Here is a 57671-nt window from a genome sequence, read left to right as displayed (position 1 = left end):
AATTACAACAAGTAATTGCTGTAAGATTTTTTCTACGAGTGTCACCGTTTCAACTGCTCCAGATACATGAACAGTTTCTCCTCTAGTTACGATCGATACATTCAGTTCTCGTTCAATTACTTTTAAATGTGCATCATTGACTCCAAAAAGAGCGATTGCTTCGTTAGTATTTTCCAATTGTTGGTTCATTTCTACTAATTGTTCTGCCATTACTCAGTCTCCTTGAATATCGGATTCGGATATTGGTTGTGGCTCTGCAATATTTTCAACCACAGTATAATGCAATGTGACTTTTAGTTGATCCGCCTCAACCTCTTTACTCAAAATCTTATCACTTACAATCATAGCATGTTCATCCAATTTTTTCTTTAGTTCTTTTTCAGCCATCTCCTTCGCTACTTTCAGCGCTTGCTTTTCTGTATATTCTCGATTCGCTTCTTCCTCTTCTCTCACAACATCTTTTTCATATGCAATCGGCAGTGTAAAACCAAATAATTTCACATCATGCTTTACACTTTCAGTACGAGAGCGTTTATACTTATCATGCTGAAATCCCCATATTTTTATTTTCGTATCCCCGAATTTAAGAAAATGTTCATTGTATACATTACCAGTATACACTTGGAATTGCGTCTTTAGCGGAACATCTACCTTAGATGTATACCACGTTTCGCCATACACAATACCTTTCGCTGAAACAATCGTCGGACTTTCCTCATTACCATATATTCCCGATACGAGAATCTGCCCTTTTTCTACATGATCATTCTTCAGTACAACCGGCTTTCCAACTTCTACAAACGTTTTTGTAATAATCGCTTCTTTTTTTGCTACTAAATTTTGCGGCCTTTGTTCCTTTTCTTTTTTCGGTTCGTTTTTTTCAACAATTTTAAAATGATACGTCGTTCCTCTTACTTCTAGTCCCGCCCAAGTAATGGCATTAATATTATCTGTCAAATGGCGTTGTACATCTTCTACATTCGGCATTTGAAATTGTAGTTTCCCTTTTTTAATACCCATTTTATCCAATTCTTTCATCAATATATATTCTGTTTCGGGTTTTGCTCCTGTAATTTCAATTTTCCAAACCATATTTGACATTGCAATCACGCCAAAAAAGAAAATTAAAAACCCAATTAAAAATCCACTATTTTTAATTAAACGCTTATTCCAAAAAGGAAAACCATAACGTCCAATAAAATATAATTTACATTCATTTTTTCTATAAATTGGTTTTATTTTTTTCACATCGCGTAACAACATACAAAAAACTAACGTTTCATCAGCTATTTTCTTAACATCCCAAACTAACAAATTCCTCCGTACACATTCATTAACAAACCGTTCCGCTCCTCTACCTTCAATCCGCACTTTTACATATCCAAGCCACTTTATAAACCATTTATTTTTCATTTACCACCTTCACTGCCTTTCTAAAAGTAGATATACTACTTTTTATTTGAAGCATTAAAATAGCTCGTACTAAAATGAAACAAATTAAAACTGTAATCGGTCTCTATCAACGAAACTTTTACAGGATAAAGAAGAAAAACTTCACAAATGGAAGTTTCACTTCAATCACCTTTTTTTTCATTTTCTAAAAATGTTACTTGCTCAATTATCCCTTCGAGTAAAAGCTCTTCTGGAAGAATCGTTTTAATAACAAAGGATTGTCCTTTAATTAGTAATTGACCATGTTTTAAAAGCAATCGCACTTCTTTATCTGAAAACACTAATAGCCCCCGATGATTTTCTATATAAATATGTATTTGCCCAACAAGAGTAATCCGAGGCAGATCCATTAATACATCCACTGGTAGGTCTACTTGTTTTGTTAACCAATTTTTCATTTGTTCTAATTTCTTCATCTCGAAAGACCCCCTCCTCATCCCATATATATGTATTTCTTCACAAGTGCCTATCGTGTTATAACGACTTCACTAACATAACTATATTCTGTAAGAGTTCATCTCATGTTAATTAAAACAGTCGCTATATGAAATCATATTTATCAGGACAATGATGGATCAGAGAATGTTACCCATAATAATAGAAGTATTAATACAAGAATATGCACCCTCAGGGGATATCAGTACAAGTTAAATTAAGAAATTGAGCCTAGCAAGAAGTTGGAAACTTGAAAAAACCTGTTACAATTCGTTCTGGACGTGACATACTGACCATAGAATAAGTAGTTGTCATTCATTAGACAAATGAGATAAAATCCGAAAAAGGAAATTGCTCCACTCTGAATTTTGCGGTGTAAGTAAGAATATTTTATAGGTGGTTGTTATATGAATTTCAAAAAAATATTAGGATTCATTAAAAAACAAAAAAATGAATTAATAAGCGAAGAAATACGAAAGGAAATTGGATTTAGTCAAGAAATTTTGAATGTTATAAAACAAGCTACTAACAGCAGCATCCAGCCCTTTTATGCAACTGATTCAAAATCTAAAATAGCCGGAGTCTCTTTCGTTACCTTTGAGGATTATGCTGAACAGCAAGTTATAAAACTTCAATCTGAGGTTCAGAAGCTTGGATACTTAGCTTTTATTTGCGAAAGAAGTTTTAGTCAAGGAAGTAAGAGTGAGTGTAGAATTGCAATTACACAAGGAAATGGCCAATTTGATATCCTTACAATCCAACAAACAAATGGCGTTAATTACGAAGTTAGCAATATAGATGTTATTTTTAAACTAAGAAAATGGAATGATCGCTATCCTTTTATCATAATCGGTGCAGATCATGACTGGGTTGATGCCATTTTTAGCGCGTTACCTACAGACGAAGAAATGCAATCTTTCGCGCAAGAAATGTATGAATTTTGTCCAGATATAGTGGAACAAGGAACAGAAAGCATTGAGGAGTTAGTCGAAGAAATTAAGAAAACGAAAAAGCTTTTTTTATGGTGGGATTAATCATAACTAAGGCCGTTACTTTTTTTACATACCAGAGGCGTTTCTATCACTTACAGAAACGCTTTTTAAGCAATATAGCGTTTTTCCTTAATAAGAACAATAAAAAAACGTCTCATACGAAATGAGACGTTTTTTTATGCTAATAGCTGGATAACCAACTTATTCACAAGTGATCCGTCTGTTTTACCTTTTACTTTCGGCATAACAGCAGTCATCACCTTACCCATATCTGCTTTAGAAGTCGCACCAACTTCAGAAATAACTTGCTTGATTACATCAACTAGTTCTTCTTCAGTTAATTGCTCTGGCAAATATGCGCTTAAAATCTGAATTTCACTTTGCAGTTTATTAACAAGGTCTTCACGACCAGCTTTTTTAAATTCAAGGAGGGAGTCCTTATACTGTTTTACTTCACGAGCTAAAACTGTTACTTCCTCTTCTTCAGTAAGAGTATGTTGCAGTTTAATACCTTCATTTTGTAAAGCAGCCTTAACCATACGAATAACGGTTAATTTTTCTTTTTGTTTATTCTTCATCGCTTGTTTCATATCATCGTTTAAACGACCGAGAAGACTCATAACTTACACCCTCTCTTAGAATTTACGCTTTCTTGCCGCTTCAGATTTCTTCTTACGTTTTACACTTGGTTTTTCATAAAACTCGCGCTTTCTTGCTTCAGCAAGTGTACCAGTTTTAGAAACCGATCTTTTAAAACGGCGAAGTGCATCCTCCAAAGACTCGTTTTTACGAACGACTGTTTTTGACATTCTCTTTCCCTCCCTCCGAAACATCACACTTACATACTAACTTCAGCATGCAAAAAGAAACACTTCTTCAGCATGTCTTTTACGATTATAATACATTTTATCACTTCAGGTCAACTATTTGGCAGAATAAAAGAAGAATAGAAGCATTTCCTTTTCAAAAGTTATACAAATAGCTAGTATCCTTCTTTCATGAAGACAACTATATTTTTATCATTTCAACTTTTTTCATACAGGGATGCACGAAACGCCTCTCCACCTTCTAGTACTTAACCGCTTCAAATAAAGAAAGCATGCAAACCGTTTCCGGTTGCACGCTCTTTTTTATGCGCTTGCTGATTCTTTTTTCACATCATCTTCAATAACACGAACAAATTGCGCTTCGTTATATGGATAGCCAGCTTTTGTAATTTTCACTTTCACTAGCTTACCAATTAATTCTTCTGATCCTTCAAATACAATTTTCAAGTAGTTATCTGTATACCCTACATATAACCCTTCACGGTCGCCGTCTTTAAATTGCTCTTCTGGAATGATTTCAAGCACTTCACCTTCAAACGCTGATGCATATTCTTTCGCTAATTGATTAGATAGCTCAATTAAACGATGAACACGATCGTTCTTCACATCTTCAGGAACTTGATCTTCCATGCGTGCTGCAGGTGTTCCTGTACGTTTTGAATAAGGGAACACGTGTAACTCAGAGAAGCGGTTCTCTTTAATGAAATTGTATGTTTCCATGAATTCTTCTTCTGTTTCACCTGGGAAACCAACGATTACGTCAGATGTAATCGCAAGGCCTGGTAACGCTTCTTTCAAACGATCTAAACGCTCTTGGAAGAATTCCATCGTATATTTACGACGCATACGTTTTAATACAGTATTAGAACCAGATTGCAACGGAATATGCAAGTGACGTACAACTACTTCAGATTTATCTAACACTTCAATTACTTCATCTGAAATTTGACTCGCTTCAATAGAAGAAATACGAAGACGTTTTAATCCGCCTACTTCCGCTTCCATATCACGAAGTAATCCAGCTAAGTTATAATCTTTTATATCTTCGCCGTATCCACCTGTATGAATACCCGTTAATACGATTTCTTTATAGCCTGCATCCACTAATTGTTGTGCTTGTTTAATAACCTCTTTTCCATCACGAGAACGCATTAAACCACGCGCCCAAGGAATGATACAGAATGTACAGAAGTTATTGCAACCCTCTTGTATTTTTAAAGACGCACGTGTACGATCCGTGAAATAAGGTACATCAAGTTCTTCGTACACACGTGTTTTCATAATATTGCGGACAGCATTAATTGGTTGACGCTCTTTACGGAATTCTTCGATGTAACCTAACATCTTTTCACGATCCTGTGTACCAACTACAATATCTACACCTGGAATCGCCATAATTTCAGCTGGAGATGTTTGTGCATAACATCCCGTTACGCAAATAACTGCATCTGGATTTTGACGCACAGCACGTCTGATTACTTGACGGCTTTTTTTGTCCCCAGTATTCGTTACTGTACATGTGTTAATAACATATACATCAGCTTTCTTTTCATATTCTGTTCTTTCATAACCACCTTGTTTAAACAATTGCCAAATGGCTTCTGTTTCATAGTGGTTTACTTTACAACCTAACGTATGGAACGCAACAGTTGACATTGATCATCACCCCATCAATTCAAAATGATACGAAGCAGCACTTAACGCGTATAACGGCGCCGTTTCTGTTCTTAAAATTCTTGGTCCTAAACTACATGGTACAAATTTATGTTCACGAAGCGCTGTAATCTCTTCCTCAGCTAAACCGCCTTCTGGGCCAAATACAATCAATAGCTTTTGACCTGGTTTCATTGTCGTTAAAGCTTTCGCAAAATTAGATTTCTCGCCTTGTTTCGCTTCCTCTTCGTAAGCAACAAGACAAACATCATACTCACCACTCATTGTAAGCAGTTGCTTAAATGATGCCGGAGCATGTACTTCCGGAATTTCACTTCTATGTGATTGTTCCGCAGCTTCTTTCACAATTTTTCTTAAACGCTCAACCTTTTTATCAGCTTTTTTCGCATCCCATTTTACGATAGAGCGAGATGCTTGAAATGGTAAGAATGCAGCTGCCCCAAGCTCAGTTCCTTTTTGAAAAATCAACTCTAGCTTGTCTCCTTTTGGCAGTCCACTTGCAATCGTCACGAAAACAGGAAGTTCACTTGACGCCTCTACCCATTCTACAATAGCCGTATTAATAAATTCACTGGTAATTTCATCAATTGAACATACTGCTGTTTTTCCGTTTACACAGCAATAAATTTGATCGCCAGCTGTCATACGCATTACTCTCGCAATGTGATGTACATCATCACCTACAATGCGAATTTTTGCTTCACTTACATGTTTTTCTTCTACAAAATAACGTTGCATATAATCACCTTAGTAGAGTTTCGTTCCTTTCGTAAGTCAACACTTACGAAAAGAACGAAACATTATCATTTTTCATATAACAAACGGCAAGTCCCTCACCTTATAGTGAGAGACTCCCCTTTTCATTATAGACTAAAATCTATATTACGCATTTCGTGCAATAATTGCTACCCAATCTTCCATTCGTAACACTTCTTCAATTGTAAATCCAGCTTGTTCTAACGCCTCAGAAATTACTTTTTCCTTCGCAGCAATAATGCCCGATGTAATAAATAATCCACCTGACTTCACAACTCTCGCTGCATCTTCAGGGAATAAAAGAATAATTTCTGCTAATAAGTTAGCTACAATTAAATCAACAGGACCTTCAATACCTTCTAAAAGACTATTTTGCCCAACAGACACGATATCATCTGTTTTATTTAAACGCACATTCATTTCTGCACTTTCAACTGCAACCGGATCTAAATCATATGCTTGAACAGAAGACGCACCTAATTTTGCCGCTGCAATACTAAGCACACCAGAACCTGTTCCTACATCAATGATAGCATCACCTGGCTGTACTGTTTTTTCTAAAGCACGAATACACATCGTTGTTGTTGGATGAGTTCCTGTACCAAACGCCATACCTGGGTCTAATTCAATGATTTTTTCATCAGGAGAAGATGGTGTATATTCTTCCCACGTCGGTACGATTGTGAATGTATCAGAAATTTGTACTGGATGGTAATATTTTTTCCAAGCAGTAGCCCAATCTTCTTCATTGACTTCGTTAACGGTAATATTTCCAGTACCAATTTCAATGTCGTAAGATGGAAGCACATCAATAGATGATTTTACACCTGCAATCGTTTCATGTAAAGAATCCGTTTGCGGGAAATATGCTTTTATTAATACACCTTCCGCCGGATATTCATCTGGATTCAATGCATAAATTTCACCATATTGTTGCTCGCGCTCTTTCGTTAACTCCGCTGGATCCTCAATCGCAACTCCGCTAGCACCAGCTTCATGTAAAATATGAGAGACAGCTTCTACTGCTTCTTCTGTTGTATGAATACTAATTTCTGACCATTTCACAATTTACCAACTCCATTTTTTATTTCCATTATTCCCCTTTGAAAGCACGTTTAAGCTTTCCGAATAAACTATCATCCTGCTCTTCTTGTCCTGCAAATTCACGTAATAAATCTTTTTGCTGTGAAGTCAATTTCGTCGGTACAACAACACGAACGACTACATATTGATCTCCTTGGCCGTATCCACGTACGTTCGGAGCACCTTTTCCTTTTAAGCGGAATTCTGTTCCAGTTTGTGTTCCTGCTGGAATTTTCAGCTTCACTTTACCATGAACAGTAGGAACTTCCACTTCATCACCAAGCGCCATTTGCGCAAATGTTAATGGCATTTCGCAAATAATGTGATCTCCTTCACGCTCGAAGAATTCATGATTTCTTACATGAACGACAACATATAAGTCTCCTGCTGGTCCGCCATTTACGCCGGCTTCACCTTTTCCAGACACACGAATTTGTTGACCATTATCGATACCCGCTGGAATTTTAACATTGATTTTTTTACGCTTACGAACTTTACCTGAACCGTGACATGTCGTACATTTTTCTTTAATAATTTGTCCAGTTCCTGAACAATGACCACAAGCTTGACGGTTTACGATACGACCAAACGGTGTGTTTTGTTCTACACTCACTTGACCAGAGCCTGAACAATGTTTACATGTTTCTTTTGAAGTTCCTGGTTTTGCTCCACTACCTTTACAAGTATCACATGGATCTTCTACTGGAATTTCCACATTTAATTCCTTACCAAAAATAGCTTCTTCAAAATCTAAAGTGACTTGATATTGTAAGTCAGCACCTTGGCGCGGAGCATTTGGATCACGACGTCTGCCGCCGCCACCGCCAAAGAAAGAACTAAATATATCTTCAAAACCGAAGCCACCGCCGAAGTCTCCTCCGCCGCCAAATCCACCGAATCCTTGATTTGCACCAGCATGACCAAATTGATCGTACTGCGCACGCTTTTGATCATCACTTAACACTTCGTATGCTTCTTGTACTTCTTTAAACTTTTCAATTGCATTTTCTTCTTTGCTTACGTCTGGATGGTATTTTTTAGCCAAACGACGATACGCTTTTTTTATTTCATCTGTTGAAGCGCCCTTGCTAAGTCCAAGGACCTCATAATAGTCTCGTTTACTCATAAATTTACAACCCCCGAATCTTTCACATAAACGTAATTTTAACACCGAAAGAAAGTGCTTTGCAACAAAGTTTCCTCACTTACAGTATGCAAAGCGAAAAACTTAAGATCCTCACACATCGCTTCTCATTCGTGAAAAAAGCCAAAGTCAAGGCACGCTTGACTTTGACTTTTTGTCATCTTACTTATTATGTTTACAGTTGAATTACTTGTCTTCTTTTACTTCTTCAAACTCAGCGTCAACTACATTGTCTTTCTTCGTGCCAGCGTCCTGTGCACCTTGCGCACCTTCCGCTTGACCAGCAGCTGCTTGAGCTTGCTCGTATAATTTAACAGTTAATTGTTGTACGATTTCTTGTAAAGCATCTTTTTTCGCACGAATTTCTTCAAGCTCGTTTTTCTCAATTGCAGCTTGTAATGCTTCTTTCGCTTCTGTTGCTTTTGCAACTTCAGCTGCATCTACTTTACCTTCTAAATCTTTTACAACTTTGTCTGTTTGGAATACAAGTTGGTCAGCTTCGTTACGAAGTTCAACTTCTTCCTTACGTTTTTGGTCAGCGTCAGCATTTGCTTCCGCTTCTTGTACCATACGTTCTACTTCTTCATCAGAAAGACCTGAAGAAGATTGGATTGTAATAGCTTGCTCTTTGCTTGTTCCTAAGTCTTTCGCACGTACGTTAACGATACCGTTCGCATCAATATCGAATGTTACTTCGATTTGTGGAATACCACGTGGTGCTGGTGGAAGGTCAGTTAATTGGAAACGACCTAACGTTTTGTTGTCAGCTGACATTGGACGCTCACCTTGTAATACGTGAATGTCTACTGCTGGTTGATTATCAGCAGCTGTCGAGAATACTTGTGACTTACTTGTTGGAATTGTAGTGTTACGCTCGATTAATTTCGTGAACACGCCACCCATAGTTTCAATACCTAAAGAAAGTGGAGTTACGTCTAATAATAGAACGCCTTCTACATCACCAGTAAGTACGCCACCTTGAACTGCAGCACCTAATGCTACAACTTCATCAGGGTTTACACCTTTATATGGCTCTTTACCAGTTTCACGTTTAATAGCTTCTTGTACAGCTGGGATACGAGTAGATCCACCAACAAGAATAACTTTATCTAATTCGCTTGGAGCAAAACCAGCGTCTTTTAATGCACGACGAGTTGGCTCTAATGTTCTTTCAACAAGACCTGCTGAAAGCTCTTCGAATTTCGCTCTTGTTAACGTTAATTCTAAGTGTAATGGACCAGCAGCTCCAGCACTAATGAATGGTAATGAAATTTGAGTTTGTGTTACACCAGAAAGATCTTTTTTCGCTTTTTCAGCTGCATCTTTCAAGCGTTGAAGCGCCATTTTATCTTGGCTTAAATCAATGTTATTTTCTTTTTTGAACTCAGCTACTAAGTGATCGATGATAACTTGGTCAAAGTCATCGCCACCAAGACGGTTGTCACCAGCAGTTGAAATAACTTCGAATGTGCCGTCTGCTAACTCAAGGATAGATACGTCAAATGTACCGCCACCTAAGTCATATACTAAGATTTTTTGTTCTTCGTCTTGTTTTTCTAAACCGTAAGCAAGTGCTGCTGCTGTTGGCTCGTTAATGATACGCTCAACTTCTAAACCAGCGATACGACCAGCATCTTTCGTTGCTTGACGCTCTGCATCGTTGAAGTATGCAGGTACTGTAATAACAGCTTTCGTTACTGTTTCACCTAAGTATGCTTCAGCAGAAGCTTTTAAGTTTTGTAAAATGATTGCAGAAATTTCTTGAGGTGTATAATCTTTACCTTCAACTTCTACTTTGTAGTCTGTACCCATATGACGTTTAACAGACATGATTGTATTTGGGTTTGTAATTGCTTGGCGCTTTGCAACTTCCCCAACTTGACGTTCTTCATTTTTGAAAGCTACAACAGAAGGTGTTGTACGGTTTCCTTCTGGATTTGGGATAACCTTTGGTTCTCCACCTTCCATAACAGCTACACAAGAGTTTGTTGTACCTAAGTCAATACCGATAATTTTACTCATGGCGAATCCTCCTAGTTTTATGTAAATTATTGATTTACTTTTACCATTGATGGGCGAATCACACGGTCTTTTAATTTATAACCTTTTTGGAATTCTTCCACAACCGCGTTTGATTCAAATTCACTATCTTCCACTTGCATAATAGCTTGGTGTTCATTAGGATCAAACTGTTTACCAACAGCTTCAATCACTTCCACACCTTCTTTAGTCAGCGCTTCTAACAATTGACGATGCACCATTTCCATACCTTGTAACAAGGATTTCGTTTGCTCATCAGTCGCTTCCACTTGCATTGCTCTTTCAAAATTATCAAGAGCTGGCAAGATGTCTGAAACTAGACTTTGTGCTCTATATTTTTCAGCAGCCTGTTTATCCATTTGGACACGGCGCTTATAATTTTCAAAATCAGCTTGTAGACGTAATGTGCGACCTTCCGTTTCCGTTAGTTTCGCTTGTAACTCATCTACTTTTTCTTGTAAAAGAGCAGCCTCACTTTTTTCTTCTACAGTTTCTTCACTGTTTTCTGGCGTGACAGCTTCTTCAACTTGCGCTTCTTTTACTTCTTCTACCACTTGTTCGTTACGCTCTTCCACAATATTCACCTCCTTAAAAGGTATTAGGTATCATGCATAGCATGATTACCTAAGCATTATATATTACACACAGCAATGAAAATTTCATCACTTGAGCGAATGTATTACTCTCATTTACTTTTTAAGTCCATCAGTAAATTGTCTCGTAAATAACTGTAACAAACTAATTACACGAGAATATTGCATTCTCGTAGGACCTAAAATAGCAATTGTTCCAAGTTGCTCTTCGCCGATCGAATATGTTGCAGAAATTAAACTGCAATCCTCCATAGCCGTCGAAGTGTTTTCCCTACCAATTTTCACTTGAATCCCGACTTGTTTATGACGCAAAATGTCATAAAATTCGGCTTCATTATCAATCATGGTAAGCAAAGATCTAACCTTTTGAATGTCATGGAACTCTGGCTGCGAAAGCATATTTGCTTTTCCTCCAAAGTATATCTTTTCCGATAACGGAACTTGAAATGTACCATCTAACATTTTTATTGCACTATCGTAATTATGAACATACCCACGTAAAACTGTAACAATCTCCTTAAAGATTTTATTATGAAGTTCTTCCATCGGTACGCCAGATAGCTTTTCATTTAAAACATTAACCATTTTTTCTAAATCTGATAAATCAACAGATTCCGGAACGGTAATCGTTTTACTTTGTACATGCCCTGTATCAGTTACAATAATAGCGACTGCAGTTTGACGATCAAGCGGCACAATTTGTACATTTTTAAGTTTATTTGTACTTAACTTCGGTCCAAGAACAATGGCCGTATAATTCGTAAGTTCTGATAAAATTTGAGCAGATTGCTGTGCAATTTTTTCCGCTTCAAAAATTCTTTCAGCAAATAAATCTTTAATTTGTACAATTTCAGCGTTCGGTAAGTTTTGCGGCGCTAAAAGATGGTCTACATAAAATCGGTAGCCTTTCTCAGAAGGAACACGTCCAGAAGAACTGTGCGTTTTTTCAATAAAACCTAATTCTTCTAAGTCCGCCATTTCATTTCGAATAGTAGCTGAACTAAATGTAATTTCATCTTTTTTAGCCAACGTTCTAGACCCAACAGGCTGCGCTGATCCAATAAAGTCATCAATAATTGTTTGTAAAATTAAGAGCTGACGTTCCGTAAGCATCTCATCATCACCTCTGTTAGCACTCTTTGTCTTTGAGTGCTAAATCTATTAATAACTTACCAAAATTGACATTCAATTGTCAACGGAAACGTCACGAAATAATGAAACTTTTTCACGCCTATGGAACATTTAATTAGTCAATCAAAAATGATTGGAATACTTCATTCCCTAATAATTTTCCTTTTCGCGTTAAACGCACATGTCCATTTTCCTCTTCAAGTAATCCTTGTTCTTGATTGCTTTGTAACTGCTTCGCGAAAACTTGATCCATCTCCACATTAAATTTATTGCGGAATGCCGTTTTAGAAACACCTTTTGTTTTTCGAAGTCCTAAGAACAGTTCTTCTTCCATTCTTTCTTTCTCCGTCACCTTATGAACATCTAAATACGGAAATCCTGTTTCATCAATTTTATTAAAATATTGCTTCAGCGGACCTACATTTTGAATACGTTCCCCATTCACATAACTATGAGCTCCAGCTCCAAAGCCATAATACTCTTCATTATTCCAGTATGTGAGATTATGTCTACTTTTATTGTCACCTTTTGAGAAATTACTAATTTCATACTGGTTATAACCGTGTTTCTCCATTTCATCCATTACCATTTCATACATTTTAGCTTCATGGTCTTCACCCGGAAGACGCAATTTCCCTTTATTCATTAAGTTATAAAACACTGTTTTAGGTTCCACAATTAATGAATATGCCGAGAAATGTTGTACACCAAGCGTAAAAGCAATGTCTAATGTTTCCTTCACATCTTCTATCGTTTGTCCTGGCAAAGCATAAATAATATCTACATTAATATTTTTAAAGCCTACTTCCTGAGCTTCTCGAATTGCTAGGAATGCATCTTCCCTCGTATGCTTGCGCCCGATTTTCTCAAGCAGTTCATCACGGAACGTTTGCACACCAAAACTAATTCGATTCACTCCACCTTCTAGTAGTACATTCAACTTCTCTTTCGGCAGATCTCCTGGATTCGCTTCAAATGTCAATTCACAATTCGGAGCAAACGGACGCAAATGACGATTAATAATCTCGAGTAATTTTTTTGTCTGTTCCATATTTAACGCTGTCGGAGTTCCACCGCCCACAAAAATCGTTTTCATACTATCAAACGGAACTTTTTGAACCGTATTTATTATTTCCTTCTCTAAATAATCTAAATATTGATCAACCGGTTGGCGTTCAATAAACACTTTATTAAAATCACAATAGTGACAAATGTGCTGACAAAACGGAATATGAATATATGCAGCTTGTACCAAATATAACTCCTACCTTTCTAAAAAGAAAACCTCCGCACTCCGGAGGATTCTCTACTTCTCTAACGTATTACGAATTTGTTCCATTCGCATTTTTCCCCAATCATACATCATTTCAACGATCGGTAAAAGTGACATGCCTAGTTCCGTCATATAATACTCAACACGAGGAGGAATTTCGGGATATACTGTTCGATCAACAATCCCATCTTCCATTAACTCTTTTAATTGGTTCGACAAAACTTTATGAGAAATGCTTGGGAATAACCGTTGTAATTCACTAAAACGATGAGGCCCTTCCACACCAAGATGCCACAGTATCACAACTTTCCACTTTCCACTAATAATAGAAAGCGTCAATTCCTTTTCACAATTAAAATTGCCATTTTGTATTTTATCTTGAATATCTTTTCGAATATTTTCGGACATTAACAATCTCCTAACTCTATATGAACTAAAAAGCTCTCTCATTATTGTAAATGAGAGCTGCTCAGATGTCTAAAAAGTAATTATACAGAAAAAAGAAGCCGCACAAACGACTTCTTTTTTATTTCAAATATTAGTTGTCATCCATTTTCAGTACAGCCATGAATGCCTCTTGTGGCACTTCTACAGAACCAACAGACTTCATACGTTTTTTACCTTCTTTTTGCTTATCAAGAAGTTTACGCTTACGAGAAATGTCACCGCCGTAACATTTTGCAAGTACGTTTTTACGCATCGCCTTAATTGTAGAACGTGCTACAACTTTATTTCCGATAGTCGCCTGAATTGGTACTTCGAACTGTTGTCTCGGAATTAATTCTTTTAATTTCTCTACAATTACTTTACCACGGTCATACGCTGAATCACGGTGTACGATAAATGATAAAGCATCCACTTGTTCATTATTTAAAAGAATATCCATTTTCACAAGTTTAGATGGTTTATAACCAATTAACTCGTAGTCAAATGATGCATACCCTTTCGTATTTGATTTCAATTGATCGAAGAAGTCATATACGATTTCTGATAACGGGATTTCATATGTTAATGTAACACGCGTTTCATCTAAATATTGCATATCAATAAACGTTCCACGTTTACCTTGGCAAATTTCCATTACAGCTCCAACATAGTCATTCGGAACCATAATTGAAGCCTTCACAAACGGCTCTTCTACACGATCGATAGACTGTGGATCTGGCATATTAGATGGATTATCAACAATAACATCTTCACCGTTTGTTAAATAAACTTTATAAATAACGCTTGGCGCTGTTGTAATTAAGTCAATCTTAAATTCACGTTCAATACGTTCTTGAATGATTTCCATGTGAAGAAGTCCTAAGAATCCACAACGGAAACCAAATCCTAACGCTTGAGATGTTTCTGGTTCAAACTCAAGAGCAGAATCGTTTAACTCTAATTTTTCTAACGCATCACGTAAATCGTTATAACGAGCAGAATCAATTGGATACAGCCCACAGAATACCATCGGGTTTAATTTACGGTAACCTGGTAACGCCTCTGCAGCTGGACGTTTCGCATGTGTAATCGTATCACCAACACGTGTATCACCTACGTTTTTAATAGATGCTGCTAAGAAACCTACATCACCTACTGTTAACTCGTCACGTTGCGTAGTTTTCGGTGTAAATACACCTACTTCTGTTACTTCAAATTCTTTACCCGTTGCCATCATACGTACTTTATCGCCAACTTTTACCGTTCCATTTACAACACGGATATAAGCAATTACACCACGGTACGGATCATATAAAGAGTCGAAAATCATACATTGTAACGGCTCTTCTGAATCACCTGCCGGAGCTGGTACTTTTTCAACAATTTGTTCTAAAATTTCTTCAATACCAATTCCAGCTTTCGCAGAAGCAAGTACCGCTTCTGATGCATCTAAACCAATTACATCTTCTACCTCTTGACGTACACGTTCTGGATCCGCACTTGGTAAGTCGATTTTATTGATAACTGGTAAAATTTCTAAGTTGTTATCGAGCGCTAAGTATACGTTCGCTAACGTTTGAGCTTCAATACCTTGCGCTGCATCTACTACAAGAATCGCACCTTCACAAGCCGCTAAACTACGAGATACTTCGTACGTAAAGTCGACGTGTCCTGGTGTATCAATTAAATGAAGAATATACTCTTCACCATCTTTTGCTTTATAGTTTAATTGAACTGCGTTTAATTTGATTGTAATACCACGCTCACGCTCTAAATCCATAGAGTCAAGCAACTGAGCTTTCATTTCGCGTTGTGTTAACGCATTTGTTTTCTCTAAAATACGGTCTGCTAACGTTGATTTTCCGTGGTCAATATGAGCAATAATAGAGAAATTACGAATTTTGGACTGTCTTTTTGCTCTTTCTTCTTTGTTCATCTATGTTCTCAACTCCTAATAGTCTCGCCAATATACACTAGCACTGATTATATCAATAGAGCAACAAAGATTCAATGAAAACTCGTGCTGCTTACGATACAAATCATTCTATCTATATCTTATGCGAATAAACCATAAGAGACAAACCCTTTTCAAATTTTAAAACGGTTGTCTTACAAATCAGTAAAACAACCATCTCCCATGCTACTCTTAGCTAAAAATCCCCTTTATTTTCCCAACAACTATATCCGTTCCGAACTTCGTCATTTCATAAGCTACACTTGCTACCGCCATCCCAATTCCTTCTACAACATTAAAACTTCTTAAACGTTCTAATTGTTGTTGTTTTTCTGAAGCTGAAAACGAACTACCCAAAATTTCTGATTCAGCACCTGTACTCTCTGTCCCTGTCATATGAGCTATTTGTTCATACGACAATTGCCGATAACCTTTCATACTTTTCAAACCATGATTAGCAAGTGACACTCCTGCTATCATCATAAGTAAACATAAAGCTACACTACATATACACAAAAGCGCAAAACGACTCAAACTATTATCATTTTTCTCCCTCAATGTGTATACGCTCCCGTATTATCTTGATCAATTTGATGATGCAGCGCTGCATTTAAACCACTCGCTATTACATTCGCCATATCCTCAATAAAAGTATCTACTTCTTTTGGGGTCACCATTAAGTTATGACCAAGAGGCGATAGCACTTCATAAATCAACCTTCTTTTTTCTTCTTCTTCTAACGTACCAACAGCACCTAAAAACATATTTCGGCTCTTTTCATCTGGCATATCTTCTTCTGTTAATTTTTTCTTTTCTCCAAATGAAAATCCCGCTGGTAACAAAGATCTTGAAGGTTTGTTTCCTTCTTTCATCTCTCGACCAAAATGTTTCAAAATAAAATCAATCGTATCACTTGTAATCGAAACTGCATCGACCACAGTCGGAACACCAATTGCGATAACAGGGATACCTAATGTCTCTTTACTTAGTTCCTTACGTTTATTCCCAACCCCTGATCCAGGATGGATTCCAGTATCAGAAATTTGTATCGTGCTATTTACTCGTTCAATAGAACGGGCAGCTAATGCGTCAATCGCAATTACAAAGTCTGGATTTGTCTTCTCAATAATCCCATAAATAACATCGCTCGTTTCGATGCCTGTAATCCCCATTACCCCCGGCCGAATTGCACTAACAGGCCTGAATCCTTCTTCTACACTTTCAGGCTGCAATTGAAACAAATGTCTCGTTACTAATACATTTTCTACAACTATTGGCCCAAGAGCATCCGGTGTTACATTCCAATTCCCAAGGCCTACAATTAAACAGCTCGCTTCTTTTGTAACACCAACCTCTTCTAAGAAATAAGAAAATTCTTTTGCAAAAATACGCTCCACTTTTTGTTGAAGTTCTGTATCTTGCTGACGTATACCTTGTACTTCAAGCGTTAAATAATTTCCAGGTTTTTTACCCATCGCTTCAGAGGCAGCTTCATCAATTGTTACTTTTGTAATTATAGTACCTTCTTCTTCCCTCTCTTTTACAATTACCCCCTGTATCCCTTTTTGTTCTTCTTGGCTTTCTTGCAACATTTGATGAGCTTCTACAGCAAGGTCAGTTCTAACGCTATATTTACTTAAATCCAATGGTTCTTTCATCGTATCTCCTCCGTAATTCATAGTAAATATCGTTAGATTTCCCAAAGTTATATAAGGTCATTCTTTCCTTTACGTGAAATTTCATGGATATACTATTGCAATTCTCTTCACCGTTTGATAGAATATCACTTGTTCTATGTAAGAATCGAGTCATTCGATTGCACCAGGGAGGTGAAAAGTATGGCAAACATCAAATCTGCTATCAAACGCGCTAAACTTAGCGAAGAGCGTCGTGCACATAACGCTTCTATCAAGTCTGACATGCGTTCTGCTGTTAAAACTGTAGAAGCTTTAGTTACTAATAACGATCTTGAAAATGCTAAAGAAGCTTTCAAAACTGCTTCTAAAAAACTTGACAAAGCAGCTCGTAAAGGTCTTATCCACCAAAACGCTGCATCTCGTCAAAAATCTCGCTTAGCGAAACAAGTAAACGCGTAAGGCGTTTAAAAAACGATCCATTTGGATCGTTTTTTTATATACAAAAAAAGTTCATGCACTAGGTACATGAACTTTTTTTGTGTCATCACATATGATTTAATCGCATTAAGAAAAACTCGAGCACAAGTTTCTTATCCATCTTTCCCGTCTTCATACTATAATCAGCTTCCGCTAATTCTATAATCACTTTTTTTAATTCTTCAAAAGAGAAAAATTTCGTTTGATTCATCGCCAATTTTACACGATACGGATGTACACCAATATGAGATGCAATTTGATTTTGCCCATAACCACGTTGCTGTAACTCTTTCACTTGATACAACAAACGGAATTGACTCACTAATAACGCAAGCAATTTAATCGGTTCTTCCTGCTGCGTAAATAATCCATCCAAAATTTGCATTGCACCTGCAATATCTTTTTTCACCACTTTTTCTGTCAAAGCAAATACATTTTGCTCAACTGATTTTGGCACAAGCTCTGCAACAAGTTTCGTCGTAATCTCTCCGCCCATACCAACGTATAACGTTAACTTGTCCATTTCCTTCGCCAACATCGTTACATTACTTCCCACAAGCTCTAGCAACAAACTAACAGCCGCGTTATCAATGTGCACATGCACTTCATCTGCCCGAGCAATAATCCACTTCTGAACATCCTGCACTTGCATCGCATTCGCTTCTACTACATCTGCTGTTTTCTTTAATAGTTTTGTAATTTTTTTTCGCTCATCAAGTTTTTCGTAAGGCGCAACAAAAACAAGAATAGAAAATGGAGAAGGTTCACCAATGTATTCTTCTAAAATTTTTATATTTTGCTCTAACTTTTCTTTTTGCGAAGTCAGAAATAGCGGTGATTTTATTAACAGTACTTTCCGCTCTCCAAAGAAAGGAAGCGTACGCGCATCCTCAACCACATCTTCTAAATATGCTTCTTCCAAATCGTATGTCACAACATTAAACTCTCGATCTTCTTCTTCAAGTGCTTCTGTCGCAATAAGCTTTATCGTTTCATTTATAAAAAAAGCTTCCGTTCCATATAGTAAATATAACGAAGCAAACTGTTTCTTTTTAATTTTTTTATGTATATCACTCATACTTTTTCCTACTCCCTAACTTGGCAATATATATTTATACTAATGCCCTAGCTTTTGTTTTACAAGTACAAAGGAACAGGCTGTATAACCCGTCCCTTTATTTATATTAAACGCCACGCAATAAGCCCCGGGTTTCTTATTGGTGTGCGGTAATCACCTTCCCTTTATTATTCACAATAAAAATTCGAGTATAAGTGCCAACTGTTAACATGCTTGGAAACAAAAAACTCACGTTACTTCATGATCTAAAAGTAGCAAAAAAGCTCATTTTCTCTTCATATGGAAATTGTAGATTTTTTTCTGACAATATTTTATACTAAAGTGGAATGTTGGGGAGGGATTCTAAATGAATGATTTTGAACAAAACGTTCAAAGTAAACGCAATGACGCTATTGATTCAGGGGTAGGATTTATCGTCTCATTTGGTTTTTTCGCAACACTTTTCATCATTGCAACTGTTATTAAATTTATCGGTTCTTAAAGACTGCCACTTCATGGCAGTCTTCTCTTTTTCACCTATTATATGTCTTATCGTATGTGATTTTACTTTGAAAGGTTCCATTTTCCCCTTTAAAAACATAGGAAATAGCACCTTGCTTGTCCGTGCGCCATATCGCACTCCCCATCTTCTCCAAACGCTCTATCACTTCTTTATGCGGGTGTCCATATCTATTCTGCTTACCAACAGATATAATCGCTACACGGGGCTGTATAACGTTCAAAAAAGACTCTATAGATGACGTGTTACTTCCATGATGAGCAACTTTTAAAACATCTACTCGCAAATTTGGATACGCAGATACTAAAAACTGCTCTCCTTCTTCTTCTAAATCGCCTGTAAATAGCCACGTCAATCCTCCAAATTTTGCCCATATTACAATTGAAGCATTATTTTCACTTTTTTCTTTTCCTTTTGGAGCTAAAACGAAAAATTCAGCTTCATTTACACTCCAACTTTCCCCTTCCCCCACTTCAGTTATTTTTATTTCCTTTTCTAATGCCTGTTTCTTTACTACTTTTTCTAATACTGCATCTTTTCCCTTCCGGCCAAACACAACTTCTTTTACAGGTATATATGATAATAATTCTTGCGCAGCACCTATATGATCTGCATCTCCATGCGTTACGATTAATTTATCAATTGTTTTAATACCTTCTTTTTGTAAATAGGGTATTAAAACATCATTTCCAACAGAAAATTCATGCTTTTTTTGTTGCCACTCTTCCTTATTGACACGAAGCGTTCCACCTGTATCAATAAGATAAACCCCTTTATCATACGGAAGGCGAATTAATATTGCATCACCTTGTCCAACATCAATAAATGTTACACTTCCACTTCCTCTAAAATATGGATATACATAATGACACGTGCTAATAAAAAGAAATATACTCACAACTATACAAACCATTTTTTTCGGCGCTCTCCTTTCCCAAACCATCAATATACTGACAATACTCGCGCAATATACAGCTACAAGATTGAAGGACGTTTTCCCGAAAATAAGCTGGTTAAATGGTAAACTTTCACAATAACTTAGAAAAACATTAGACATACTCAAGCCTATTGATAACACATCCGCAAATCCTTTTGCGAGAAACGGGACAATTGGCATACACAGTAAAATAATAATGCTACATGGTAATACAATGATAGATAAAAACGGAACGTATAAAAGATTGAGGAAAATGCTATATGGAGAAAAATAACCAAAGTGATATAACAAAATCGGAGTACTAACGAGCTGTGAAATGATAGAAATATAAATAGAATTTCGGATTACTCCGTTGCTACTCACTAACAATAACGGAGCAGACAAAAGTAAAGCGAAGCTACCTACAAAAGAAAACTGAAATCCAATATTAAAAACAAGATAAGGGTCATATATAAGCATACATATAGCTGTTACACTTAAAGCATCTAAACTAGATAAACGAATCGAGCACATAAAAGCAATCAACGTCAAAACTCCTGTTATAGAAGCCCTTATAACAGAGGGTGACGCCCCTGCTAAAACCATATACAAAGGAATACAAATGATAAGGTAAATTGTTGCTACCTCCCTCGTCGCACCACTTCTTAGCAAAATAAAATATACTATCACCATTAACAATACAATGTGCGAACCTGAAATTGCTAACAAATGTACAAGACCAAACTGTTGATATTGCTCTTCCACTTCAAACGTCATTTGTTGTCTATCACCAAATAGTAACGCATTCATAAAAGCACCTGATTGCTCTGGAAACATCTCTGTAACTTTCGAGATTACTTGTTGCCTCAAAAGGAGAATCCGTTGCATGAGCGACAGTGATGTTTTATAGCATTCAGAAATATATGTAGCCTCAAATGTGAAATGAATATGTTGCTTGTATAAATAATCACGGTAATTAAAACCATGAAAATTCCGAGCTGTTTGCGGTTCTTTCCTCTCACCCTCGAATACACATGATATCCCTGCGTATAATTGTTGCATTTTTTCCTTTTCCAAGGCTGATTTTATTCTATAACTTAACTGCACTATATTTTTATTGTGATCTTCAAACTGAAAAGATAGGCGATCTCCATTAACAAGCGGTGTATTTTGTATAACCCCTCTTGTAACTCCATAGGACTCTCCTAGAGACTTATTCCACCCTTGAACATAGGAAGTGTATATAGCGCCACTAAAGCACGCTACAATGCAAAAAAAGAAGGTTTTACGAGAAGTGCGATATAAACAGAAGAAAACATTTAAAAAGAGGCAAAAAACTATCAATAAAAGTGACGAGGAAAAGGCAATTGCAATCCCTATTATAAACGAGATTGCAACATACCCCCATTGTTCCTGCAACTTATACTCACTCCTTATAGCATCATTTTTGCTTTCGTGAATACATGCTGTAATTCTTCCATTGATAAATTATCTTTTTCTAAAGACGCAAATAATTCTTTTAACTCCGTATAACGTTTTTGCTCCTCTAATGCAGCGATATCATATTCTAGCGGAACGTGCTTCACTGTTACATTCGCTTGTTCAAATAATTCTATGGCGTATGGATGATTTTTATAATCCTGCGCATAATAAACCGCTGTAATACCACTTTGAATAATTGCCTTACAACATTGTAAACAAGGGAAATGCGTAACGTAAATTTCTGCTTCCTCTGTTTTCGCACCAAACTTGGCACATTGTAATAAAGCATTCATTTCGGCATGAATTGTCCGAACACAATGATTATCGATTACGTAACAACCATCATCTATACAATGTACGCCACCTTTAATCGAACCATTATATCCACCAGCAATAATTCGTTTATCGCGAACGATTGTCGCTCCTACCGCAAGCCTTGTGCATGTACTACGTAACGATAGTAGATGGCTTTGCGTCATAAAATATTGATCCCATGAAATTCGTTCCATATTTTTCACCTACTTTTTTGTCTACTTGTAGTGTAGCGAAAGAAGAAAAACTTCGTCAATCTTTTATGGAATAATAATTTGATCTTTTATCTTTTCAAGAGACTTCGCACCAATCCCATCAATCTCTAATAAATCTTCTATTTTCTGAAACGGACCATGCTCTTCTCGATATTTCAAAATACTTTCTGCCTTTCGAGAGCCAATCCCTGTAATTTTTTCCAATTGCTCTTTCGCTGCTGTATTTATTCGAATCTTGCCATCTTCCTTAGAAGAAGTAAACATCCCTTGTTCTGGCTCATTTTTACTCGGTATATAAAGAAGCATTTGATCTTGTACAATTTGTGCTAAATTCACTTTTTTCATATCTACTTCTGATAAAAAACCACCAGCCTTTTGAACCGCATCCTTTACGCGATCTCCTTCCTTCATTTCATATACCCCTTCTTTATTAACCGCTCCTTTCACATCAATTATAATTGTTCTTTTCTGTTCCTTTGTATCCGATATTTTCGGTTTACCCTTTTTTTCTATCTCCTTCTCTTGCACATTCATTGTAATAGGCGTTCGTTCTACACTCTGATTCGTTTTCCAAAAAACAAGAAAAAGTAAAGTTCCAATAATAGCTACTAAACCTAACCACTTTTTCGGAAAATCCCACATCATTTTACACCTCTAATCATAAATTTATAACATCATTCATATTGTTTAGGAGAAAGCTGTTACGAAGGAGGGATGAAACTTTGAACATAGGAATTATAGGGACAGGAAACATGGGGAATATACTAATCGATGCATTTTTAGAAACCCGTGCTGTCAAACCTTCGTGCCTTACAATCATTAATCGGACGCCTGCCAAAGCATATCACATAAAAGAAAAATACCCTTCTGTTCATATAGCAAAAACAATCCCGGAAGTAATCGAACAATCACAACTTATTTTTATTTGCGTTAAGCCGATAGATATATACCCTATCCTAAAAAAATACGCTGAACATTTTTCTGATGAAACGTGCTTAGTTTCTATTACAAGTCCAATATCTCCATCACAATTAGAGACTCTCGTACCGTGCCACGTCGCACGTATCATTCCAAGTATCACAAATCGCGCCCTCTCTGGCGCCTCACTATTTACATTTGGAAATAATTGCTCTGAAGAATGGCAACAAAAACTACTTCGTCTATTCAAAAATATTTCTACACCTCTTGTAATAGAAGAAGATATAACACGTGTTTCATCTGATATAGCAAGTTGCGGTCCTGCTTTCTTTAGTTATTTACTACAATGCTTCATTAACGCTGCTGTAGATAAAACAAATATTACACACGAAGAGGCTACTACTTTAGTAAGTGAAATGGTCGTGGGGATGGGGAAATTACTTGAAAAAGAAATCTTCACATTACCTACCTTACAAGAAAAGGTTTGCGTGAAAGGCGGCGTTACCGGGGAAGGCATTCGGGTTTTAGAAGAACACGTTGGAGATATGTTCCATAAGTTAATCGAGCGAACACATGAAAAATTTGATGAAGATTTAGAATGCGTTGATCAGCAATTCAATAAACACACATAATAAATACGTCATTTTCATTCCAAATCCTTTTTATAAATACTTACTTTTTTACAATACATTTTCACTTCAACTACTATTCCCACACTTTACGCATACGATCTTCAGATTATGCTAGAACTAAAAATACATCTTCTTTATAAAACAAAAGCAACCTTCTCGGTTGCTTTTGTTTTATTTATTTTATCCGTTTTTCTTCGCCATGAAGAAAATACGCTCTGTTTGTTCTGTAACTTCAAGTCGCTCAAAATCACCTGTTACACGAAGAACTGTAAAACCTGCTTCTTCAAGCCATTTCGTTAACTCTTCCACTTGATATGCACGTTGCACGTGACATTCGTCAAACCGATGGTACACATCTTCTTCCGGATCTTGAACAAAGAATGTCAAATCATGCTCTACACTATTTGATTCTTCACCAGGGAAGCAATTCCAAATAAGAGATATTTCTTCTCCATTCACTGTATACGTTTCATTTTGAAATACATGATGTATTTTATATAAAGAATGTACATCAAATAAAAACAAACCATCTTGACGCAAATGGTGAAACACTCTTCTAAATGTTTCTTGTACTCCATCTTCTTGCAATACATAATTTAATGAATCACAAAAGATAGTGACACAGTCAAACTCACCTGGAACATCAAGCTCTCGCATGTCTTGTTGGTAAAAAGGAATAAAGTATCCCTCTCCTCCTAGTTTTTGCTGAGCGACTGTTAACATTTCTTCTGAAAGATCGACACCTATTAAATCGTAACCCTTTTGCACAAGCGGAAGGGTTACATTACCCGTACCGCATGCTACATCAAGAATTTTTGCCTCTTTCATATCTGCCTGCTGCAGGCTTTCCTCTGTGAATTCTACCCATTTATCATAAGGGACATCATTCATCAGTTCGTCGTACAACAATGCAAATTGTTCGTATTTCATTGGCCTAGCTCTTCTGTTATATCTTCACGTGGCACATCGCCCCATAGACGCTCTAAATTATAGTGATTACGCTCATCTTTATGGAATACATGGGCAACTACATCTCCAAGATCAACTAATACCCAACGTGCTTCGTCAAAACCTTCCATACGTTGTACGTCGATTTGGAACTCATGTGCTTTTGATTTAATTTCACGTGCAATTGCTTGCACTTGTTTATCTGAATTACCGTGACAAATAATGAAATAATCTGCAATTGGTGAAATACCTTGCATATTTAGGACAACCATATCTTCTGCTCTTTTATCATCAGCTGCTTTTGCCGCTAACACTAATAAATCTTTATCGTTCATTTACTCATTTCCTCCTTGATAACTGCATTGTATGTTTGGAATGTTAATGGATAAATCGTCTGATTTTTTTCCATTAAAAATTGAATTGTTCTCTTTAAGGCAAATAATAAAGCTTGATTTATATCCGTATATGCGAGTTTACGAGCCTCTTCCACACCTGGAAACTTTCGCCCTGGCTCAATGTAATCAGCTACATAAATCACTTTATCTAACATCGTCATGTTCTCATGACCACTTGTATGATATGTAATAGCCTGCAATATTTCAGAATCCGTAATGCCTACCTCTTTTTCTACTAAGTATGCCCCAACAGGCGCATGCCACAACTCTTTATTATAGCAAAGTAAATCTTTCGGCAAATCTTCACGTTTAATAATCTCTTCCATCTCTGAAATTGCTCTACATTTCGCATAATCATGGAATATAGCTGCCATCTCTGCTTTTTTCTCGTCCACACCGTATAACTTAGCAAGCTCAATCGCTGTCTCCATTACACCAATTGTGTGTATATAACGTTTTTCATGCATTTGTTGTTTGACAATATGAAGTGCATTCTCACGATTCATACAACCCATTCCTCTCGATATATACCTGTACTTTTTCAGGAAGTAAATATTTACACGTTTTCTTCTCCTTATATCTCTCACGTAATAAGGATGAAGAAACTGCAAATTCCGGAATTTCCACTGTAGTAATCTTATATGGTGTATGCAATGTATACCCAGGTCTTGCAACTCCAACAAATGTTACAAGATTAAGTAAAGCTTCAATGTTATACCACTTCGGTAAATACTCAACCATATCCCCACCGATAATAAAGTGAAACTGCACATCCGGATACTTCTTCGTCAATTGTAACATAGTGTCATACGTATAAGATGGGCCCTTCCTGCTTAGCTCTTCTAAACAAATAGAAAAGTGTTCTTCTGCCTCAGTCGCAAGCTCTAACATATGTAAACGACTTTCTATACTTGTAATATTACGTCCTTGTTTATGTGGCGGAATCTGGTTTGGCAAGAACCATACTTCTTCCAATTCCAAAGCGTGATATACTTCATTTGCAATTAGCAAATGTCCATAGTGAGGCGGATCAAATGTACCGCCAATGATGCCAATTTTCCTCAAAAGAAACGCCCCTTCCTTTTACATACAGCAACTCTCCTTGGTTAGGAACGAAGAGAGTTGCTATTAATAAAAGTTCAATTGGTTTCGCTCTCTACATCATTACGCATCAGCGATAAAAAATAGCGCATGCTAATCTTTTTATCGAGGAAGCTTAATTTGTTTATTTTCTCTTGATTCTTTGTATAAAACGATTGTACTTCCAATTACTTGAACGATTTCAGCACGTGCACCTTTTGCAAGTTCTTCCGCAACCTCACGGCGATCAAATTCACAGTTTTGTAATACACTCACTTTAAATAGTTCACGAACTTCTAACGCTTCTCCAATTTGTTTTACCATATTTTCATTTACTCCGCCTTTTCCTACTTGAAAAATTGGTGTTAAATGATGTGCTTGTGCACGTAAAAATCTTTTTTGTTTTCCTGTTAACATATATGTTAGCCTCCAAGCTTTTCTATAACTAATTGTTTCATTCGATCAATATTTGGTACACGTCCTGTCCACATTTCAAATGCAAGTGCTCCTTGATAAACAAACATATCAATACCATTTTGAATGATTGCACCTTGCTCTTTTGCCTCACATAAAATTTTCGTTTCAAATGGATTATAAATTATATCTGATACAATCGTTCCTTTTTTTAACGAACACATTTGTAATGGCGTATGTTCGACGTGTGGATGCATACCTATCGTTGTCGTCTGAATGATAATATCATAATTTCCTTGTTCTTCTGTCGCTTTTTCTAACGACAAAGCAACAGAATTAACATCGGCCGTACGTGCAGCAATAAGTTCTTTCGCCTTATCTACTGTACGATTGGCTACATCAATCTCTTTTACACCTACATCAGCAAGAGAAAAATAAATAGCTCGGCTAGCACCACCTGCACCAAGTAACAAAATACGTTTCCCTTGAAGTGGTTCATTACTAATTGACTGCAGCGCTCGAACAAAACCAATTCCATCTGTGTTGTAGCCAATTAACCTTCCATTCTTATGAACCACTGTATTTACTGCACCGATTTTCCTTGCCAATGGATCAATCTCATCCAAATACTCCATGATAGCAACCTTGTGCGGAGTTGTTACATTAAATCCTGAAATACCTAATGCTTTTAAACCTCTTACTGCTTCCCCTAGCGCTTCCTCTTCAACAAGGAATGCATGATAATGGGCATCCATATTCAAGTGTTCAAATGCATCGTTATGCATAACGGGTGATAATGAATGTCCAATTGGATTTCCGATTACACCATATAATTGTTTCATAAATCCCTCTCCATATTAAATTAAAGATTTACGTAGTGAAACACTTACTCCTTTTGGTACGTGTGCAACAATTTTCGCGCCTGGTTCGTTCACAGTAACCCATCCTAATCCAGAGAATACAACATCCGTCTTTGGTTCACGAATATTAAATTCGTATTTCACTAACTCAGGCATATTTGCTAATTCTTCTGGTGTTGGCGGGCTTAGTAAATCTCCAGCATGATTTTTATATAATTCATCTGCTTTCTCAAGCTTTGTACGATGGATTGTTAAACGATTCGAGAAGTGACAAGTAAACGCACGACGACCACCACTTACATAATCAAAACGTGCCAATCCACTAAAGAATAACGTTTGTTCTTCATTTAATTGGAATACCATCGGCTTAATTTCTTTTGTTGGTGTAATAAGCTTTAAGCTTTGCTTCCCAACATAATGAGCCATTTGGTGGTGGTTAATAATACCTGGCGTATCATATAAAGAAGATTCTTCGTCTAATGGAATATCAATTAAATCCAGTGTTGTTCCTGGGAAATGAGATGTTGTAATTACATTTTCAGTCTCATCACTAAATTCTTTAATCATACGATTAATAAATGTCGATTTCCCTACATTCGTACATCCAACAACATAAACATCTTTGCCGCCGCGATAATACTCAATAGCATCTGCTAGTTCAGCAATTCCTTGTCCCTTCGCTGCACTAATTAAAAAGACATCTTCTGGTTTTAATCCTAGCTGCTTTGCACTATAGCGCATCCAATGTTTTACTTTATCATGTTTTACTGACTTTGGAATTAAATCAGCTTTATTTCCAACAAGTAATACTTTATTATTTCCTACGAAACGATGTAAGCCAGGTAACCAGCTACCATTAAAATCAAAAATATCTACAATTTTGACTACTAATGCATCTGATTTTCCAATTCCATTTAAAATGCGTAGGAAGTCATCATCTGTTAACGATACATCTTGAATTTCATTGTAATGCTTCAAGCGAAAACAACGTTGACAAATGACTTGTTCTTTCTCTAAAGATGAGGTAGGAGCATACCCCACTTCGTTTTTATTTTCTGTTTGAATTTCTACACCGCAACCAATACATTTAATTGTTTCAGTCAAACTTTATTCCTCCCAGTTAATTAAACCTTTTTTCTTCATATTTTTCATGATTCTTCGTTCAATTTTTCGATTAAAGCGCGTCACTAATCCGTCCGTTTGTGCTACCGGTACAACTAAAATTGTATGAAGCCCTACTCGGTTTCCACCAAGCACATCAGTCAGTAACTGATCTCCAATTACTACAACTTCCTCTGCCTGCAGATGCATCTCTTGTATCGCACGCTTAAACGCTCGAACAAATGGTTTACGTGCACTATGAATAAATGGAATACCTAATGGGTCAGCAAAATCTTTTACACGTTGCTCATTATTATTTGAAACAACCGTTACTTGGATGCCTTGCTCTTTCATTTTTAAGAACCATTCTTCAAGTTGCGGGGTTGCATTTGGACGATCCCATTCAATTAAAGTGTTATCTAAATCAGTAATAACACCTTTAATCCCACGTTTTTTTAAATCTTCTGGTTGAACATGATATACATTTTTCACGTATTCATTTGGTAAAAATAGCTTCAATTTCTTTCACCTCTTTGAGGATTTTTCATAAAATTTTTCGACAACATTTTTCGATATATAACCTGTGGATAAAATTGTACACATTTTCCACATTAATCTTTCAGTTAATTTGGAATTTACTAACAAACTATACACACTTTATCCACCTAGGTATGTGGATAACCACTCGTTTGTGACTGTCATACTTTTTTGGTACATTAAATGCATCAACGAATCAATCCTTATATTATTAGGAGGTGACTCACCTTGAAAACAAAACATATGGAACAGTTATCCACTGAGTTACTCACTGAGTCTTATTATAAAGCAAAAGAACTAAAATTAAATCCCGACTTCATTTTACTTATAAAACAAGAAATCATTAGACGCTCATTAGAGGACAAGCTTGTCAAATCTTCTTGATTACATATAAAGTGAAAGTTTAATCAGCCCGTACCAATCAAACAGTTACAGGATACATTATTGAATGCCCTGTAAAAAGAGCCATCCTACGATGGCTCTCGAATAAACAAGTACTCCCATCTAGGGGATTTCATCATTAAGTATCTTTGCCCATAACTCTTACTTACGGTTATAAAAGCTTTTCTTTATTTATGAGCTAATCGAGTAGCTATTTTTTCACCAAGACGCAGCTCTTGTCCACTCTTTAATTCCTGCACTACTTCTATCATATCTTTTTCAAACAATAACACAACTGTTGAACCAAATGTAAAGTATGCCATTTCTTCACCTTTTTGAACAGTGTCTCTCTCATGCAAAAGCTCAATACTATTAACAAACATGGCCCCTACTTTTACAAGAGCCATATGTTCGCCATCACTGCTTACTTCTGTAACAGAACGATAATTTTTTGACAGCGGTTCTTTCCCGTATTCCATACCAGCTGCATTTACCGGATACGATTTTCTACCGAGTACAAATCTTTCAGTCACAGAACCAGAAAGCGGACTATGAATGCGATGATAGTGACTTGGACTCAAATAAATTACCATATATGTACCGCCTGCATATCGCGTTGCACGTTCTTCATTACCTAGCATATCCACAATTGAATAGCGTTTTCCTTTAATATCAAATGTTTTTGTATCCTCAATAGGACCATGATCTGCAAAAACACCATCAACAGGACTAACGATACTCGATGCATCTGTATCAATACTACGCTTTCCTTCTTTTAGCTTACGCGTAAATAATTCATGCAATGTTCTATATTCCTTCAAACCCTTTTCCATCTCATCTTGATTAATTTGAAAAACTTTCGCATACGATGGAATAATGATAGAGCTCAAACGAGATTGTGCAAATTTACGTAATATATAAGAAGTAAAGCGACCATTTGTAAGTTCTATCATAAGTCGATATAATGTACGTCGCAAATTGCGAAACCCCCTAATCAGTCTATAACTTTAGTTTTCCCTTATTTTCTTTCTATATCATACGTAAAATTGGTTCTTATTCCCACATATCATATAAAGCAGCCTTATTATACATACAGAAAACTAAGTATGGTATTATTCTTAAATTATTTAGCACCTTCTAATATTACAGATAGAATCCGTCATTTTCAACAGTGAACATGTATTTCTTCTTAGCATAACGCGTTTTCTTTTCTTATTTACAATAAGAAAAGCAGCCTATTTTAAAATATGGCTGCTTCTAATACACTTTACTCTTTCGCTTTTTTCTCTTTCTCTGCCCTTACAAACTCGTGGAACATTTTCATTAAAGCACGCTTTTCGATCCGTGATACGTAACTTCTAGAAATGCCAAGCGCCTTAGCTATTTCCCGCTGTGTTTTCTCCTTATCTAGCCCAAGTCCAAAACGTTTCACAATCACTTCTTTTTCTCTTTCGTCTAAAATATCGATATACTCTTTAATTTTTTCTAACTCCATACTAAGCTGAATCATATCAATTACATCTTCAGACTCTGATTTTAATATATCAATAAGCGATATTTCATTGCCCTCTTTATCTTGCCCGATCGGATCATGAAGTGAAACATCTTTTTTCGTTTTCTTTAGTACACGTAAATGCATCAAAATTTCATTTTCAATACAGCGTGCTGCATACGTCGCAAGCTTCGTTCCCTTTCCTGCAGAATAGCTCTCGATCGCTTTAATGAGCCCGATCGTACCAATTGAAATTAAATCTTCTGCATCTTCTCCTGTGTTCTCAAATTTTTTAACGATATGAGCTACAAGCCGTAAATTATGTTCAATTAAAAGATTTCTCGCTTGAGCATCACCTTGCTCCATTAACTCTAAGTACTTTCTCTCATCATCTGATGATAACGGCTGCGGAAACGCATTATTTTTCACATAAGAAACAAAGACAAACACTTCTCGAACCATATATCCAATTGCGGCGAATAGACTCAAACCTTTCACCTCCGCCAAAATAGTGGTCTTTATTATGTGTATGTGGGCTTGAGGTTGTTTGTGTCTGTACAGTATATTTATAAAACTCAACACTTCCAACATTTAAAATATTTTATTGTTATATTATAATTATATAAAATTGTTATTTATATATGAATATGCTATTAAAGGGGAAACTATTCATGCTTACATTAGATCGATTATTAAATGTAACAATTTATTTAGGGGTATTTTTACTTTTCATTTCGTTCATTACTTTTGTTATTAAGAGAGGGCCTGATTTATTATTTTTTCAATTTGGAATTTCTTTGTTTTTTGGAGCTCAAATTATAATTGGAATGAAATTTTTTCATAATTATGGTTTCTCCTTTCACTCAAAACTAGAACTACTTATCTTTATTTTCTATGTAATTGGATTTATTACATGTATACTACTGTTCTTTAACTTTCAAAATCCGTATCGAATTTTTTTATTAATTTGTAGTTTTTTATTTTTAACTGGATCCAATTATTACTTTAAAGAAACATTAAATTTTAGTAAAAAAACTCCAAAGCAACATAAAACTTTTTTAAGTACACAAGAAGACTCTTTTCCAAAAGAAGTCCGTAAATTTTCAGAGGATTACAATAACATAATAAGGAATGATTTTTATGAAATACCGATGATTCCTACTGAATTACAGATTACAAGCAAAAAACATTCTTCCCATAGTACATCTTTCTTAGTTGAACTTTATAATAGCGAGAATGAAATTACTGATGACTCTGTACAATTAACTCCATCAGACCGTTTTTATATACTGTTAAATACACAAAAAACAAAAATATCAAAAATAGTATATGAAGGGCAAAATTTTTTCACATTAACAGTCACACTAAAGGCTCTTAATTTACAGCAAGAACCAGAAATTCATAATATGTTTTTAGAAATAGATAAACGTAGAGCGATGAATCTTCTCAATTTTGAAATTAAAGCCCATACTAAAGAATGGAAAGTAACATTTAAAAGTGATAATTCTTCTTCCAATCTTCCTATCACATTTAATTTTGAAAAACGAACAGACAAATTATAAAAATAAAAAGAGTTATTTTCTTTGAAAAATAACTCTTTTTACTTTACTTACTCCAAATCTTTCTCCCAGTTTGGGCATCAATATAACGAATTTCCCGACTACAATCAAAAGGTTCTTTATGTTTTTCATCTGTCGTTTGTTTGTACAGTAGTTTGTATTTCGTTTCCTCTGCATCATGATCTACAAACCATTCTAATTTAACTCGGATAGCCTCTCTGTATATTTCTAACGCTTTTTCTTTTGTTACTTTTGGTGTTGTTTCATATGTAAGTAATTCTTTTATAAAGTTGCCAGACTCTCCAGAGTAGTGCATCACAGCACCATTTTCTGCATTGATGTTGATCATAATATATTTCCGCTCTACATGAATGTCATTTACATAGATTGAAAAGGAAAACCTCTCTATCCCCTCTTCCTCCTCATAATTATCCCAAAGTTGAACATACTTTGTCGCATCTGGGATAATATGCTCTAAAAATTGAAGTGCCTTGCTTAAACATCGCTCTCTTGATAAGATTGTTTTCCTTTTTTTCTCATCCTTCCACATAAAAAAAGAAAGCAATTGATTTGTTTCTTTATCTAGAGTAATTACAACGAATTCATCATGTTTCAACATTGGAAAATGTTTTTTATAAAACTCATCCATTGAATATGAATCCTTCTCTTCTATTTCTTTTTGTAATTCTTCTTTTAATACAAATTTTATCCGGACTTCATCCTCATCTACTTTTTCATCTATTTTGACAAACTTCCCCTTGTCCCAATCAAATAAATCAAACACATCTTTTTTTTGACTACTCTTTAGCGGTTTATCAACAAGTACTGTAGAAGGTAATTTATAGTGTTCTGGCCCATATAAATCTTTACCTGTACTTGCATCAATAAACGCATGACTAGGCTCTGGTTCATATACAAGATGGTACCCTTTTACTTCTTCCCCGTTTTCATACTCACATGAAGAGTATGTTAAATCTACAAATACAAGTCTCATATCTTGTCTAGCTTTCAAATTTTCTAAAACGATATTCTCCCCAACAATTTCACTTGGCCATAACGGTTTTTTCTCTATGGCTTTTTGTCCATTGTAATGAAAATGCACAACATTACCTGAAGGGTGCACTTGCACAACACACCCAGTATTCGGCAATGGATAGCTATTCACTTCTTGCATATAATTTACTTCTTTCCAACCGCGCCTGTCGTCCTTAACCGTTACATATGTATAGAATTCATATCCTTCTTTTGTATATTTTTTTAAGAATGTATTTGCAACCTCTCTTGCTTTATTCTCCTCTATCGCTCCCTTATCACTCGAAAAAGAATTTCCATCATCTATCCTAAATTCAATTAAATTACCAGTATGTCTATTTAATGTAATTTGTATCTGTTTCTCCTCATCATCTTTATGTCCCCACCATAATAGATGATACGGGTCATCAACCCCTTCTTGATCATCTACAACAAGCCTATATTCATCTGGAATTTCAATAATATGAGCTACGTGCTCTTTTCTTTCTTTATCTTTTTGATTCACCATACCCTCTCCTTCGTTACAATTTAAGGTAATTATAACAAAGAAAACCAAAACTTATTAACAAAAAAAGACTAGAGATATCTCTAGTCTTCTACTTCGTCTCACGATGTAACGTTACTCGCTTTAATCGTGGACAATATTTTTTTAGTTCGATGCGTTCTGGATTGTTTCGTTTATTTTTTTTAGAAATATAATTACGATCACCGCACTCCGTACAAGCTAATGTAATATTTACACGCATAGGTAATTCTCCTTTCTTTCAAAGATCGCAAACTAAAACGTAATGATTACGATTTATATATTATAAAACTTCATTCTATTTGTCAATTGCAAAAACAAGAAGATTCTATTTAGAATCCCCTTGTTTTTATAGTTAAATAAATTTTATTAAAACGATTCGTATGTAACAAACTCACTAATTGGCTTTCGATATCCTCTTGGACGAACTTTAGTCGTATCACTTTTCCCTATCGTAATCATTAAAACAGGTATTACATGCTCTGGCATATTTAATTCACTTTGTACTGCTTTTTCATCGAAACCAATCATTGGACATGTATCATAGCCATAATATTTAGCTGCGTACATAAAAGTCATCGCACTTAACGAAGCATTTCTAATCGCTTCATCCTCCATGAAACGCTCTCCTTTTCCTTCATATAAACCTTTCGTTTGCCTAATGGTATCTTCATATTCGCATTCATCAATCATTTTTAAAACTTTCATACCGAAGTAAATATTTTCAACATTTTGGTATGCTCTTTTATCACCACAAACGAGCACTACCGCTGATGCACTCGATACTTTATATTGACCGAACGCTAATTCTTTTAATCTTTCTTTTCGCTCTTGATCACGAATTACAACATAATGTGTGTGCTGCAAATTATAGCAAGATGGAGAAAGATTAGTTAACTCAAATATTTTTTTAAAATCCTCATCAGGGATTTCTATACCTTGTATAAATTTCATTGCAGAACGTCTAGCAATTGCTAATTCTTCAAAGTTCACCGTATATCCTCCTTAATAACTATAAATTTAAATATACATTAATTTATACAAATGGATAAATCAAATAAAAACACTTTAAATCCGAATAATAATTATGATTAACAGCAAAAAAGACAAAAAGCTGAAACAATTAGTTCATACGAAATTCACACGAATCTATTACTATAGAAATTGTACATAGTGAACTTATTAACAATCACGTTTATTTATATAGAATCTTACTCGAAAGGAGTTGAAAGTATGAAAACTAAATATCGCTTTATGATCTCATCATTTGCCGCTTGTGCTTATATGATTTGGTATTTAGTATAATAACAACCTCACTTGTAAATAGGAAAAGGTGTGTATATAAAATGGAATATAATCAATCAACAGTTAACTACTGGAAAGCTTTTGTATTACCATATACATTTGCTTTAGAAGAGTTAAAAACTAAATTTGAAATTATGAACCGGGAAGCTCAATTTTTAGAGGATTACAACCCGTTTGAACATATAAAAACAAGACTAAAGCAACCTGAAAGTATTATTAAAAAGCTGGAACGTAAAAATTTATTACCGACAGTTGAAAATGCCCAAACGCATTTACAAGATATTATTGGTATTCGTATTACATGTTGCTTCGTAGAAGATATTTATCATTTAAAAGAAGTCATTCAAAAGCGTGAAGATATGGAAATCATAGAGGTAAAAGATTATATCGCTAATCCAAAGGGAAACGGTTATAAAAGTTTACACATGATTATTAAATATCCTTTATCACTGAATTCTGGTACAAAAGATGTATTTGCAGAAATTCAGTTACGTACACTGGCAATGGACTTTTGGGCAAGTTTAGAACACAAACTTTATTATAAATATGAAGGGAAAATACCGGAGTATTTAAAAGATGAACTACATGATGCAGCAATGAAAGCTGAAGATCTTGATAATAAAATGGCCACAATTCGTCAAGATATTGATGATATTGAGGCATGCTCAAATCAAATTATGCTACCACTATAAAAAAAGGTTCTCGCCAATGAGAACCTTTTTTGTACCATTTTTTAGAAGTGCGACTCCTACACTTATTAAAGTTTCACGTTATTTTTTCTCTATCGTGCGAACCTCTTCAATCTTCCATTTCTCATCTTCTTTTCCAAGAGCGTACTGTACTTTCTTTTGAAGAGTGACACTATCGTCTACTTCCTTTTCTTTCGTTTCAACAATAACATACCCTACTTTACTAGCTTTCATATCTATATGTTCCAATTCAATCTTCTTATTTCCCTTTTGAAATGCGGCTTCTTTTTGTGTTTTTAAGTCTTCAGCACTAGGCATCTTCTTTGAAAATAACTCCATATGTTCTGCAAGATTTTTTTCATTCGTCGTTCGCACAAATGTAGTAATAACATCTTGAATAGATTTCTCTTCTTCTTTTGTTATTTGTACCTTTTCCTCAGATTTTTTAGTAGTAGATTTTTGTTCTACGTTATTCTCTTCTTGTTGACATCCAACTAGTAATACTACAAACACTAGAAAGAATCTTAACTTTCTAAATAATTTTCCCATATTCCCAACTCCTAAAAAGAAAAGTGAGGCATTTCGCCTCACTTTCGCTCTTAATTAACGTCTTCCTTTATTCGGATCGCCGCCGCCAACAATATCAAAGACACGTTTCGCTATATTTGTATTCTCTTGAACGCCTGAGAATAAGTATTTACCTGGACCAAATGCATACACGTTCACATCTTCCCCTGTATGTCCACCAGTTGTCCAGCCTGTAACCGAGCGCTTATTGAAAATATCTTCAATTGCATTATCAATCTTTGTTATATCTTTTGACGGAGCTATATCATTTACAGCTTGAATTTCTTCTGGAGTTAATTGTAAATCAATATACTTTTTCAATGTTTCTTCTACATTTGCACCTTTTGCAATCTCATTTGCCATAAAGTCTGGTGTGCGTTTTGCAGCTTTAATTGGATCTACTTTAAAGTTATACTCGCCATTGGCCCCTAAAGATAATCCACCTGTAGCGTGGTCTGCCGTTGCAACAACTAACGTATTTTTATCTTTTTTCGCAAACTCAATCGCTGCTTTGAAAGCTTTTTCGAAGTCTTCCATTTCACTCATTGCACCAACGATATCATTATCATGTCCAGCCCAGTCGATTTGACTTCCTTCCACCATTAAGAAGAAACCATTTTTATTTTTGTTCAAACGCTCAATTGCTGCATTAGTCATTTCTTCTAATGAAGGTGTTTTATCATTACGATCAATCATTTTATCTAATCCACCTGGTGCAAATAAACCAAGAATTTGATCATTTTTATCATTTAACAATTGATCTCGATCCGTTACATAGCTATAACCAGATTTCTTAAACTCTTCTGTAAGATTACGATCTTTTCTAACAAAGTTCTTTACACCGCCGCCAAGCATAACATCTACTTTATGCTTCCCTTTAATTTTCTCATCAAAATAATCATTTGCAATTGCGTCCATATTTTTACGGCTAATGTCATGCGCACCGAAAGCAGCTGGTGTTGCATGTGTAATTTCAGAAGTTGCAACAAGTCCCGTTGATTTCCCTTTTTCTTTCGCTTGCTCAAGAACCGTTTTCACTTCCGCTTTATCATTATCAACTGCAATTGCAGCATTATATGTTTTAATCCCTGCTGACATAGCTGTTGCTGCTGATGCAGAGTCTGTAATATTTTCATGCTCATCTTCTGGGTATGTTTTTTGTGTTCCTACAAGATGCTTATCAAATTCTGTAGATTCCATTTCAAAGGTTTTTGGATTATCTTTCATATAACGGTGAGCCGTCATATATGAAGGGCCCATACCATCCCCAATTAATACGATAACATTTTTAATCTTTGCATTGCTTCCGTTCTCATCTGCATTAACCTCACTAGAACGAGTAAAATTCCATGTTGCTACCGAAGTAACTGCTAATGATGCCACAACTGCAAATGGCCATGCTTTTTTCACAAACTTTTTCACTGTCTTGTCCCCCTAATTAGGTTATTCATTTCCCACTATCAAATTTAATGGAAGACTATTAAGAGAAAATTAGCTGTATGTAAATTTTTTGTTAACTTATGTAAATATCAGTTATAATTTGTATAACTTTGTCTCTTCGTATCAGCCATCCTGCCCTTTACAATTTAAATATAAACAGGTTGGATTTCATTTAACGTAAATCTCTTTTTTTACATTTTGACTCTATTTTTATGAAATTAAATAGAAATGCGGTGAACCTTTATGAAAATAGTAAAGCTAAATGAGTCTTTTATTTTTGAATTACTTAATCTTTGCAAATCTGTTGGATGGTTACACGATGAAATTTTTATGAAAAAGCAATTCGAAATGTATCTTTCTATCGGCACACTTGTAGGTTATATTCATGAAAACAAACTCATTGCGACTGGAGGAGTATTTCCCTTTACAAGTAACTTCACTTCCATTGGTATGTTAATCGTTCACCCTAATTTTCAAGGACGAGGAATAGGGCGCATGTTGCTAAATCATTGCTTGGAACAAATTCATCCAAAACAACCAATTGCACTTATTGCGACAAAAGCTGGCGAACCTCTATACACATCATGTGGATTTCAAACAGCAACAACAATTCATCGTTTTGAAAAGCAAACTACTAAGACGTATCCTTCTCACTTACAACAAGTACGAGAAGAAGACCTTATATCTCTTACTTCTCTTGATCAAATTGCAACTGGTGTGAATCGTTCTCTACTTTACTCTTTGCTATTACCAAGGGCCATACACGCTTTTAAAATTGAAAGAAATAACCGTATAGAAGCTTTTTCATTATGCATACAAAAGGGCAATATATTATGTATCCATCCACTTATCGCCAAGCAAGAAGAAGATGCTATTCAATTATTAAAAAAGATATGTGAATGTTGGAATGGTATAGTACGAATTGATGTCCCACATTCACAATTTATATTTCGTAAATTTCTTCAAACAGAAAATTTCCAAGAAACGCTCCTTTCACCTCTTATGATAAAAAATGGTAGCCAACTTCCTGGAAATCGTAATATGCTATTTGCTATGATAGATACAGCGTTATGTTAGAAAGGAGACACCTAATTGAAGCGATTTAGCTATTTTATGGTAGGTTGTCTTACTCTTACACTATTAGTAGGATGTAGTGCAGCAGAAAAGCCAGTAGAACAAGTAAAGCAAGTGAAAAATACAATTACAGCTAAACTAGCTACCGAGGAAAAAATGGTAGAAATAGATGGTCAAACCATTTACTTTAAAAAGATTGGTAATGAAAAACCACCTTTACTTATGATTCATGGCTTTGGAGGGTCATCAGATGGTTTTCAAAAGATTTACTCCGATTTAGCAAAAGATCATACAATTATTTCTGTAGATGCTTTAGGATTCGGGCGCTCATCTAAGCCAATGGATTTTTATTATTCTTTTCCAACTCATGCAAATTTGTATTATAAATTAATGAAAAAACTAGGGTATGATTCATTCGCAATACTGGGGCATTCCATGGGGGGAGAAATTTCTCTAAATTTAACATATTTATATCCTGAAGCAGTTACTCACCTTATTTTAACTGATGCTACAGGTGGTCCTCATACATTCGTTACTAAACAAGGCTCACCAAAACCACAATTGCCGACTGATTTAAATGCCGTTTCTTCTATTACTGATTATGATGAGAGCAAAGTGAAATTCAAACGTAACGATGAAGAGCATTATAACAAAATGAAACTATGGCCTAGACGTCTTAAAATTAATGCGAATGAAATGAAACAGCCGACTTTAATTATATGGGGCAGAAATGATAGTAGCGTTTCTTGGAAAGAAGGAGAAACGTATCATCAATTCTTAAAAAATAGCACTTTACATATTATTGAAAAAGGTTATCATGCACCATTTCGCCAAGAACCACAAGAATTTGTCGGGTATGTACAAGACTTCTTTAAGAACAATCCGATCAAAGTTGAAAAATAACATAAACGGGTATCTCATTTTGAGATACCCGTTTTCATATATTAAGCAGCTTGCTTTTGGCGTTTTTGAGTTTTTGATCCTAATACTTTCGGGATAACAAAGCCATCCATTCCAAATTTCCCAGCGTTCATACCGGCAACAAGAACAAACATAGATAAGATAACCATCTCAGGGTTCACACCAATTGACCCACTAAACATATAGGAAAAGTTCATTACAAGACCAAAAAAGACCGCTGTTTTTGTTAAACAGCCTACAATTAAACCAATTCCGACTAAAATTTCTCCCCATGTTACAAGCGTATTAAACAAATCTACATTTGGAATTGCAAATTCTTGTAAGAATGATGCCCACCAAGATTGAACAGCCGGTTGTGCACCTTTAGATTTTTCAATTGCGCCTTGCAAATAACCTGTTGCATCGAATCCTTTTCCTTGTAGTTTACCGATTCCAGCCATTAACCATGTGTAACCAAGATATACTCGAATTACTGCTAATACAAAAGAAACTGCTTTGTTTTCTCTTAAAAATTGAATAACCATATCTTCCTCCTAAAGTTGTAATTAAGTTAGTTACAGTTAATATAATAACATTAGTTACTTATTTTTCAAACGTTAATTATGAATAATTCATGACATGTGTATGAAACATTAAAAACTAACGTTTATATAGTAACTTTTATTACCTGTAAAAACTTGAACATATCATACCACAGGTGATAATCATTTTCATTGAAAAAAATGTAAAAAAATTGTGAGTTAAATGTGAAACACGTTTATTCGAATATAGAATAAACGTGTTTCATACTAATTATAGAATCGAAATGTATGTGTCTCCTCATCAATTAAACTCGCTTCTTGAAACGCTTCTTCTAACGTTTTCCCATGGTTAATAACCCCATAAAATAAGCGTATAGTAAACATAAGTGCTGCATTTCCATCTACATAATCAATCGATCCAATATATGATTTTGCACCACTATGTAAAAAAGATTTTGCAAGTTTTTGCTCCCCTAATGTGCACCCGCTATTTACAATATGTGTATTATGCAATTTTGCATATTTATAAATTTCTGCTTTACCAAAATACCCTCTCGGTTCATCTTGTTCATATACTTCTTCGCCTAACTCTTCCATGACAAACTTCCCTTCTTCACCATGAAAGCAAAAAATAATATAATTAATATCGTTAAATAAGTTCTTTCCAGAAAGAACTTCCACAAAATCTTTCGGTCTACCAATCCAATATGTCACAACTCTTGCACCAAAATACTCAAGAGATGCTCGTATTGATTGCGCCTCTAAATCCGAATTAAAACCAACTACTAATGCAATATTCAACAAACAACCTCCATCCTATAATCAGCCCTTATCAATCAGACTTTTATGGGATAAATCCATTTCATATATACCTGTTTCTTTCAAAAAATCTGATCTAGTTAAAACGACTTTATGTAAATATTGCCTATATGCTGTAATTGTTCCATCGTGAGATACAATGCAAATTCTTTCCGCACCCAGTTCATAACACCAAAGAAGAAATTCATCTACTATTTGCTGAAAACTATTCTCTGAAATAGTGTTTATACCTTCCTTCCATAACTGATTATTTGAGCTTTTCTCTATCGCAAAATGCGGAAATAACTTTGTTATCATTCCCTGATCTACTATATAATCGCACGGTAATGTTTTCGCTCCTTCTCGATAAGGAAAAATACGCGGAGATACATATGGATGGACTATTTTTTGACAAGCTACTTTCGCACTCCATATTGTCGCCGTTTGTAAAGTTCTAAGTGTAGGACTAACAATTAATATATCCGCTTCTTGTAATGATACATCACGTTGAAGTAATTTAGCTTGAGCCTTTCCTACTCTCGTCAATGGTGGGTCAAACACTTGTAAACTTTCTGGTAAATCCGTTGTATGTTCACCTTCACCATGCCGAACAAAAACGATTTTCATATTCAGTCTCCTCTTACTATAAAATCCTCACACATATTTCTTCCCTATTGCATTCTTTATTCCTGCTGTATAAAAACCGATATGTAAAAAAGGTTTGACAAGAAAGTTTGTAAAATATTACAATATTACATGTAAAATACTTTTTACACCGAAAGGAGAATTACATATATGAAATGGATAATTGTCTTTATTGGAATGATTGTATGGGGATATATAAACGGCTTCTTTAGTAGTGATAAAACTGCTAATCCTTGGATTACAGATGATGAACGTGAAACAAAAATTAAACAAAAAGCAATTACGGCAAGCTGGTCCGGTGTTTTTATGTTTTGTACCATTAGCCTCTTAAATAAATGGTTAGGTTTAAGCACAAATGATAAATCACCGTACTTACCAGACCCTATCGCAACTATTTTAAAGGCAAATGTAGAGTTACAAGTTTTACTCATGCTATTTGTTATGTATGGAATATTTTACTTACATTATCGAAGAAAATTAAGTGCCTAACTTCTAACTCATGATTATCCTCCTAAATGGTTATAGTAATCATGACAAAATGAAAGGAGAGATATAAACATGAGTAACTCGAATGAATTTTTAGATACACTACATGAAAAACAAGCAAAAGATGAACAAAATAGAAAGCGCCAAGGGAACGGAAACCCAGCGAAAAAAAAGCCAAATAAAACACATAAATAACAGTAAAAAACTGCCTAAAACGATCTTTTAGGCAGTTTTTTATTCTTCTTTCACCGAGATAACATTTTCCCAATTCCATTTCTCATAATACCACTCTGGTATATCTACATTTTCAATCCACTTTTTTTCATGTTTTCCATCACTATGAGCTATCCATATATTAGCTTTCTTACGATCTGAACGTATCCATATTAATTGATTGCTCTTCTTCATGAAAATTGGATGATAATCGCCTTGCTTATTAGATGACTTTGTAATTTGATATTGTTTATCGCTTGTGCTATTTATCTCATATAAAGATGGGAATGGCCTTTTTTCTGGCAGAGTTTCAAACCCTCCCTCTTTTGCTCGTGAAACGATAATTACATTATCGTTCTTCCATGTAAAATCCCAATCCACATATCCTTTCGGCGTAAATGTTTGCTGCTGGAGTGCTGGCAGTTCTTTTATTTTTAAATGTTTATTCTCTAATGCAACTCTCCCGCTTCCTTCAATATAAGCCAATATGTTTTTTGATGGCGCCCATTTGAACCATTCTGTATTTAATAGCATTTGATCTACTATTTCAAACCGACTACCATCTGCTCGAACTAAGCAAAGCGTATTACTATCAGCTGACCATGAAGCTGTCGGTACCGCTAAAAATGAAATCCACTTTTGATCTGGTGACCACTTAAAGCCACTTGCTACTAGCGCTAGAAAATCATCATGTTCATTTGGCAATGCATACAAATGCTTCATTTTGTGAGGATTCATATGTGCATCTTTTTGCACTTCATATAGCTGAGCCCCTGTCCATCCTGTTGGAAGTAAGTGCGCTTCAGAGGATACAAGAAAGTTCTTTCCATCAGGATACCATGCATAATCACCCACACCAGCCGATACATTTTCAAAATCTGCATTCTTTTTTTCTACATCAAATGTATTCAATGTACCTGTAAATATAAATGCAATTATATTTTCTGTTGGTGACCATTGATAATTCGATGCTTCTGAGTGAAACGGCGTAACTTTCTTTCCATCTTTCAGCCGATATAACTCAAGAATATTTTGTTTCTCCCCTTTTACATATGCCAGCCATTCTCCATCATGTGACCACTTTGGCCCTGTTATGTTCTCTCCTTTTGTAAGTTGTTTTTCTTTCCCATCAACTTTAATCCAAAGGTTATGATGACGAATAAAAGCAACTTTCACACTATTATTTTCTGCGCTAGTAATAGCGATAGAACATAAAAACATAAACAACACTACACTACCACTTACTATTAGCCTTTTCATACCATCACTCCATTTCCCTCATAGCATTCCTCACTTTCTTCCTACAATATGTGAAAAATATCGATTCGACATAATTAGAAAAAATTTCCCAAGAAATTTTCAATTCATAGAGGATTGGTATGAATTATGTCGAAAGTATAGTTTATCCAACATTTATATTTATAAGTTCTAACTAAAATGTAAGATTATTTTTCTGAATATTGACACTTTTTTATTAGGGGGAGTATCAATGAAAAAAACTACATCTACACTATTAAGCATGGCGCTTGTCTTTTCTAGTTTTGGAGCTTTAAGCGCTCATGCTGAATCACTACAAAAGGAGAAGCAATTTAGTCCACAATTAAAAACAACGATTGAACAGTGGGGAGAACATAAAATTGCTCAAAATGTTGAAACGAAAACAACAAAAGAAATATCAGTAATTGTAGAATTGCAACATGCACCTCTCGCTGCTCAAAGTAATATTCAGCATGCTCCAGATTTACAAAATAGTAATGCGCAGTCTTATCATGCTGAGCTAAAAAAAGCACAAGAAGATACGACTAAGAAAATAAAAGAAAAAGCACCTGGTGCAAAAATTAAAGAAGTGTATAATACGTTATTTTCCGGATTCTCTATTTCAGTTCCTGGAGATCAAATTACCTCTCTTGCCTCTTTACCTGAAGTAAAAGCAGTCTATCCGAACTTAACATATAAATTACATGAAACATCAAAAAGTACTACTAACGAAGAAGCACCAAATATCGGTGGACCGACAATTGGTGCACCTGAAGCGTGGAATTTAAAAGATCCATCTGGCAAACCGCTTGATGGAAAAGGCATGAAAGTAGCCATTATCGACTCTGGCGTAGACTATACACACCCTGACTTCAAGGCAAATTATATCGGTGGATATGACACGGTTGATGAAGATAGCGATCCAATGGATGGTAACGTACATGGTACTCAAGTAGCTGGAATTATTGCGGGTAATGGAAAAATTAAAGGCGTTGCTCCAAACGCTTCTATTCTAGCCTATCGTGTAATGAATGACGGTGGAACTGGTACAACAGATGATATTATCCAAGGGATTGAGCGAGCGATTCAAGATGGTGCGGATGTGTTAAACCTCTCCCTTGGGCAGGATTTAAATGTACCTGATCAGCCTGTAACATTAACGTTAGAACGAGCAGCGAAACTTGGTGTTACTACTGTCGTTTCAAATGGAAATGACGGACCAAAACCTTGGTCTGTTGATGCTCCCGGTAACGCAAGTAGTGTCATTTCTGTTGGAGCATCTATGGTTTCTATCCCGTTTCCAACATTCCAAGTAGCTGGTTCCAGCAAAACATATCAAGGGTTACCGTTATCAAAATCTGATTTTCCAATAGGAAATGATTCCCCTCTTGTATACGCTGGTTATGGCAATCCAAGTGATTATGCAAAACAAGATGTGAAAGGGAAATTCGCACTTATTTTACAAGGTACTTCTAGTACATTAGTAAAAGCAGAACAAGCGAAGCAAGCTGGGGCACTTGGTGTGTTATTAATCTCTAGCGAAAAAGAAATTAATATGATGCCGGAATATTTTTCACGTGAACATCTAGCTGTCCCAGTAATGCAATTATCAAATACAAATGGGGAAGAATTAAAAACTTTAATTACAAAACGAAAGAAAAATATAAAAATTGGACAACCAAAGCAAACAGAACTTATCGGTAACTTTAGTTCAAGAGGACCATCACAAGGAAGTTGGCTAATAAAGCCTGATGTTGTTGCACCTGGAGTACAAATTACTAGTACAGTACCGCGAGGCGGCTATGAATCGCATAACGGAACAAGTATGGCTGCTCCGCAAGTAGCTGGAGCGGTTGCCCTCTTGCGTCAAATGCATCCTGATTGGACGACAGAACAATTGAAAGCGGCTCTTGCTAACAATGCAAAAACATTACATGATGTCAATGAAAATACATACCCTGTTATGGCACAAGGATCAGGTTTAATTAACATTCCGAAAGCAGCTCAAACAAATGTATTAGTAAAACCTAACAATGTCAGCTTTGGTCTTATTAAGCCAAATAGCGGAAAAGTAAAACTGACGCAAAATGTTACATTACAAAACCTTTCTAGTAAAAAGAAAAGTTTTTCAACTCGTGTGGAATTACTTGATGCAAGCACAAAAACAAAAGTAAGAGCTTCTGTCCCTTCATCGATTAGCATACAACCGAATAGTAGTACCGAAAAACCATTTACTATCACTGTAGATAGCTCACTACCACAAGGTGTGTATACTGGAAATGTATATGTAAAAGAACAAGGGGCAAAAGAAGAAATTCGAATTCCATTCACATTTAGTATCGATCCTAAAGATTATAAACGTATCGATGGACTTGAAATTATTAATTCTACTTTTAGCCCAAATGGCGACCACGTACTAGATGATAATCTCATCAACTACTATTTAGTTGCGCCTGTGGATGATGTAACATTGCATGCAAATTTAGTTACGAAAGAACGTGTAACGTATCAAGGGATTATCCATCAAGCTAAAAATGCAACTCCTGGATACAAACCTTTCAAATGGAATGGTACAAAAGCCGATGGAACTCCTTTAGCTGACGGGCTATATCAAATCGAAGCAGTTGCTTCTAATTCTGGCGGAGAAACAAAACAAACAGCTGCTGTATTTCTTGATCGAACTGCACCTAAGTTAACATACGAAGTTGACCAAGAAAATCTCGTAATTAGAGGAAAAGTTGATGATATTCTACTAGATTGGATGTCAGAATCTGGTTGGATAGCACCTGGTATTCCAGTGAGAATGCAATATGAAATTAACGGAAATGGTGTATGGGACCAGGCATTCCTGAACCCTTGGGAGAAAAGCTATGACATTTATTTCGATCGTACTCAATTACAAGAAGGAAAAAATACTATTCACATTGTAGCAACTGATGCAGCTGGCAATACCTCTAATTTAACTGTTAATTTAGAAGTGAAATAAAGTGAAACTTTAATCAGTAGAGATTTCGTTCATCCCCACTGATTATTACCCTTCACCAATCGGGAGTTACGGGCAGTTAATCTCCCATCTCACTTCTTTGCTCCAACCGAATTTTGAGGTAGGAATTTTACTGCTCATTAACACGGGATAAAAAATTTTTGTTGACAATTTTTTTAATATAGTTTTATAATACAAAACATAGTTTAGTTGAACGAATTATATATCGGCTTTGAAGGAATACTAGTAGCGACTTATATCACTGTCTCAGAGAACTGATGGTTGGTGCGAATCAGTACATATACAAGCGTGAATTACAATTCTGGAGCTTCTTTCCCGTAATGCTTTTTATGCATGAAGAGAAAGACGGATCTTTCCGTTATCGTAAAGTGAGTGGTAAACAATTAGTTGTTTACAAATAGGGTGGTACCGCGATTTTTATCGTCCCTATCGGATTTTCCGATAGGGACTTTTTTACGTCCATCCTCTTACACAATTTCATATATACGCGTTGAAAGAATCGCAGTAGTATCTTATATCCCTGTTACAGAGAGCTAATGGTCGGTGGAAATTAGCACATATATAAGTACGAATTACAATTCTGGAGCTTCTTTTTCGTAGTGCTTTTATGCATGAAGGAAAAGACGGAATTTTTCCGTTATCATTAATTGAGATGTAAGTATATTTTCACTTACAAATAGGGTGGTACCGCGATTCTTTCGCCCCTATCGGATTTTCCGATAGGGGCTTTTTCTATTTCTCACAGAAACAGATGTTAAATAATTCCGAATCTTATGATAAAATTTTATAAGCGCTTACAAATAATGAAGGGAGGTGATACAAGCTATACGAAATCGATATTCAATTTTATAGAAAAAAAGGAGGATGTCTAAATGACAAAGAAAACAGAAATTCCATCGCATTTAAAACCATTCGTATCCACACAACATTATGATCAATACACACCGGTGAATCACGCTGTGTGGCGTTACATTATGAGACAGAATCATAGCTTCTTAAAAGACGTTGCTCATCCAGCCTATGTGAACGGACTACAATCATCTGGTATTAATATAGATGCAATTCCAAAAGTAGAAGAAATGAATGAGTGTTTGGCACCAAGTGGCTGGGGCGCTGTAACGATTGACGGACTTATTCCCGGCGTAGCATTCTTCGATTTTCAAGGACACGGATTACTACCGATCGCAACAGATATTCGGAAAGTAGAAAATATCGAGTACACACCAGCTCCAGATATCGTACACGAAGCCGCAGGACACGCACCGATTTTACTTGATCCTACATATGCAAAATATGTGAAACGTTTTGGGCAAATTGGTGCAAAAGCTTTCTCTACAAAAGAAGAACATGATGCATTTGAAGCTGTTCGTACATTAACGATAGTGAAAGAAAGCCCTACTTCTACTCCTGATGAAGTTAAGGCTGCTGAAAATGCTGTAATTGAAAAACAAAACTTAGTTTCTGGTTTATCAGAAGCTGAACAAATTTCACGTCTTTTCTGGTGGACAGTAGAATATGGATTGATCGGAAATATAGATGATCCAAAGATATATGGTGCTGGTCTCCTTTCTTCTGTTGGCGAAAGCAAACATTGCTTAACAGACGCTGTAGAAAAGGTTCCATTTTCTATCGAAGCATGTATAGGGACAACTTATGACGTAACAAAAATGCAACCACAACTATTTGTTTGTGAATCCTTTGAAGAATTAACAGATGCGCTTGAAACATTTTCTAAAACAATGGCCTTTAAAACAGGTGGAAAAGAAGGTTTAGAAAAAGCAATTCGCTCTGAGAACTATGCAACAGCTGAGCTAAATAGTGGATTACAAATTACAGGTACATTTAGCGAGACAATTGAAAACGATGCAGGTGAATTAATTTACATGCGAACAAATTCTCCAACGGCATTAGCGCTTCATAATAAACAGTTAGCAAATCATTCTACTTCTGTACACAGTGACGGATTTGGAACACCGATTGGATTACTCACTGAAAATATTGCATTAGAAAATTGTACAGACGAACAACTACAATCATTAGGAATTACAATTGGAACTATCGCTGAGTTTACTTTTGCAAGTGGTATTCATGTAAAAGGAACAGTAACAGATATTGTAAAAAACGATAAGAAAATTGCTCTTATTTCCTTTATCGATTGCACAGTTACTTATAACGCCCGCGTTTTATTTGATGCTTCATGGGGCGCATTTGATATGGCTGTTGGCTCACAAATCACTTCAGTATTCCCAGGTGCCGCAGATGCCGCAGCATTTTTCCCAATGGATGAAGAAGTTCACGAAATTCCTGCTCCACTTGTACTGAATGAACTTGAACGTATGTATCAAACAGTTCGAGATATTCGAAGTGAGGGGATTTTACACGACGCGCATATCGATCAATTAGTAGCAATTCAAGAAGTATTAAATAAATTTTATGCGAAAGAATGGTTGCTGCGCCTTGAAGTATTAGAGTTACTTTTAGAGCATAACAAAGGGCATGAAACATCGGCAGCATTACTACATCAACTTTCTGCCTTCACAACTGACGAAGCTGTAACACGCCTTATTAACAATGGTCTTGCGTTACTTCCAGTAAAGGATGTGAAAAATGATGCTAAGATTAACTGAAGAAGAAGTTCACGAAGAATTATTGAAGGTAGATAAATGGATGGTAAAAGATGAGAAATGGATTGAACGAAAATATATGTTTTCCGACTACTTAAAAGGAGTCGAATTTGTCTCTGAAGCCGCCAAACTATCAGAAGAACATAATCACCATCCATTTATCCTTATCCAGTATAAAGCAGTTATTATTACTTTGTCATCTTGGAATGCAAAAGGTTTAACGAAACTAGATTTTGAGCTTGCAAAACAATTTGATGAACTATTTTTACAAAACGAAAAAGCAATTATAAGAAAATAAAAGGAGAAGCCTTTTTAGGCTTCTCCTTTTATTTTGAAATGGATACAATGTCCAAATGGATCCTCGACTTGTAATATTCCATCTTTGTACGTAGCAATCTTGCCAATATTTTTTAAGCTTTCACATACTTGCTCTTTTTGTTTTTCATTCGCTAGTACAACTGTGAAATATTTCAAACCAACAGAACCTGGCATTTGCGGTGGTACCCCTTCACCTTGCCATGTATTTAAACCGATATGATGATGATAACCACCTGCAGATACGAACAATGCTCCATTACGAGCTGGAATCGTTACTTCAAAACCAAGACCATCAACATAGAAACGTTTCGCTTCCTCTAAATCAGCTACATGAAAATGAATATGCCCCATCACAGTACCAGCTGGAAAGCCATTCCATGTACTTCCTTGCTGTAATAATTCTTCACCAGCTAACGGGTTACTAACAAATGGGAGTTCTCCATTCTCATCACGCCAAACTTCTTTTTGTCGATCATGATAAATTTCAATCCCGTTTCCATCTGGATCAGCTAAATAAAGAGCTTCACTAAAGTAATGATCGGCTCCGCCATGTAGTGGATATACCATCTCTACAAGATGACGAAGAACATTCGCTAAATCCTGTCTACTTGGTAATAAAATTGCGTAATGATATAACCCTGTTCTTCCTCTTTGCTTCGGAAAAGCTTCTTTCTTTTCTTCAATGATAAGAAGTGGTTCATCATTTTCATTCCCAAATGTAACGACTGCTTCTTCTTCTCTTAGCACCTTCATACTTAGTACTTCCGTATAAAACTCTAGTGATTTCTTTACATTAGATACGTATAAATGAACAACATCAAGTGTTGTATCGGGATGAAGTTGAAAACTCATCTTGTTAGCCCCCCCATTTAAATTAGTTCTTCTTTGACATTTTTTCTTTTAAGAAATTATCTACAAAACCATCAGCTTTTGCAACAAATAAGTATGCACCCATTGCTAATAATGCAAGTTCTAATTCGAAACCAGGATTTTTTCCATCTCCCAATAAACCAGCTGACCATTTCACTTTTACGATTGCTCCAACCATAACAAGTGCAAATAATAATCCAATATATCTTACACCTAAACCTAGAATTAATAATAGACCTCCAACTAATTCAAACGTTGCTACACCGTATGCAAGTCCTCCTGGTAAACCAATACTTGTAAACCATCCTGCAATATTGTCAATTCCTGATTGGAATTTTGTTAAACCGTGCATGAAGAATGTTACCCCTAACACGATACGAATAATTAAGTTACCAATATGTTGATTCATTTCATTCTCTCCTTTATAGTTTTCTTATACAAAACTTTTATTTACATTACAAAACATACACTAATTTTTTTTATTCGTCAATTCATTTTCACTGGGAAAAAATATATTTTTTTTGCTATGATACAAATAGTTGTTTACAAAAAGGAGCTTGATTTTATGAATATTGGTTCTGCAATACGTGAAATTCGTCAACGTAGAGGCATAACAATTGCACAAATTTGCGAGGGAACAGGTCTTTCTAAAGGATTTATGAGTCAGGTTGAAAATAATAAAACATCACCATCTATCTCAACTTTAGAAACGATCTCCAATTTTTTAAACGTTCCCCTTCCCTATTTATTGTTAGAGCAAAAAGATCGATTAAAAATTGTCAAAAAAGAAGAACGGAAATACAGTGTATACGGCAAAGATGAGCAAAGAATTGAACATGTTGCGGAGCAAGGGGGCCTTCGCCTATCTTTAGTAGAAATCCCAACTGGATTCCCGAAAGAAAACTCACCAAATGCCCATGAAGGGGAAGAATGTCACCTTGTATTACGCGGAAAACTAGAAGTTCAGCACGGTGAAGATATTGCAATTGTAGAAGAAGGTGATTCTTTCTCATGGAATGCATGCGTTCCTCATATTGTTCGTAATATAGGAGAAGAAACTGCATTATTACTCATCTCTAGTTATGCGGAAAATCGAAAACGTGTTTATTAAATAATAAAAAAAAGAAGCCTGTTAAACAGGCTTCTTTTTTATCCCCTTATAATTCCATAACTTGTCCCAACTAGTACAGTCTTTTCATGCTGATTGCGATAAACTGACTCGATTGAAACTTTTTTATAGCCTTCCATTTGCTCAACATTTGTTAAAGTTAGTTCACAAGTGATCGTATCTCCTGTGAAAACTGGTCTAATAAACTCACTTACTAATTCTCTTGCTATGTAATGTAACTCTTCTCCCACTTTCGTCCCAATGCTAGCAGTCAATAAACCATGAACCATTAATCTTCCATTTTCATCGTATTCCACATGGTGTCTACCTTTATCACCGGTAATATTTGCAAATTCAAAAACTTCTTCCTCAGTAAATCTTCTTTCATATTTAAATACATCCCCAGCTTTTACACTCATTTTTATCCCCCTAATAATAAACAGAATTTTCTTTTATTTTATCATAAAACGAGCCTCAATCCATTCTCTATTATCAAAAGTCTCAAAATTACCTCGCTATACTTTTTTACTTTCCATTCATTTATCGGTGACCATCTCTTTTCGCGACTTGGTATCCATAATACGCACATGTTCCATTTCTCGATAGCTCTCTAACTTCAAATCCACAACTTCTATAAAAATCAAAATTGTTCGCTGATGTATGCGCAAACCAATCACCGTGGGGAAGTTTTTGCAGGCAAAGAGCTACAAGCTTCTTACCTAATCCCTTCCCTCTATATTCACACTTCACAACTAAATTTACTATGTTCGCAATCATAATTCCATCAGAAATGACTCTAACCATCGCAACCATCTCTTCCTCATCCCAAATTGTAAAAGCCCATGTTGAATTTTCGAATGCTATCGTAAATTTTTCAATTTGCCAAGAAGGGATATTATCATTACTCCAACCGGCATCTTCAAACAAAGCTTTAATTGCATATGCTGGTACGCTACTCGTTCCCTCACGAATAATAAGTCCATTATGATAAATGTACATGTAACCCCTCCCTTTATTTTCATATACCATTCTTCAAAAAATGCAATTTACCTTTAAAAAAGTAATTTTTTCATCCAACACGCTTAATAGAATAAACTAGAACATCGATTCCATGAAATGACGTTGTTTTCTCATAGCTGAGCCCGGTTTTTCTAGCAACAAATATTGAGGCGGGATGATTCGGATTAATAAGAGAAATTAATTTATTCATTCGTAATGCTTGGAAACCATAGTCACGAAATGCTGCCGCCGCTTCTTTTGCATACCCTTTTCCCCAATACTGAGGAAGTAACCAATAACCAATTTCAATTTCCTCTTTTCCATCTATCTTCTGCTTTACCAGCCCTGCATGACCAATTCTTGTTCCCGTTTCCTTTTCAATCAATACAAATAAACCGAGACCGTTTTTATAGCTAGGAATCACCCATTCCTCCAGACTTTTTTTACACTGCATATATGTTTTTAACGTCCCATTTCCAATATAACGCATTACCTTCTCGTTCCCCCATAGTGAAGCGTAGAACTGTAAATCATCCATTGTATATTTGCGAATTTGTAAACGTTCTGTATGAAACATGCTGGCACTCCTTTCCACTAATTTTTTCTTCATTTCACGATCACGTTTTGTGTGTATACGAAATGTTACTATTTATTATAAAGTGAAACTTTAATCAGTGGGAAATTTTGTTCATCCCCACTGATTATTAGCCTTCACCAACCAGGCGTTTACGGGCAGTGTATCTCCCGTCTAACTTCTTTGCTTTAGCCGAATTTTTAGGCGGGAGTCTTACTGCCTGGAAAATAGCGGGATAAATGAACCAACAACAAAATACAGAATATTCATTCTTAATAACTAAAAAAAGCAGTAGACAAATATTGTCCACTGCATCCATATCATAACTAGCATAAAGAAAACTACAATTGAGGGGGGTGTAGGATTTTCAAATATACTAGATACTTATCCCGTTCTAACGGGCGGTAAACTTTCCAATTGTTTCAAGTGAAAAGTTTACCGCACATAAGAACTTCCTTCGTTCATTAAGATAGTATTGCTAAATAATCATATACACGCTTAGATTTCTCTCCACCCATTCGTGCATGTTGAAGAAGAGAAATACCATGAGGGCCAGATGCACGCAATGCTTCTGGTTGAGCTACTAAAATAGCTTGTACAACTTCTAATTCACCAAGCATAGCTGCTGCAAAAATATCCATCCGAGCACCCTTTTCTAGTAAATAAAGAGCAATATCTTTACGACCTACATGTGCCGATGCGCCTAACGCACTTTCCCAATCTGATCCACCCCAATTATAAGAGGCGTGAAGTAAGCTTGGCGATTCAGCTAATAGCTCTTGTACTTTCTCTAAATCCCCGTGAGCTGCCATAACAAATTCTCTTACTAATTCAGTGGTAATACGCTCTTCTGTTTGCATCGCTCTTCTCCCCTTCTAGAAATTCGTTTCGGTGTAAAAAACGGTTTGTCATTTCCTTGAAAAATATCTACATCTATGCCAAATACATGTTGAAACATTTCATGGCATAGTACTTCTTCTGGTATACCATCATATTGAATCTTTCCTCGCTTTAATACGAGTAAACGATCGCTATATTGAGCAGCTTGGTTAATGTCATGTAAAACCATTATAATTGTCATTCCAAACTCCTCATTTAATCGTTTCACAAGTTCCATTACTTCCAACTGGTGAACGATATCTAAAAAGGTTGTTGGTTCATCCAATAATAAGACATTTGTACGTTGCGCTAGCGTCATCGCAATCCAAGCACGTTGCCGTTCCCCTCCTGATAAAGAATGTAAAAGACGATATTCATACCCTTCAAGATTTGTAACAGACAATGCCCAATCAACAATTTCTTCATCTTCTTTATTTAAGCGGCTACTCCATGATTTATGTGGACCTCTTCCGAACTCAATTAGTTCTTTCACTGTCAAATCTAATTGATGATCATGCATTTGTGGTAACATCGCTAATTGCTTCGCTACATCAGCACTCTTCATTATATGAATATTTTTCCCATCTAAAATGATGTCCCCTTCGCTTTGTTTCAGTAGCCTTGCTATTAAACGAAGCAAAGTAGATTTTCCCGATCCATTCGGACCAATTAAACTAACGATTTCTCCAGCCTTAATATGTACATTCATATTTTGCATTTGAAATCTTTCAGAGTGTGCATAAAACACTTTGTTAACGGAAATCACGTTGTTTTCCTCCTCTATGAATTAAATATAAGAAGAAAGGACCACCTAAGAAGGACAGTAAAATACCAACAGGCAATTCGATTGGGTCAAACCAACTTCGAGCTATTGCATCTGCAAAAACAAGTAATACCCCGCCGCCAAGGCATGATAAAGGTAGCAAATATCTATAATCATTTCCAACTAATAAACGCAGCATATGTGGTACGACAAGACCGACAAATCCAATAAGACCAGACACACTTACCGCAATTCCAGCTAATAATGTACTTACTACGATTAAATAAAACCGACTTTTTTCCACATTATGTCCTAATAGTTTTGCCATTTCATCTCCAAGCATTAACACTCGAATATGCTTAATACCAAAGAAAGCTAATATAATGGCGAATATTGCATAATAAATAATCATGTTTAAATGTGCCCAACTTACACCACCAATGCCGCCCGCTAGCCACGGTAACACGGATTGTACTTTGTCACTATGTAATAACATTAAAGCTGACGTTGCTGCACCAATTAATGCATTGATTGACACTCCTACTAAGACAATTCTTGAAGGTGGTGCCCCTTTTTGCCATGATAAAGCATAAATAACCATCGCTGTTATGAAAGCTCCTAAAAACGCCCCTAGTGGTAAAAAAGCTAGATGTTGTGGGAATAAAATCATGATGACAATTGCTACAAGGCCTGCTCCAGATGAAACCCCGATAATACCAGGATCTGCAAGAGGGTTTCTCATAACCCCTTGCAGCAGTGTACCAGATGCAGCTAAACATGTTCCTACTATAAACCCAACGAGAACTCTCGGTATGCGAAGATCCCATACAATTCGATGAACTGTCGAACCTTCATCTTGTATACCTGTTAGAATGTCTCGTACAGAAAAAGATAAACTTCCTGCGAAAAGTCCGTAAAAGAGGCCTAGAATTGTTAATACAACTAAAGTAACTGCTATTATCCATCTTTTTTTCGCAAAAGGATGTTCCTTTTCTCTTACTACTTCACTACTTTCCATACGTATCATTTCCTTACATCTTGTATACTTTTATACATAAAGTCCATTGCTTCTGTAACTTTTGTCCCAGGATTAGATCCAAATAAATCAGGTGGCAAAATAACTACGCGGTTTTGTTTTACTGCATCTAAATTTTTCCACGCTTCATTTTTCATCATTTCGCCTTCGAATGCTTTTTTCACACTTTTTGGATCTCCGTGTGTAATTAAATAAATGACATCTGGATTCGCCTCAATAATACGTTCTACACTTAGCTGTGCATATTGTGGATATTCTTTCGTTTCTGGAAAATCAGAAGCAATATTTTTCCCGCCTGTTTTTTCTAAAACATCACCTGATAAAGATGTTGGTAATGCCGCTAAATAAGTACCTGGTGCGCCATACACTAGCAATGCTTTCACATCGCTCTTTTTCTCATATTTCTTCATTTGATCATTGATTTTTTGATTAAGTTCTTTTGCTTTATCTTCTTTCTTCATTACCGTTCCATATAATTCAATATTCTTTTGAATATCTTGTACAGAATTCGCAGAAGAAATGATTACTTTCGTTCCCTGTCCTTCAACCGTTGGCACATTCTTTTGGAATCCATTGTTAGCAACAAGTACATCGGGCTTTAAACTAGCAATTTGCTCAAAGTTCGGTTGATGTGCATTCCCGATTACTTTTGCTTTCTTTAACTCCTCTGGAAGAGTTAATTTCGTATCCGGACGACCTACTACTTTTCCACCTAAAGCATGAATAATATCCATGTCTCCCATACTTAATGTTGCAAAACTTTCTGGTACTTTATCGAATGTTACCTTTCTCCCTGACAGGTCGGTAATTTCGATTTTTTCTTTTCCTTTTTCTGTTTTGGTTGCAGACGCTTTCTCGTCCCCTTTGGCACTGCAACCTATTAACAAGAAAAAAATAGATAAAATCGCTGTAAATAGCGTAATAGATTTTTTCATTCCTTCACCTCTAATTGATAATGATAATCATTAACTACTATTCTACTTTAATTGATAAGGATTATCATTGTCAACATGAAACGCATACATTTTTCTACAAAAAACAAAAAGCGCGACAAAAAGATTCTTTCTTTTCGCCGCGCTCTAGTTAACAATATTATTCACATTCATTTTCCTCTAACTGGTCACGCATCACTTTCACACGCTGAAAGAAAAAGAACGATAAACTTAAAAATATAACGATGCTCCCCATCATAACAAAAAATTGGATTGTCTCTTTTGCTCCATCCGGAATCAACAAGCCAACCATTAACAATGTACTTACAGCGAGAAGAATTTGTCCGAACCTAGTATAATCTTCTATTTTTCCTTGTAAT

The 57671-nt window shown here is 35.7% G+C and carries 65 protein-coding genes and 2 other annotated features (2 of these 67 cut by a window edge); of the genes, 15 read left to right on the top strand and 50 right to left on the bottom strand.

Features of this window, described 5'->3' with window-relative positions:
- The 3 genes from H6481_RS00610 to yqfC form a co-directional block, all read right to left on the bottom strand.
- On the bottom strand, positions 1 to 210 hold the 5' portion of the coding sequence (locus H6481_RS00610) for a PhoH family protein (RefSeq protein ID WP_000840520.1). 750 nt of this gene lie to the left of the window's left edge; only the first 210 of its 960 coding nucleotides appear in the window; the start codon lies at positions 208 to 210; its stop codon lies beyond the left edge, outside the window.
- Between the two features lie 3 nt (positions 211 to 213).
- Positions 214 to 1413, bottom strand: coding sequence for a sporulation protein YqfD (gene yqfD, locus H6481_RS00605; RefSeq protein WP_000792498.1), 1200 nt, complete (start codon positions 1411 to 1413; stop codon positions 214 to 216).
- Positions 1414 to 1574: 161 nt separating this feature from the next.
- A complete protein-coding gene (gene yqfC / locus H6481_RS00600) occupies positions 1575 to 1868 on the bottom strand; it encodes a sporulation protein YqfC (RefSeq protein WP_000732269.1) in 294 nt (97 codons plus the stop codon).
- 426 nt (positions 1869 to 2294) lie between these two features.
- Between yqfC and H6481_RS00595 the strand changes: the two genes are divergently transcribed.
- A complete protein-coding gene (locus H6481_RS00595; RefSeq protein ID WP_001009613.1) occupies positions 2295 to 2921 on the top strand; it encodes a DUF4253 domain-containing protein in 627 nt (208 codons plus the stop codon).
- A 134-nt stretch (positions 2922 to 3055) separates the two neighbouring features.
- Here H6481_RS00595 and H6481_RS00590 read toward each other — a convergent pair whose 3' ends face one another.
- The 14 genes from H6481_RS00590 to gpr all read right to left on the bottom strand — a co-directional run bounded on the left by H6481_RS00590 (position 3056) and on the right by gpr (position 17438).
- A complete protein-coding gene (locus H6481_RS00590) occupies positions 3056 to 3499 on the bottom strand; it encodes a GatB/YqeY domain-containing protein (protein WP_000054582.1) in 444 nt (147 codons plus the stop codon).
- A 15-nt stretch (positions 3500 to 3514) separates the two neighbouring features.
- A complete protein-coding gene (gene rpsU / locus H6481_RS00585; RefSeq protein WP_000048061.1) occupies positions 3515 to 3688 on the bottom strand; it encodes a 30S ribosomal protein S21 in 174 nt (57 codons plus the stop codon).
- A 321-nt stretch (positions 3689 to 4009) separates the two neighbouring features.
- Positions 4010 to 5362, bottom strand: coding sequence for a tRNA (N(6)-L-threonylcarbamoyladenosine(37)-C(2))-methylthiotransferase MtaB (gene mtaB / locus H6481_RS00580; protein WP_000108678.1), 1353 nt, complete (start codon positions 5360 to 5362; stop codon positions 4010 to 4012).
- 6 nt (positions 5363 to 5368) lie between these two features.
- On the bottom strand, positions 5369 to 6118 hold the full coding sequence (locus tag H6481_RS00575) for a 16S rRNA (uracil(1498)-N(3))-methyltransferase (RefSeq protein ID WP_001190142.1): 750 nt from the start codon (positions 6116 to 6118) through the stop codon (positions 5369 to 5371).
- Positions 6119 to 6262: 144 nt separating this feature from the next.
- Positions 6263 to 7201: a 50S ribosomal protein L11 methyltransferase gene (prmA, locus tag H6481_RS00570; RefSeq protein ID WP_000872098.1), complete on the bottom strand. Its 939-nt coding sequence runs from the start codon at positions 7199 to 7201 to the stop codon at positions 6263 to 6265.
- 28 nt (positions 7202 to 7229) lie between these two features.
- A complete protein-coding gene (gene dnaJ, locus H6481_RS00565; RefSeq protein ID WP_000043947.1) occupies positions 7230 to 8345 on the bottom strand; it encodes a chaperone protein DnaJ in 1116 nt (371 codons plus the stop codon).
- A 204-nt stretch (positions 8346 to 8549) separates the two neighbouring features.
- Entirely contained in the window at positions 8550 to 10385 is a 1836-nt protein-coding gene (dnaK, locus tag H6481_RS00560) for a chaperone protein DnaK (RefSeq protein ID WP_000034701.1), read from the bottom strand.
- Positions 10386 to 10411: 26 nt separating this feature from the next.
- Positions 10412 to 10978 carry a nucleotide exchange factor GrpE gene (gene grpE, locus H6481_RS00555; protein WP_000392711.1) on the bottom strand — a complete coding sequence of 189 codons (567 nt, stop codon included), beginning with the start codon at positions 10976 to 10978 and terminating at the stop codon, positions 10412 to 10414.
- A 114-nt stretch (positions 10979 to 11092) separates the two neighbouring features.
- The gene (gene hrcA, locus H6481_RS00550; protein WP_000954942.1) at positions 11093 to 12109 is read right to left on the bottom strand and encodes a heat-inducible transcriptional repressor HrcA; all 1017 of its coding nucleotides are present in this window, start codon (positions 12107 to 12109) and stop codon (positions 11093 to 11095) included.
- Positions 12110 to 12242: 133 nt separating this feature from the next.
- Positions 12243 to 13382: a radical SAM family heme chaperone HemW gene (gene hemW, locus H6481_RS00545; RefSeq protein ID WP_000249436.1), complete on the bottom strand. Its 1140-nt coding sequence runs from the start codon at positions 13380 to 13382 to the stop codon at positions 12243 to 12245.
- A gap of 51 nt (positions 13383 to 13433) precedes the next feature.
- Entirely contained in the window at positions 13434 to 13808 is a 375-nt protein-coding gene (locus H6481_RS00540) for a helix-turn-helix domain-containing protein (protein ID WP_001293539.1), read from the bottom strand.
- 130 nt (positions 13809 to 13938) lie between these two features.
- A complete protein-coding gene (lepA, locus tag H6481_RS00535) occupies positions 13939 to 15762 on the bottom strand; it encodes an elongation factor 4 (protein WP_001030948.1) in 1824 nt (607 codons plus the stop codon).
- 210 nt (positions 15763 to 15972) lie between these two features.
- Positions 15973 to 16338, bottom strand: coding sequence for a YqxA family protein (locus H6481_RS00530; protein WP_098976532.1), 366 nt, complete (start codon positions 16336 to 16338; stop codon positions 15973 to 15975).
- Positions 16335 to 17438: a GPR endopeptidase gene (gene gpr, locus H6481_RS00525; RefSeq protein ID WP_000662644.1), complete on the bottom strand. Its 1104-nt coding sequence runs from the start codon at positions 17436 to 17438 to the stop codon at positions 16335 to 16337. The genes H6481_RS00530 and gpr overlap by 4 nt, the downstream gene beginning before the upstream one ends.
- A 180-nt stretch (positions 17439 to 17618) precedes the next feature.
- On the opposite strand from gpr, the gene rpsT reads away from it, so the two are divergent.
- Positions 17619 to 17876, top strand: a complete 258-nt coding sequence (gene rpsT / locus H6481_RS00520) for a 30S ribosomal protein S20 (protein ID WP_001274012.1) — start codon at positions 17619 to 17621, stop codon at positions 17874 to 17876.
- A gap of 85 nt (positions 17877 to 17961) precedes the next feature.
- On the opposite strand, the gene holA is transcribed toward rpsT, so the two are convergent.
- Positions 17962 to 18972 carry a DNA polymerase III subunit delta gene (gene holA / locus H6481_RS00515; RefSeq protein WP_182810909.1) on the bottom strand — a complete coding sequence of 337 codons (1011 nt, stop codon included), beginning with the start codon at positions 18970 to 18972 and terminating at the stop codon, positions 17962 to 17964.
- Positions 18973 to 19318: 346 nt separating this feature from the next.
- On the opposite strand from holA, the gene H6481_RS00510 reads away from it, so the two are divergent.
- The gene (locus tag H6481_RS00510) at positions 19319 to 19453 is read left to right on the top strand and encodes a YqzM family protein (RefSeq protein ID WP_000997609.1); all 135 of its coding nucleotides are present in this window, start codon (positions 19319 to 19321) and stop codon (positions 19451 to 19453) included.
- Between the two features lie 31 nt (positions 19454 to 19484).
- On the opposite strand, the gene H6481_RS00505 is transcribed toward H6481_RS00510, so the two are convergent.
- The 3 genes from H6481_RS00505 to H6481_RS00495 all read right to left on the bottom strand — a co-directional run bounded on the left by H6481_RS00505 (position 19485) and on the right by H6481_RS00495 (position 23041).
- Complete coding sequence (locus H6481_RS00505; RefSeq protein ID WP_182810907.1) at positions 19485 to 21806, bottom strand: DNA internalization-related competence protein ComEC/Rec2; 2322 nt, start codon at positions 21804 to 21806, stop codon at positions 19485 to 19487.
- Between the two features lie 14 nt (positions 21807 to 21820).
- On the bottom strand, positions 21821 to 22378 hold the full coding sequence (locus H6481_RS00500) for a ComE operon protein 2 (RefSeq protein WP_000439773.1): 558 nt from the start codon (positions 22376 to 22378) through the stop codon (positions 21821 to 21823).
- A 63-nt stretch (positions 22379 to 22441) separates the two neighbouring features.
- On the bottom strand, positions 22442 to 23041 hold the full coding sequence (locus H6481_RS00495; protein ID WP_053563636.1) for a helix-hairpin-helix domain-containing protein: 600 nt from the start codon (positions 23039 to 23041) through the stop codon (positions 22442 to 22444).
- Between the two features lie 77 nt (positions 23042 to 23118).
- Between H6481_RS00495 and comER the strand changes: the two genes are divergently transcribed.
- On the top strand, positions 23119 to 23946 hold the full coding sequence (comER, locus tag H6481_RS00490) for a late competence protein ComER (protein WP_053563635.1): 828 nt from the start codon (positions 23119 to 23121) through the stop codon (positions 23944 to 23946).
- 180 nt (positions 23947 to 24126) lie between these two features.
- Here comER and H6481_RS00485 read toward each other — a convergent pair whose 3' ends face one another.
- From H6481_RS00485 to H6481_RS00450, 8 genes are all read right to left on the bottom strand, one after another.
- On the bottom strand, positions 24127 to 24876 hold the full coding sequence (locus H6481_RS00485; protein WP_000873069.1) for a class I SAM-dependent methyltransferase: 750 nt from the start codon (positions 24874 to 24876) through the stop codon (positions 24127 to 24129).
- The gene (rsfS, locus tag H6481_RS00480; RefSeq protein ID WP_000998173.1) at positions 24873 to 25229 is read right to left on the bottom strand and encodes a ribosome silencing factor; all 357 of its coding nucleotides are present in this window, start codon (positions 25227 to 25229) and stop codon (positions 24873 to 24875) included. The genes H6481_RS00485 and rsfS overlap by 4 nt, the downstream gene beginning before the upstream one ends.
- On the bottom strand, positions 25226 to 25795 hold the full coding sequence (yqeK, locus tag H6481_RS00475; RefSeq protein ID WP_001078478.1) for a bis(5'-nucleosyl)-tetraphosphatase (symmetrical) YqeK: 570 nt from the start codon (positions 25793 to 25795) through the stop codon (positions 25226 to 25228). The genes rsfS and yqeK overlap by 4 nt, the downstream gene beginning before the upstream one ends.
- Positions 25785 to 26354, bottom strand: coding sequence for a nicotinate-nucleotide adenylyltransferase (gene nadD, locus H6481_RS00470; RefSeq protein ID WP_001226037.1), 570 nt, complete (start codon positions 26352 to 26354; stop codon positions 25785 to 25787). The genes yqeK and nadD overlap by 11 nt, the downstream gene beginning before the upstream one ends.
- Positions 26355 to 26492: 138 nt before the next feature.
- A complete protein-coding gene (gene yhbY, locus H6481_RS00465; RefSeq protein WP_000955227.1) occupies positions 26493 to 26786 on the bottom strand; it encodes a ribosome assembly RNA-binding protein YhbY in 294 nt (97 codons plus the stop codon).
- A gap of 5 nt (positions 26787 to 26791) precedes the next feature.
- Complete coding sequence (gene aroE, locus H6481_RS00460; protein ID WP_000812072.1) at positions 26792 to 27625, bottom strand: shikimate dehydrogenase; 834 nt, start codon at positions 27623 to 27625, stop codon at positions 26792 to 26794.
- A gap of 15 nt (positions 27626 to 27640) precedes the next feature.
- Positions 27641 to 28747 (bottom strand): ribosome biogenesis GTPase YqeH, encoded by a 1107-nt coding sequence (gene yqeH / locus H6481_RS00455; protein WP_000140807.1) that lies wholly within the window; start codon positions 28745 to 28747, stop codon positions 27641 to 27643.
- Positions 28748 to 28750: 3 nt separating this feature from the next.
- Entirely contained in the window at positions 28751 to 29263 is a 513-nt protein-coding gene (locus H6481_RS00450; RefSeq protein WP_000765307.1) for a YqeG family HAD IIIA-type phosphatase, read from the bottom strand.
- A 246-nt stretch (positions 29264 to 29509) separates the two neighbouring features.
- On the opposite strand from H6481_RS00450, the gene H6481_RS00445 reads away from it, so the two are divergent.
- Positions 29510 to 29665, top strand: a complete 156-nt coding sequence (locus H6481_RS00445; RefSeq protein ID WP_000850094.1) for a sporulation histidine kinase inhibitor Sda — start codon at positions 29510 to 29512, stop codon at positions 29663 to 29665.
- 185 nt (positions 29666 to 29850) lie between these two features.
- On the opposite strand, the gene H6481_RS00440 is transcribed toward H6481_RS00445, so the two are convergent.
- Both H6481_RS00440 and sigK read right to left on the bottom strand, forming a co-directional pair.
- Positions 29851 to 30639 carry a phosphatidylserine decarboxylase gene (locus H6481_RS00440; RefSeq protein ID WP_001255000.1) on the bottom strand — a complete coding sequence of 263 codons (789 nt, stop codon included), beginning with the start codon at positions 30637 to 30639 and terminating at the stop codon, positions 29851 to 29853.
- 290 nt (positions 30640 to 30929) lie between these two features.
- Positions 30930 to 31643: an RNA polymerase sporulation sigma factor SigK gene (gene sigK, locus H6481_RS00435; protein WP_000051382.1), complete on the bottom strand. Its 714-nt coding sequence runs from the start codon at positions 31641 to 31643 to the stop codon at positions 30930 to 30932.
- A 152-nt stretch (positions 31644 to 31795) separates the two neighbouring features.
- Between sigK and H6481_RS00430 the strand changes: the two genes are divergently transcribed.
- Complete coding sequence (locus tag H6481_RS00430) at positions 31796 to 32716, top strand: hypothetical protein (RefSeq protein ID WP_003271732.1); 921 nt, start codon at positions 31796 to 31798, stop codon at positions 32714 to 32716.
- A gap of 43 nt (positions 32717 to 32759) precedes the next feature.
- On the opposite strand, the gene H6481_RS00425 is transcribed toward H6481_RS00430, so the two are convergent.
- The 3 genes from H6481_RS00425 to H6481_RS00415 form a co-directional block, all read right to left on the bottom strand.
- Positions 32760 to 34253: a YcdB/YcdC domain-containing protein gene (locus H6481_RS00425; protein ID WP_182810906.1), complete on the bottom strand. Its 1494-nt coding sequence runs from the start codon at positions 34251 to 34253 to the stop codon at positions 32760 to 32762.
- 88 nt (positions 34254 to 34341) lie between these two features.
- On the bottom strand, positions 34342 to 34491 hold the full coding sequence (gene rpmG / locus H6481_RS00420) for a 50S ribosomal protein L33 (protein ID WP_001265617.1): 150 nt from the start codon (positions 34489 to 34491) through the stop codon (positions 34342 to 34344).
- 146 nt (positions 34492 to 34637) lie between these two features.
- The gene (locus tag H6481_RS00415) at positions 34638 to 35261 is read right to left on the bottom strand and encodes a nitroreductase family protein (protein WP_182810904.1); all 624 of its coding nucleotides are present in this window, start codon (positions 35259 to 35261) and stop codon (positions 34638 to 34640) included.
- 353 nt (positions 35262 to 35614) lie between these two features.
- Here H6481_RS00415 and H6481_RS00410 point away from each other — a divergent pair, with 353 nt between their 5' ends.
- A complete protein-coding gene (locus tag H6481_RS00410) occupies positions 35615 to 36265 on the top strand; it encodes a GTP pyrophosphokinase family protein (RefSeq protein WP_000456213.1) in 651 nt (216 codons plus the stop codon).
- Between the two features lie 78 nt (positions 36266 to 36343).
- Here the strand turns inward: H6481_RS00410 and H6481_RS00405 are convergent, their stop codons facing one another.
- Together H6481_RS00405 and H6481_RS00400 are read right to left on the bottom strand one after the other, a co-directional pair.
- Positions 36344 to 36811, bottom strand: coding sequence for a hypothetical protein (locus tag H6481_RS00405; protein ID WP_089171778.1), 468 nt, complete (start codon positions 36809 to 36811; stop codon positions 36344 to 36346).
- 54 nt (positions 36812 to 36865) lie between these two features.
- The gene (locus H6481_RS00400) at positions 36866 to 38251 is read right to left on the bottom strand and encodes an alkaline phosphatase (RefSeq protein ID WP_182810902.1); all 1386 of its coding nucleotides are present in this window, start codon (positions 38249 to 38251) and stop codon (positions 36866 to 36868) included.
- Between the two features lie 261 nt (positions 38252 to 38512).
- Between H6481_RS00400 and H6481_RS00395 the strand changes: the two genes are divergently transcribed.
- Together H6481_RS00395 and H6481_RS00390 are read left to right on the top strand one after the other, a co-directional pair.
- Entirely contained in the window at positions 38513 to 39346 is an 834-nt protein-coding gene (locus tag H6481_RS00395) for a GNAT family N-acetyltransferase (protein WP_000706702.1), read from the top strand.
- Between the two features lie 15 nt (positions 39347 to 39361).
- Positions 39362 to 40246 (top strand): alpha/beta hydrolase, encoded by an 885-nt coding sequence (locus H6481_RS00390; protein ID WP_000819813.1) that lies wholly within the window; start codon positions 39362 to 39364, stop codon positions 40244 to 40246.
- 41 nt (positions 40247 to 40287) lie between these two features.
- Here H6481_RS00390 and H6481_RS00385 read toward each other — a convergent pair whose 3' ends face one another.
- From H6481_RS00385 to H6481_RS00375, 3 genes are all read right to left on the bottom strand, one after another.
- A complete protein-coding gene (locus H6481_RS00385; protein WP_000236608.1) occupies positions 40288 to 40788 on the bottom strand; it encodes a DoxX family protein in 501 nt (166 codons plus the stop codon).
- A gap of 264 nt (positions 40789 to 41052) precedes the next feature.
- A complete protein-coding gene (locus H6481_RS00380) occupies positions 41053 to 41589 on the bottom strand; it encodes a hypothetical protein (RefSeq protein ID WP_025118463.1) in 537 nt (178 codons plus the stop codon).
- A gap of 18 nt (positions 41590 to 41607) precedes the next feature.
- The gene (locus tag H6481_RS00375; RefSeq protein WP_182810900.1) at positions 41608 to 42210 is read right to left on the bottom strand and encodes a histidine phosphatase family protein; all 603 of its coding nucleotides are present in this window, start codon (positions 42208 to 42210) and stop codon (positions 41608 to 41610) included.
- Between the two features lie 168 nt (positions 42211 to 42378).
- Between H6481_RS00375 and H6481_RS00370 the strand changes: the two genes are divergently transcribed.
- Together H6481_RS00370 and H6481_RS00365 are read left to right on the top strand one after the other, a co-directional pair.
- Positions 42379 to 42717 carry a phosphoglycerate mutase gene (locus tag H6481_RS00370; RefSeq protein ID WP_182810898.1) on the top strand — a complete coding sequence of 113 codons (339 nt, stop codon included), beginning with the start codon at positions 42379 to 42381 and terminating at the stop codon, positions 42715 to 42717.
- Positions 42718 to 42786: 69 nt separating this feature from the next.
- Positions 42787 to 42909, top strand: coding sequence for a DUF4023 domain-containing protein (locus H6481_RS00365; protein ID WP_000071866.1), 123 nt, complete (start codon positions 42787 to 42789; stop codon positions 42907 to 42909).
- A 39-nt stretch (positions 42910 to 42948) separates the two neighbouring features.
- On the opposite strand, the gene H6481_RS00360 is transcribed toward H6481_RS00365, so the two are convergent.
- A complete protein-coding gene (locus H6481_RS00360; protein ID WP_025118464.1) occupies positions 42949 to 44187 on the bottom strand; it encodes a PD40 domain-containing protein in 1239 nt (412 codons plus the stop codon).
- Positions 44188 to 44416: 229 nt separating this feature from the next.
- Between H6481_RS00360 and H6481_RS00355 the strand changes: the two genes are divergently transcribed.
- The 3 genes from H6481_RS00355 (at position 44417) to H6481_RS00345 (ending at position 50110) form a co-directional block, all read left to right on the top strand.
- Positions 44417 to 47170 carry a S8 family serine peptidase gene (locus H6481_RS00355; RefSeq protein ID WP_182810896.1) on the top strand — a complete coding sequence of 918 codons (2754 nt, stop codon included), beginning with the start codon at positions 44417 to 44419 and terminating at the stop codon, positions 47168 to 47170.
- Positions 47171 to 47390: 220 nt separating this feature from the next.
- Positions 47391 to 47619: a binding site (T-box leader), on the top strand.
- A 50-nt stretch (positions 47620 to 47669) separates the two neighbouring features.
- Positions 47670 to 47897: a binding site (T-box leader), on the top strand.
- 163 nt (positions 47898 to 48060) lie between these two features.
- Complete coding sequence (locus H6481_RS00350; RefSeq protein ID WP_071739177.1) at positions 48061 to 49815, top strand: aromatic amino acid hydroxylase; 1755 nt, start codon at positions 48061 to 48063, stop codon at positions 49813 to 49815.
- The gene (locus H6481_RS00345; RefSeq protein WP_000979537.1) at positions 49796 to 50110 is read left to right on the top strand and encodes a 4a-hydroxytetrahydrobiopterin dehydratase; all 315 of its coding nucleotides are present in this window, start codon (positions 49796 to 49798) and stop codon (positions 50108 to 50110) included. Before H6481_RS00350 ends, H6481_RS00345 begins: the two co-directional genes overlap by 20 nt.
- Positions 50111 to 50124: 14 nt before the next feature.
- On the opposite strand, the gene H6481_RS00340 is transcribed toward H6481_RS00345, so the two are convergent.
- Entirely contained in the window at positions 50125 to 50982 is an 858-nt protein-coding gene (locus H6481_RS00340; RefSeq protein WP_000009848.1) for a VOC family protein, read from the bottom strand.
- Positions 50983 to 51004: 22 nt separating this feature from the next.
- Positions 51005 to 51409 carry a DoxX family protein gene (locus H6481_RS00335; protein WP_001071553.1) on the bottom strand — a complete coding sequence of 135 codons (405 nt, stop codon included), beginning with the start codon at positions 51407 to 51409 and terminating at the stop codon, positions 51005 to 51007.
- Positions 51410 to 51565: 156 nt separating this feature from the next.
- Here H6481_RS00335 and H6481_RS00330 point away from each other — a divergent pair, with 156 nt between their 5' ends.
- Complete coding sequence (locus tag H6481_RS00330; protein WP_001020693.1) at positions 51566 to 52111, top strand: XRE family transcriptional regulator; 546 nt, start codon at positions 51566 to 51568, stop codon at positions 52109 to 52111.
- Positions 52112 to 52149: 38 nt separating this feature from the next.
- Here the strand turns inward: H6481_RS00330 and H6481_RS00325 are convergent, their stop codons facing one another.
- From H6481_RS00325 to H6481_RS00290, 8 genes are all read right to left on the bottom strand, one after another.
- Positions 52150 to 52527, bottom strand: a complete 378-nt coding sequence (locus H6481_RS00325; protein WP_000111564.1) for a MaoC/PaaZ C-terminal domain-containing protein — start codon at positions 52525 to 52527, stop codon at positions 52150 to 52152.
- Positions 52528 to 52648: 121 nt separating this feature from the next.
- Complete coding sequence (locus H6481_RS00320) at positions 52649 to 53107, bottom strand: GNAT family N-acetyltransferase (RefSeq protein WP_000276127.1); 459 nt, start codon at positions 53105 to 53107, stop codon at positions 52649 to 52651.
- A 70-nt stretch (positions 53108 to 53177) separates the two neighbouring features.
- Entirely contained in the window at positions 53178 to 53717 is a 540-nt protein-coding gene (locus H6481_RS00315) for a GNAT family N-acetyltransferase (RefSeq protein WP_002024815.1), read from the bottom strand.
- A gap of 428 nt (positions 53718 to 54145) precedes the next feature.
- On the bottom strand, positions 54146 to 54541 hold the full coding sequence (locus H6481_RS00310; protein ID WP_016080225.1) for an ankyrin repeat domain-containing protein: 396 nt from the start codon (positions 54539 to 54541) through the stop codon (positions 54146 to 54148).
- Entirely contained in the window at positions 54508 to 55326 is an 819-nt protein-coding gene (locus tag H6481_RS00305; protein WP_071729617.1) for an ABC transporter ATP-binding protein, read from the bottom strand. The genes H6481_RS00310 and H6481_RS00305 overlap by 34 nt, the downstream gene beginning before the upstream one ends.
- Positions 55313 to 56341, bottom strand: a complete 1029-nt coding sequence (locus H6481_RS00300; protein WP_002082127.1) for an iron ABC transporter permease — start codon at positions 56339 to 56341, stop codon at positions 55313 to 55315. The genes H6481_RS00305 and H6481_RS00300 overlap by 14 nt, the downstream gene beginning before the upstream one ends.
- Before the next feature lie 5 nt (positions 56342 to 56346).
- Positions 56347 to 57294 carry an ABC transporter substrate-binding protein gene (locus H6481_RS00295; protein WP_016080223.1) on the bottom strand — a complete coding sequence of 316 codons (948 nt, stop codon included), beginning with the start codon at positions 57292 to 57294 and terminating at the stop codon, positions 56347 to 56349.
- Positions 57295 to 57451: 157 nt separating this feature from the next.
- Positions 57452 to 57671: the 3' portion of a YrhC family protein gene (locus H6481_RS00290; protein ID WP_000661454.1), read on the bottom strand. It continues 8 nt past the right edge of the window; only the last 220 of its 228 coding nucleotides appear in the window; its start codon lies off the right edge, out of view; the stop codon is at positions 57452 to 57454.

Origin of the sequence: Bacillus sp. ME78, from assembly GCF_903970865.1 — a bacterium.
Classification (GTDB): Bacteria; Bacillota; Bacilli; order Bacillales; family Bacillaceae_G; genus Bacillus_A; species Bacillus_A cereus.
This window is presented reverse-complemented; position numbering and strand designations above follow the sequence as displayed.

What these genes read in the sequence shown, in the direction of transcription:
- yqfD (WP_000792498.1), bottom strand. Translation starts at nt 1,413, where the DNA reads ATGAAAAATAAATGGTTTATAAAGTGGCTTGGATATGTAAAAGTGCGG.
- yqfC (WP_000732269.1), bottom strand. Translation starts at nt 1,868, where the DNA reads ATGAAGAAATTAGAACAAATGAAAAATTGGTTAACAAAACAAGTAGAC.
- H6481_RS00595 (WP_001009613.1), top strand. Translation starts at nt 2,295, where the DNA reads ATGAATTTCAAAAAAATATTAGGATTCATTAAAAAACAAAAAAATGAA.
- H6481_RS00590 (WP_000054582.1), bottom strand. Translation starts at nt 3,499, where the DNA reads ATGAGTCTTCTCGGTCGTTTAAACGATGATATGAAACAAGCGATGAAG.
- rpsU (WP_000048061.1), bottom strand. Translation starts at nt 3,688, where the DNA reads ATGTCAAAAACAGTCGTTCGTAAAAACGAGTCTTTGGAGGATGCACTT.
- mtaB (WP_000108678.1), bottom strand. Translation starts at nt 5,362, where the DNA reads ATGTCAACTGTTGCGTTCCATACGTTAGGTTGTAAAGTAAACCACTAT.
- H6481_RS00575 (WP_001190142.1), bottom strand. Translation starts at nt 6,118, where the DNA reads ATGCAACGTTATTTTGTAGAAGAAAAACATGTAAGTGAAGCAAAAATT.
- dnaJ (WP_000043947.1), bottom strand. Translation starts at nt 8,345, where the DNA reads ATGAGTAAACGAGACTATTATGAGGTCCTTGGACTTAGCAAGGGCGCT.
- dnaK (WP_000034701.1), bottom strand. Translation starts at nt 10,385, where the DNA reads ATGAGTAAAATTATCGGTATTGACTTAGGTACAACAAACTCTTGTGTA.
- hrcA (WP_000954942.1), bottom strand. Translation starts at nt 12,109, where the DNA reads ATGCTTACGGAACGTCAGCTCTTAATTTTACAAACAATTATTGATGAC.
- H6481_RS00540 (WP_001293539.1), bottom strand. Translation starts at nt 13,808, where the DNA reads ATGTCCGAAAATATTCGAAAAGATATTCAAGATAAAATACAAAATGGC.
- lepA (WP_001030948.1), bottom strand. Translation starts at nt 15,762, where the DNA reads ATGAACAAAGAAGAAAGAGCAAAAAGACAGTCCAAAATTCGTAATTTC.
- gpr (WP_000662644.1), bottom strand. Translation starts at nt 17,438, where the DNA reads ATGAAAGAACCATTGGATTTAAGTAAATATAGCGTTAGAACTGACCTT.
- rpsT (WP_001274012.1), top strand. Translation starts at nt 17,619, where the DNA reads ATGGCAAACATCAAATCTGCTATCAAACGCGCTAAACTTAGCGAAGAG.
- holA (WP_182810909.1), bottom strand. Translation starts at nt 18,972, where the DNA reads ATGAGTGATATACATAAAAAAATTAAAAAGAAACAGTTTGCTTCGTTA.
- H6481_RS00510 (WP_000997609.1), top strand. Translation starts at nt 19,319, where the DNA reads ATGAATGATTTTGAACAAAACGTTCAAAGTAAACGCAATGACGCTATT.
- H6481_RS00500 (WP_000439773.1), bottom strand. Translation starts at nt 22,378, where the DNA reads ATGGAACGAATTTCATGGGATCAATATTTTATGACGCAAAGCCATCTA.
- H6481_RS00495 (WP_053563636.1), bottom strand. Translation starts at nt 23,041, where the DNA reads ATGATGTGGGATTTTCCGAAAAAGTGGTTAGGTTTAGTAGCTATTATT.
- H6481_RS00485 (WP_000873069.1), bottom strand. Translation starts at nt 24,876, where the DNA reads ATGAAATACGAACAATTTGCATTGTTGTACGACGAACTGATGAATGAT.
- rsfS (WP_000998173.1), bottom strand. Translation starts at nt 25,229, where the DNA reads ATGAACGATAAAGATTTATTAGTGTTAGCGGCAAAAGCAGCTGATGAT.
- yqeK (WP_001078478.1), bottom strand. Translation starts at nt 25,795, where the DNA reads ATGAATCGTGAGAATGCACTTCATATTGTCAAACAACAAATGCATGAA.
- yhbY (WP_000955227.1), bottom strand. Translation starts at nt 26,786, where the DNA reads ATGTTAACAGGAAAACAAAAAAGATTTTTACGTGCACAAGCACATCAT.
- aroE (WP_000812072.1), bottom strand. Translation starts at nt 27,625, where the DNA reads ATGAAACAATTATATGGTGTAATCGGAAATCCAATTGGACATTCATTA.
- H6481_RS00430 (WP_003271732.1), top strand. Translation starts at nt 31,796, where the DNA reads ATGAATATGCTATTAAAGGGGAAACTATTCATGCTTACATTAGATCGA.
- H6481_RS00425 (WP_182810906.1), bottom strand. Translation starts at nt 34,253, where the DNA reads ATGGTGAATCAAAAAGATAAAGAAAGAAAAGAGCACGTAGCTCATATT.
- rpmG (WP_001265617.1), bottom strand. Translation starts at nt 34,491, where the DNA reads ATGCGTGTAAATATTACATTAGCTTGTACGGAGTGCGGTGATCGTAAT.
- H6481_RS00410 (WP_000456213.1), top strand. Translation starts at nt 35,615, where the DNA reads ATGGAATATAATCAATCAACAGTTAACTACTGGAAAGCTTTTGTATTA.
- H6481_RS00405 (WP_089171778.1), bottom strand. Translation starts at nt 36,811, where the DNA reads ATGGGAAAATTATTTAGAAAGTTAAGATTCTTTCTAGTGTTTGTAGTA.
- H6481_RS00395 (WP_000706702.1), top strand. Translation starts at nt 38,513, where the DNA reads ATGAAAATAGTAAAGCTAAATGAGTCTTTTATTTTTGAATTACTTAAT.
- H6481_RS00385 (WP_000236608.1), bottom strand. Translation starts at nt 40,788, where the DNA reads ATGGTTATTCAATTTTTAAGAGAAAACAAAGCAGTTTCTTTTGTATTA.
- H6481_RS00375 (WP_182810900.1), bottom strand. Translation starts at nt 42,210, where the DNA reads ATGAAAATCGTTTTTGTTCGGCATGGTGAAGGTGAACATACAACGGAT.
- H6481_RS00370 (WP_182810898.1), top strand. Translation starts at nt 42,379, where the DNA reads ATGAAATGGATAATTGTCTTTATTGGAATGATTGTATGGGGATATATA.
- H6481_RS00365 (WP_000071866.1), top strand. Translation starts at nt 42,787, where the DNA reads ATGAGTAACTCGAATGAATTTTTAGATACACTACATGAAAAACAAGCA.
- H6481_RS00360 (WP_025118464.1), bottom strand. Translation starts at nt 44,187, where the DNA reads ATGAAAAGGCTAATAGTAAGTGGTAGTGTAGTGTTGTTTATGTTTTTA.
- H6481_RS00355 (WP_182810896.1), top strand. Translation starts at nt 44,417, where the DNA reads ATGAAAAAAACTACATCTACACTATTAAGCATGGCGCTTGTCTTTTCT.
- H6481_RS00350 (WP_071739177.1), top strand. Translation starts at nt 48,061, where the DNA reads ATGACAAAGAAAACAGAAATTCCATCGCATTTAAAACCATTCGTATCC.
- H6481_RS00345 (WP_000979537.1), top strand. Translation starts at nt 49,796, where the DNA reads ATGATGCTAAGATTAACTGAAGAAGAAGTTCACGAAGAATTATTGAAG.
- H6481_RS00340 (WP_000009848.1), bottom strand. Translation starts at nt 50,982, where the DNA reads ATGAGTTTTCAACTTCATCCCGATACAACACTTGATGTTGTTCATTTA.
- H6481_RS00335 (WP_001071553.1), bottom strand. Translation starts at nt 51,409, where the DNA reads ATGAATCAACATATTGGTAACTTAATTATTCGTATCGTGTTAGGGGTA.
- H6481_RS00330 (WP_001020693.1), top strand. Translation starts at nt 51,566, where the DNA reads ATGAATATTGGTTCTGCAATACGTGAAATTCGTCAACGTAGAGGCATA.
- H6481_RS00325 (WP_000111564.1), bottom strand. Translation starts at nt 52,527, where the DNA reads ATGAGTGTAAAAGCTGGGGATGTATTTAAATATGAAAGAAGATTTACT.
- H6481_RS00320 (WP_000276127.1), bottom strand. Translation starts at nt 53,107, where the DNA reads ATGTACATTTATCATAATGGACTTATTATTCGTGAGGGAACGAGTAGC.
- H6481_RS00315 (WP_002024815.1), bottom strand. Translation starts at nt 53,717, where the DNA reads ATGAAGAAAAAATTAGTGGAAAGGAGTGCCAGCATGTTTCATACAGAA.
- H6481_RS00310 (WP_016080225.1), bottom strand. Translation starts at nt 54,541, where the DNA reads ATGCAAACAGAAGAGCGTATTACCACTGAATTAGTAAGAGAATTTGTT.
- H6481_RS00300 (WP_002082127.1), bottom strand. Translation starts at nt 56,341, where the DNA reads ATGGAAAGTAGTGAAGTAGTAAGAGAAAAGGAACATCCTTTTGCGAAA.
- H6481_RS00295 (WP_016080223.1), bottom strand. Translation starts at nt 57,294, where the DNA reads ATGAAAAAATCTATTACGCTATTTACAGCGATTTTATCTATTTTTTTC.